Genomic DNA, 54625 nt, shown 5'->3' with positions numbered 1-54625 from the left:
ATCGCGCGATGCGAGCGTCGGGGTCGACGTGGACGCCGCGCATGCGGCTCAGGTCGATCATCAGTCCGTCGTCGGTCAGGCAGGCGCCCGCGTAGCTGTGCCCGCCGCCGCGCACGGTGATCTCGAGCCCCTCCTCCTGGCCGTGGCCGAGCGCGGCCACGACGTCGGCGGCGGAGGCGCACTGCGCGACCACCGCCGGGCACCGGTCGATGTCGCCGTTCCAGATCGCCCGGGCGTCCTCGTAGCCCGCGTCGCCGCAGACGAGCACCGGGCCGGCCATCGCCGCCCGCAGTCTGTCGACCCCGCCGCTCATCGTTCGTGTCATGGCGCTCCTCCTGCCTGAAATGGAATCCCCGCGCGCTCATCGCGAGCAACGTCCAGCGCCGCCAGGAGGTCCAGCGGCGGACCTGGTGCTCGTCGAGCCCGGCCAAGCCCTCCCGGCCTGGAAGGACTCCTCGACCGTCCAGCGACGCCCGGCGACTCGGACCAGCTCGCGCAGCGGCACCACCTCGGGTGCGTAGCAGCGTTCCGGAAGCGTGATGTGCTGGTCGATGGCTTACGGCACCAGCTCGATCCAGCCCCGAATCACGTCCGGGGTTACCTGGTCCACGAGCTCGGGATGACTGTCACTGACATGGCGCTGGACCGTGCGGACCAGCGTCTGCTCGTCCTTCTCGCGGGCCTGGTACCCGCACTCACACGTGACCTGACACGTCATGGCGCACTCCTCGGGCGGAGCGACGAGGGATGAACTCGTCCGTCGAATTGTGAATTACCGGAGTGTGCCGGGTCCAGTTGCGGCCGAGCTGTCGCGACGTTGCCGGAACGTTGTCACTATGACGTGGTGCGGATCCAGCTGCACGGACACTTCAGCGTCGAGGTCGACGGGCGCGCGGTCGAGGGACAGCTGCCGGGGCGCCGGGCCCGCTTGCTCGTGGCCTACTTGGCCGCGCACCGAAACTCGGCGACCGCGCGGTCCTCGCTGATCGAGGAATTGTGGCGGCCCGAGACGCCTGGGACAGGCGCCGCGCGCGTGTTCGATGCGGTGCTCTCCAAGACCCGTACCGTGCTTGCACCCGCCGAGATCCGCGGGCGCACCGGGCTGCGGCTGGTGTTGCCGCCCGGGGGACTGGTGGATTCCGAGCGCGCGTCCGCGTCTCTGCACGACGCCGAGGCCGCAGTGGGAATCGCCGACTGGCGCCGTGCATGGACCCAGGCGCTGAGCGCCATGTTCGTCACCCAACGGGAGTTCCTTCCTGAGCTCAGCGCGGACTGGGTCCTGCGGCACCGCGACGAGGTTCGGCTCGCCCACGCCAGAGCCACCGCCTGTTACGCCGAGGCCTGCCTGGAACTGGGCGGCGGCGAGCTGGCGAGCGCCGAGCGCTCTGCGCGCCGGCTGGTCGCGGCCGATCCACTGGCCGAGCGCGGATACCTGCTATTGATGCGGGCCTTGGACGCCCGGGGCGACCGGGCCGCGGCGATGGCCGTGTTCGCCCAGCTGCGGCGGGTCCTACGCGAAGAGCTCGGCGTGTCGCCCGGCCGGGATGCGTCCGACCTGCATTACTTCCTACTCCGCGGCACTGCCTTGCGGCAGGGGAAGTAGTAGGTGGGGCTGCCCGAAGAGGGTCATGGCCGGCCACGCCAACCCACTCATGGGCTACGTGTTTGCCGGTCACTGCCAGTGCAACGGGGCCAGGCGCAGGGTTCGGGGCCGGCCCGGCTGCCGCCAGGTAGTTGATACTCCGGCGATGCGCCGCCGCCCAGCCGGCCGGAAACCGCTCGATGATGAGCGGACGGGTATAGATACGCCAGCCGCAGTTCGTTAGATATGTCGTTCGCGGCGTCGGTAGTGGGATCCGCGGGCTCGGTGTTGGTGGCGTCGTCGCCAGATCGACCATGTCCGCCGGAGGGTGTGGGTGGGGATTTGGGTCAGAGGTGCCAGGAGACGTCGGATCTCGGCGAGGGTGAGCGGGATGAGGCCGCTGCCAAGTCTTTTGGGGCGATGGCCGCGGTGACCGAGAGGTAGGCGTGGGCGAGCAGGGCCAGGGTGATGTGCCGGTACCAGGCGTCGTAGCGACGGACCTGGTACTGGTCGAGTCCGACCTCGTTCTTCGCGGTCTGGAAGCACTCCTCGATCGCCCAGCGGGTCCCGGCGACCCGGATGAGGTCGTCATCGGTGGTGCCGGGCGGCCCGGCGCACAGGTAGTAGGCCAACTCGGGCTCGGCTCCGGTCTCGATCTGGTCGGGGGTGAGGATCTGGCGGCGCACCAGCAGCCAGCGTCCCCACCCGGCCGGAGCGTTCTCGGGCGGATACAGCGAGGCGACGGCCCAGTCATAGAACCGCTCACCCTTCACTCCGGAGCCGGCGGAGCGCCGCTTCCACGCCTGCTCCGGGGCGCGGGCGACGAGGTCGTCAGCCCGGCGTGAACCGGCCATCTGTGTGAGGTCGCCGTCGACCGACAGCGGGATCGTCTGGCTGCGGGGGACCGCGACGACGTAGCCGATCCGGCGCTGCTCGCACCAGGAGCGGAACTTGTAGTCCTGCCCGTAGGCCTCATCGGCGGTCACGAACGATGCGGGGACGCCGGCATCGAGGGCACGCTCGAGCATCTGTTTGGCCAGGGTGGTCTTCGTGGCGAACTCGACCTCGTCCGGGACCGCCGCGGCCCGGCAGCGTTCCCGGTCCGAGGTCCAGGACTTGGGCAGGTAGAGCTCGCGGTCGATCAGGGTGCGGCCCTTGCCGGTGGCGTAGGCCAGGAACACCCCGAGCTGGCAGTTCTCCACCCGGCCCGCGGTGCCGGAGTACTGACGCTGCACCCCCGCGGACTTGCTGCCCTTCTTCAGGAACCCGGTCTCGTCGACGATCAGCACCCCGCCGGGCTCGCCGAGGTGTTCGACGACGTAGTCCCGCACATCGTCACGCACTCCGTCGGCGTCCCAGGTGGCGGCGTTGAGCAGCCGCTGCATCCCGTCCGGAGTCTGGTCGCCGGCGACCTCGGCCAGCGTCCACCCGTTCTTACCCGCCAACGGGGCCAACAACCCACGCACATACGCCCGCGCCCGCCGCCGCGGCTCGGCCCGGAAGAACCGGCCCGCCACCAGCCCGAACAACCCGTCCAGGCCACCCGCCCACGCCTCGAGATCCTCCGCCGACTCCACAAGATCGGACCCTATCGGAAGATCCCATAACGAAGTGCGGCTGGAGTATAGACCGTCATTCGGGCATCGCCGTGCAACGCGAGGACCCCCGTGCGTGATGTGAGTGCATCAGACACCCACTCCGCGGCATCCGGAGCCGGGGTCACCGGCGCAGCCCGGAGGCCCTCCCTTCGATCAAGCCGCCACGCCGTGTCAACAACGTCCCGGGTCGCGACAACCAGCACCTCGTCGATCTGGAGATTGACTACGTCGCGGGGCAGCCGGGGAGACGGATCGCGGCGACACCCTGGTCGACGTCGAGCTTCAGAACTCGGGCATGACCTGGCGTGATCGACGCCGCGCACGGACCGGCTCGGGAGGAGGGTTGACGGCGATCGCCGCACCGGAGGGCCTACTCGCGGGCGGGCCAGGGTCAGTGGCGGAGACCATACTTCTTGAGTAGCGGCATGACCTCGGTGCCGAAGTCGCGCAGCTCGGGAACGTAGTCGTGGAAGCCGAACACGGCGCCGCCCATGCCGGCGTCACTGAGCTCGCCGAACTGCTCCGCGACCTGTTCGGGGGTCCCGACCAGACAGGGCCCGCCCCAGCTGGTCAAGAAGCTCTCCTTGAACTTGGTGATCTGGCTGGAGAACGACTCGCTTTGGATGCCGAGGGTGTCCATCACGATCTGGGCGCCCGGCCAGTCGCCCTCGTCGACGATGGCCTGGTAGGCGGCCTTGGCCTCGCGCTCGGTCTCGCGGCAGATCACCAGGCAGTAGGTCCAGACGTCGAGGTCGCGCTCGAACTCGGTGTTCGCGAGCGTCTTGATGTCCTTCACGTAGCCGGCGATCTGCTCGACGGGCAGCGCGATGAGGTTGACGTCAACGTTGCGCGCGGAGAAACGCTGACCGGCGCTGGAGGCACCGGCGTTGAGCAGCACGGGCCGCGGGTCCTGCAGCGGCTTGGGGTAGGCGTGGGCGCCCTTGGAGTTGAAGTACTTCCCGGTGAAGTCGAAGTCGCCGGGCTCGTTCCACAGGCGCATCGCGAAGTCGAGCCACTCCTGCCCGTAAGCGTAGCGCTCGTCGTGCTCGAGCTGTTTGGTGCCAAAGAGCTCCATCTCCGGGGTGAACCAGCCCATGACCAGGTTCATCCCGAAGCGTCCGCCGGAGATGTGATCAATCGTGGTGGCCATCTTCGCCGCGGCGACCGGGTGGATGACCGGGAGATGCGTGGTGCAGAAGACCTCGATGTCGGTGGTCGCCTGGGCGAGGCCGGCGGCCCAGGTGTAGGTCTCGTAGCAGACCGCGTGGACGTGAGTGTTACCGCCGAATCCCGTCCAACGGCCGACCGGAACCAGCGCCTCAAGGCCCATGGTGTCGGCCTGCTGCGCGATCTCGAGCTGCTGGTCCCACGTCACCCGGAAGCCGCTGGGCGCATCGCTCATGACGATGCCCCCGCTGCAGTTGGACGAGAAGATGCCCAGCTTCATCTTCTGGTCGTTGAACATCCTGCTCTCTCGGGTGGAACGGGTCTTGCCCAGAAGACCGTCCTGCTGGTGTGCGGCGAGCGTCATTGGGTCCTCCACGGCTGTGTCAAGGCGATTGCCAGGGGACGCTAGGAGCGTGCGAGGGCGGCCACTATCCCGCGTACGCCAGGCGGTAGCCAAAGTCCGTCACGCATCGAGGATTGCTGCTTTGTACCGGTCTGCAAGTCATCTAGCTGGAGGTACTCAGGAGCGGTCTATTACCGCTCAGACGGCCGTTCGGCAACCGATCGTGCGTTGGACGCCGTCTCCCGCGTAACGACCGCAGACGCTCGCGCCGGCGGGGCGGCAGGTGCTCGCCCGCTGACTGCGGGCCCGCTCGCGGCACCCGGCTGTGTCATGGCGCCGGGACCCAGGACACTGTGGCGGCGCCGAACGCTCGGGAGCCCGGTCGGCAACGAGCCCGGCGGCGTGGCTGGCTGCCCCACCTCGGTCTCGGGTCTGTGATCCTCCGCTCCGCCTCCCTGCTCACCTGAAGAGCGGGGAGCCATCTCAGGGCAAGAGTCGCCAAGGATGCGCTGGCGCAGGGACTGCGAGAGCTTCGACTCGAAGTTCTGGACCGAACCATCCAAAAACTGAGCACTGATTCGGCTAGTCCCGCTCAAGGTGCCCAATATGCTGCAGGTACAGTCGGCAGCTGGCGCGGATCACGGCTCCTCGAGATTAGATCGATCGGTACAACGTGCCCTTGTGGGCGCGCGCCAGGCGGTGCTAGATGTTGAGGCCCCGCACCCTCGACGACGAAGCAGGTGAGCAATGCTGCCCACCCCCACGACTCAGCATCTAGACGCGGCGGAGGCAAGGCAGTCGCGCACGCGGCCGTCCAACGTTCGGGAGTTCTTTGAACGTGCCGTGGACGACGTGCCCGACGCGTCCTTCATGATCTGCGGCGATCAGACCTGGTCGTACGCCGAGTTCGATGCCTCATGCAACCGGGTGTCGCACGGCCTGCTGGCCGCTGGGGTGGCGCCGACCGCGCGGTTGGCCTATCAGCTGCCGAACGGGCTGGCGTTGCTGCGGTTGGAGCTGGCAGCACAGAAGATCGGCGCCGTCACCGTGCCGCTGATCCCGGGCTCGACGGCCTCGGAGACCGAGTACGTACTCACCCATTCGGGTCCGACCCACATCGTTACCGACGCCACCAACGAGGCCGCGGTCCGGAAGGCGGTGAAGTCTGCGGCGACCCAGGGGGTCCACGTCGAGATCCTGGTCGTACCAGAGCGCCGCGGTTCGCTCGGGGCGCTCGAGTCCGATGTCGAAATCCGGCCGCCCGAGCCGCCCCATCGCGAGCCCTGCATGTCGATCCGCTACACCTCGGGAAGTACGGGGCGGCCCAAGGGGGTTGTACAGCCGGCCGCGGGGTTCGCTACGGCAGGCCACGCCATCGCCGATCGTCTGGGGCTGAGCTCCGACGATGCGGTGTTCTGTGCCATGCCGCTGTTCCACACCGCGGCGACTCACATGATGTTTGCCCCGGCGGTCGCGGCACGCTGCCGGTTCGTGCTAGTGCCGCGGTTCTCCCGAGCCACCTTCTGGGACGAGGTGCGCGGGACGGGAGGCACGGTCGCCCTGCTGATGCCCACTCAGTTGTCCATCCTGATGACCGCACCGCCAGCTGACGACGATGCCGACAACCCGATGCGGATCATGTTCTCGCACGTGCGGTCCGAGGACTTCTGCCGACGATTCGGCGTCGACGTCTGCACGACCTGGGCGATGACCGAGACCTCGGGAATGGGCACCCTGCAGGCGCCCGAATCCGGTGACCATCGCCCGAAGGTGATCGGCAAGCCGATGCCCGACGACGCAGAGATCCGCATCGTCGGTCCGGACGGGAACCCGGTCGGCGTAGGTGAGCTGGGCGAGCTGTGTTTCCGCCACCCGGACGTGATGCTCGAGTACCACCGCGATCCCGCCAACACCGGCTCGACCCTCCGCGACGGCTGGGTGCACAGCGGAGACCTCTGCTCGATGGACGCCGACGGCAATGCCTTCTTCCACGGGCGCCTCAAAAACGTGATCAAACGCGGCGGCGAGAACGTCGCGGGCGAAGAAGTCGAGTTCACGATCATGGCGCATCCGGCGGTCGAGGAGTGCCTGGTCACCGGCGTCGAGGATGAGATCTACACCGAAGAGGTGTGCGCGGTCGTCGTCACTCGGGACGCACAGCGCCTGACCGAGGCGGAGATCGTCGACTGGTGCGCCCAGCGGCTCTCGTCGTGGAAGGTGCCTCGCTATGTGCACCTGCGCGGCGAGGCGCTGCCGAAGCTCGCCAACGGCAAGACCAACCGTGGCGCCGTGACCGGGGACGTCGCCGCGTTCTGCGGCGGAAGGCTGTGGGACCGGCAGGGAGGCGCGTGAGATGCCGCGGCTGGCCGCGTCCCTGATCTTTTCCCACACGTCCCTGGCGGCGCAGGTCGACCTCGTCCGGACGCTGGAAGCCGCAGGCTTCGACCGGGTGTTCTTCGGAGAGGCCTGGCGCGAGCCGGTCGTGCCGATGGCGGCCGCGCTCGGTAACACGTCCTCGGTCGGCATCGGATCGGCGATCTCGCAGATCTTTCCCGTCAACCCGGTCGTCACGGCTCAGCAGGTCGCCCAGCTCGACGAGCTGGGGCCAGGCAGGGTCAGCGTCGGGCTGGGCGTCGGCGCATCCTTCGTCGTCGAGCGATGGTTCGGCATTCCGTTCGAGCGGCCCCTGCAACGCGCCCGCGAGTTCACCGAGGTCCTGCGCGGAGTCCTGGCCTCCCCGGAGGAAGGCCCGTTCAGCTACGACGGGCAGCTGTTCTCGGTGCGGAAGTACCGGCTGCCGTTCACCGACAAGGCCCCCCACGTCCCCATCCACCTGGCCGCGGTCGGCCCGCGCATGCAGGCTCTCGCAGGCGAGGTCGCCGACGGGGTCGTCATCGGCGCCCTGCACTCGGACCGGACCATGGAGCAGACCCTGAAGTGGCTGCGGGCCGGGGCAGGCAAACGCGGCCGCCGCGTCGACGACCTCCACATCTGGTACTACCTAGCCTGCTGTGTGTCCGCCGATCCCGACCGGGCTCGCGCGCTGGCCCGCCGCAGCCTCGTCTACCTCGCTCAGTACCCCCACTACCACGCTGTGTACGCGGCAGAGGGGTTCGGCGAGATCAGCGCCCGCATCGCGGAGCTGGTCCGCGCCAAGGACATGGAGAAGGCCGAGCAGACCGTCACCGACGAGATGGTGGAGCGGTTCGCCGTCGCCGGCACCGTGGACGAGTGCCGCGCCCAGCTGCGCCGCTACAGCGACTATCCCGGCACCCCCGTCCTGCACCTGATCCCCTTTCGGATCAGCGAGGACGAGGTGCGGGAGTCCTTCCACCTGGCCGCTGAACTCGCTCGCTGACCCCGTGGCGAGCCGGCACCCGGGCCCCACAGCCCAGCCGCGCCGAGGCGAATTTCCGAGACTGCTCGTATTCGATCAAGCGGATAGACACGTAGAGACGGGAGAACTATGAACGCTGGACCGCTCAGCGGGATCCGCGTCGTCGAACTGGGCGGGATCGGACCCGCACCGTTCACCGCGATGCTGCTGTCTGACCTCGGCGCCGAGGTCATCAGGATCGATCGGCCTGCCGGCGGGCCCCTGGGGGAGCACCAGCAGCATGAGCGGGACCTGCTGCTTCGAGGCCGCCGGTCCGTCGCAGTCAACCTAAAGTCGGCCGAGGGTGTCGAGACCGCGCTGCGGCTGACCGACCGCGCCGACGTGTTGCTCGATCCCTTCCGGCCCGGCGTCACCGAGCGGCTGGGCCTGGGGCCGGGCCCGGTCATGCAGCGCAACCGGAGGCTTATCTACGCGCGGATGACGGGTTGGGGCCAGACCGGGCCGCTTGCGACCGTGGCCGGGCACGACCTCAACTACGTCGCGTTGGCCGGACCGCTGGCAGCGATGGGCAGAAGAGACAGACCGCCCGCGCCCGCGCTCAACCTCATCGGTGACTTCGGCGGCGGAGGGATGCTGATGGCCTTCGGTATCACCGCCGCCCTGCTCGAGCGCAACCGCAGTGGCGAAGGCCAGGTGATCGACACCGCGATGACAGACGGAGTGGCGGCCCTGTCGGCCAGCATTGTCGGCTTCACGAACATGGGTGTCTGGCAGCCGGAGCGGGAGAGCAATTTCCTCGACGGTGGAGCGCCCTACTACGACACCTACGAGACCGCCGATGGGCGATACGTGTCTATCGGAGCGATCGAGCCCCAATTCTATGCGCTGCTACTCGACAAGCTCGGCCTGGATCCCGCGGACTGGCCGCAGCACGACCGTCGGCGCTGGCCCGAGATGCACGCGAAACTTGTCGCGATCTTCCGTAGCAAGGCCAGCGACGAATGGTGCGCACTGCTCGAAGGCACCGACGTCTGCTTCGCGCCCGTCCTGACCTTCGAGGAAGCCCGGAAGCACCCGCACCTGGCCGAGCGGGGCACCTATGTTGAAGAGCACGGCATGGTCCAACCCGCACCGGTGCCCCGCTTCAGCCGAACCCCAGGCGCGATTCAGTCGCCACCGTGCGCCCCGGGCCAGCACACCTGCGATGTGCTCACCGCCTGGGGGTTCAGCGAGAGCGAGCAGAACACGCTGCTCCGGACCGGTGCGGTCAGCGCGTGGGAAGCCTGAGACCGGATTCGACGTGCGGCTATCAAGGGCCCGGCCCGTCCCAGCCTCGGGCATCACGGGGCCCTCGGGCGCGGCTAAGGGACCGCAACGGCGCAACCCTCTCCACCGGGGCGGACGGCCGATTCGAGCGCGGAGCCGGTGCGAGCGGCGCCTATCGTCTGATTCGCGGCTCCGGGGGCGACTGCGCAGGTCGCTTCCGCCGCCACACCGGCACCCGTGCTGGTCCTCGTCGGCGACCTGTACATCCGGCACATACGCGTGGATGACGAGCACATGAGTTCGATTCGTGCAGCGCAGCAGTCTGTGATTTCGCGGGATGCAGAAAATTGTCCTGACAGAGGCAGGCCAACCAGTTCAAACATCCATCCCCACTCGGTTACCACCTGCAATGATGAATTGTCATCAGCTTGTACTGAATGATGCAAGGCTCGTTGCTGGCGGCACGGTGGACTGCTAAGAAGAGACCGGCCGCCTCCCGCGCTTCGCGAACTTCGGTTGAGGCGGCTGCTGACCAGAAGGCCGGACCACATGGTCTCCGGCGAAAGGAGGTCGGGCAACGATGCTGACCGAGACGGTGCACTCCGACATCCCATCCGCGCCGGGTATCGGTGCGGATGGGCTTGACCATCGGGCCCGCACCATCCACGTCACCATGGCGGAGCTCTACAACCGCGCGTACCGCGCCTACGGGTCGAGGGTGGCCGTGCGCACCGACCTGGACGAGTGGACCTACGCCGAGCTGGGGGAGCGAGTACATCGCATCATCGGCGGGCTCACAGCCCGGGGACTGCAGCCCGGCGATCGCGGCGTCATCCTCCTGGACAACTGTCCGGAGTTCCTCGAGATCGACCAGGCGTTGTTCGTCGGCGGGTTCGTCCGATGCGCAATCAGTGTGCGCCTGCACCTTCGCGAAGTAGTGCACATCCTCACCGACTGCTCGGCAGCGGCGGTGTTCGTCTCGCCAGCGTGGGCGAAGAAGCTCGCGACGGTGCGGGACCAGCTACCCGCGCTAAGCCTGGTCGTGACGGTCGGGGACGGGGACGGGGAGGTGTCCCTAGATACGTTGCGGGACGCGGAGCCCACCGACATCGCCGCGCCCGCGGCAACTGATCCGGCTGCCATCCTCTACACCAGCGGCACGACCGGCCTTCCGAAAGGCGCAACGCTCAGTCACGCCAACTGGGCGACGATGGTGCGCAACGAGCTGCTCGAGCTACCCCCGGTAGTCAACGGCGATGTGGTCCTACACGTCGCCCCGCTTAGCCACCTCAGCGGCTACGTCGCCCCGTCCTACTTCGTCCGCGGCGCGACTCACGTCACCAGCGGCAGGTTCGACGCCGCGCAGACGCCGACGCTCATCGAGCGACACCGCGTAACCATCCTGCCAATGGTGCCGACGATGATGAACCTACTCGTCTTGGCGGCCGAGCAGCATGACGGTGACTACTCGTCGCTGCACACCCTGGTCTACGCCGGGTCCCCGATCGCCCCGGACAGGCTGGCCAGGGCGCGCGAGGTCTTCGGCGATGTGTTCGTGCAGTTCTATGGTCTGAGCGAGCTGCCTATCCCCATCGCCTGCTTGTCCCGGGAGGACCACACGTTCGACCCGGACGAGGGCGTTCCGGCGCGCCTGGCGTCGGCCGGAAGGCTCAGCCCGTTCGTTGAGGTCGAGCTCCTCGACGAAGAGGGACACGAGGTGCCGCCGGGGCAGATCGGCGAGATCACCGTCCGTGGGGACCAGCTCATGATGGGCTATTGGGGCCGCCCGGACGCCACCATGGAGATGATCGACGAGGACGGCTGGGCCCGCACCGGCGACCTGGGGCGCTTCGACGCCGACGGCTACCTCTATATCGTCGACCGCAAGAAGGACATGGTCGTCACCGGCGGGTTCAACGTCTACCCGACCGAGGTGGAGAACGTCGTGTCGACGCTGCCTGCCGTCGCCGAGGTTGCCGTGGTCGGGGTGCCGGACGAGACCTGGGGCGAGGCGTTGAAGGCTGTCGTCGTGGTGCGTGAGGGCTACTTCCTGACTGCGGACGAGGTAGTCGCCGCCTGCGGCCAGAGCCTGGCCGGCTACAAGAAGCCCCGTTCGGTCGAGTTCGTCGACGAATTGCCCAAGACCGGCTCGGGAAAGATCATGCGCCGCAGCCTTCGGGACCGCTACTGGAAGGGCAGTGACCGACGGGTCGGCGGCTGACCGCGGGCGGGCCCCGCTGGGGTCTCGTCGACAGGGAAAGCGCTGCCCGCCGAGCGCGCCGAGATCGGCTCCTTCCACCCAGCACACCGCCGCAGCCCACCCTGAACGCACAACGAACGGGCGCCGTCCACTCCTGACACCCGAGCGGAGGTCTTCGACCCCACGAATCGTCGCCGAGCCCGCACCGGCGGCTTCCCGAACCAGAGCAGCAACGTTCTCGCCTTGGCCAGGGTGTTCCGCGGCGAGCTCAACCCAGGTGCCCGCCGCGACACCGAGGGCGTGGAGCCGTGCGCGGTGAACGCGATCTTCTGGGGTGGCGGCGGACGACCTCGCGGGCGACCAGGTCGTGCCAAGCCCGTTCGATCCGCCGGTCTCGCTGGAGGCGGTGGCCGTTGCCGAGAGAGCGCGATGCGACCCGGCAGCCGGGTCGACGAGCTGGCCTGACGCGAGCGTTGCTTATGAACTCCTGTGCTCGGTCGGGAGGTTCGACAGCGCCTCGCGGATGGCCTCGCGGATGGCCTCGAGGGGGTGCCGAGGCTCGGGTCCGCAGCGGCGCGTGGGCGCCTGTCCGGGGCGGAGCCGTGGTCACCAGGCTTGGCGGAGCAGAGTGAGGATGTCTGCTTCATCGGTGACCGGTCGCGGGTTGGCGGAGCCGACGAGATCGGATGCCGCCTCGCGAGCGAAGACCGGGAAGTCGTCGCGCCGCACCCCGACCTCGCGCAGTCGCGTGGGCAGCCCAAGCGAGCCGATGAATCGGCGGAGGAGCTCGGGAGCACCCAGGTCCGCCGGCTGACCGATGGCTTCGGCGAGGCAGGCCGCTATCAGCCGCTGCTGAGGGGCTGTGTAGTCCCGGTTGAACTCGAGGACAGCCGGGAGCAGCACGCACGAAGTGACGCCGTGCGGCACACCGGCGCGACCACCGAGTTGATGCCCCAGCCCATGGCTCAGGCCCATCCGCACATTGCCGAGCCCGAAGATCGACAACCACGCCGCTACCTGGCATTGTCCGCTCGCGTGCAGATCGTCGGCGTCCGCCACGGCGGCGGGCAGATGGCGGAGCATTCTGCGGAGACTGTCGCCGGCGAGCGCGTCGGTGATCGGCTGAGCCGTGACAGAACACAGCGTTTCGACCGCATGGTCGACCGCCTTGATCCCTGTCGACGCCCACAGCGGGCGCGGCGTGTGCCGGGTCAGTTCCGGGTCCAGTAGCACGCCGCGCGGAGAGATGCCGTCGGCCTCGTAGATGTCCTTGACGCCGCGGACGGTGTCGGTGACGCCGATGATCCGGGTGAACTCTCCAGCCGAGAGCGTTGTGCTGATTGCGATGTGGGGCACGACGGCCGCGTCCGCGCCGCGCGACGAGGCCGCCACGCTCGCCCGGTGAGCGAGGAGATCCTCGCGGGTCCGGATTTCGCGAGACAGGCAGAACGCGACCGCCTTGGCGAGATCGATCGCGCTGCCGCCGCCGATGCTGATCACCGCATCCGCACCGGAGCCGGCGGCTGCGCGGGCGCCTTCGAGCACCGTGTCGTGCGGAACGTGCGGCCGGGTACCGGTGAAGAGCGTGACGACCCGATCGCCGCTTGCGCGCTTTAGCAGGTCGGCGAGCGGGACGACCCGGAGCAGGCTCGGTGAGGCGACGACGAAGGCGCGAGCGACACCGAGGCGCTCACACATGTCGGCGAGGCGGTGCAGGACTCCCGGTCCGAACTCCACGAGCTCAACCCCAGGGGAGAGGAAACGACCCCAGGGGGGATCGTCCGGGGCCCCCGGCGCCCTGCGGTCGGGGCCGACAGGCCCGCCCGGGCCGACCGAATCGGTGGTCGGCTCGGGGCTCGGCCGGTTCACGGCCGCCCTCCCTGCTGAACAACGCGAGGAGCACTGGTGGCGCGTCGGGAAGACGCAGTGGGGCTGGTAGGCACGGCGGACTCCGAGGTTTCAGGGTCGAGGTTGAGGGTGTGGCCCATCCGTTCCTGCTTAGTGCGCAGATAGCGGAGGTTGTGCGGGGAGGGGCTGGCCGCGAGCTGCTCGGTGGTGGGGATGGGGCAGTCCTTGGTGGAGCGCGTCATCGTCAACTCCTCGAAGCGATCCTCATCGCGGGGCCCTCGCCGGCCGTGGCGCCCAAGACCCGACGCACGTGTCGCGACGCGGTCGTGTCGCCGCATGACCCCCCGGGGCCCGCTCGCGGACGTGCACGTCGACCCACGGCATGCCGCCATGCTCGAGCGACGCTACGAGATGTGCGTGGACGCCAGCTATCCCCAGGGCGTCACGTGATGTCCTCCTGGCGACGGCCCGGAACGAGTCCGGCTCCGGTTCGCCGCTGTCTGGAATCGCCGGGGATGGGTGACCATCCGGGCCGTCGCAAGCTGTCGCGTCTCGATCGTGCGGATCCGGGCCGGGGTGCGGCCGACACCGAGGTCCTCCAGCGTGCGCCATCGATCCTCTGTCAGCCGGGAGCCGGTCGTCCGGGATACCCCCCGTAGCGGGTGCTGTACTCCGCACGGAAGCGAGCGATGTCGACAAAGCCCCATCGGCGCGCCACCGACTCGACCGAGTCCCCGGGACGCCCTTCCCGAAGCTGCGCGTGCGCCCGGTTGAGTCGCACGTCACGCACATAGGCCTCCGGTCGCACCCCGAGCTCTTTCTCGAAGGTGGCCTGAAGGGCAGCAGCAGTCGTTCCGACCGCGGCTGCGAGTTCAGCGATGCCCAGAGCACGCTCGGGATGGCATTCGATGTAGTCGAGCGCCTCGTCGAGCTGAACGCGGCCGACGGGGCCTGTCGTGGAGTTGCGAAGCCGCGCCGAATAGCTGTGCTCGGCTGCAAGCAGGAGCTGAGTGAGCAGATAGCTCTCCAGCTGCTCGCGAACCAGATCACTCGTACCCCCGGTGTCCAACTGATGGGCAAGGAAGGTGGCCGCGCTCAGCAGCCCCGTACCGGCAGCCGCGGTCAGGTCGAGGTGCAACTCGCACGACGGAGCTTCGGCTGGCTCATGCAGCAGGCACGACAATTGCGCGCGAAGCGAGGCCACCGGGATCTTCACGGCGAACTGGGTGGCATCAGGCGACCAGGTCAGTACTGACTCATTCTGCGGGGAGAGCAGTACGCCGCTCCTCGCCCCGGTCGTTGTCGTGTTGGCTCGCCCATGCCGAACCGATGTCTTCCCTCTCACCGTCAGGTTCAAGTGGTAGCAGCTGATCATGGGAGGCACTCGAAGCTCGACTTCGCCGCCGTAGGTCAGGTAGCCGAAGGCGAGCCGGCTCGACGTGGCAAGATTCAGCCGCGCGTCCACAGGCCCCCAGGTCCGCAGGTGGTGCGGAACGTACGCGCGTGAGACGACCTGCTCGGCTTCGTCCGCGTCGCGCGTGCGCATCGCTTGATAACGAGCAAGGGGCTCGGCCTCTCGCACATCCATCGCTACCTCCGCGGGCTCCTCCTCGCCGGGTAGAGCTTGACGCTAAAGGCGCCGACTGCGCCGTGCTATCCGCTCAGCGCCAGGACATGTCGTCCGCAACACCACTCAGGTGCAGGAGGTGCCCGGCTGTCGCACAGCTCAGAGCACCTCGACCTGCGTACCCGAAGGCGCGGTCCCCACAGCGGCTGTTGCGCCGCGCGGCGCAGAGCGGACACCCTGCAGCGCGCGGGGGATATCGCCGCCGCGGGGCCAGGCCTAGCCTGCGGGCCGGGTATCAGGAAGGGTGGGCCCGCGACGTGCACGTGCCAGCTCACATCGACCCGATCCGCATGCGGGCGGTTCTCGGTCAATTCGCATCCGGTGTCGTTGTCGTCACTGCCATGAGCGCGGACGGACCGGTGGGCTTCACCTGCCAATCCTTCAGCTCGCTGTCGCTTGACCCGCCCTTGATCTCGTTCAGCCCCTCGAGGACCTCCACGACCTGGCCGCGGATCCACACGGTGGGGCGGTTCTGCGTCAATGTCCTCGCCGCCGACCACGAACGGATCAGCGTCGCTTTCGCCCGGTCCGGGACCGACAAGTTCACCGGCGTCGTGTGGTCGGCTGCCGAGTCCGGCGCCCCGACTCTCGATGGGGTCGCGGCATGGATCGACTGCTCGCTGGAGCACGAGTACCCCGGAGGCGACCACACCATCGTGCTCGGCCGCGTCACGGCCCTGGGCTCCGATGAGACACGAGACCCGCTGCTGTTCCACCGCGGGAGTTACGGCGTTGGCACAGCGCCATCCACCTGACCCAGGCGCCGAGACCGGGGACTGCCGCGACGTCCGACGGCCGCCCTCGGCTCGCGCCGCTGCGCGGCGAGCGAGGGCCGGGTCGATGACGCCGATGAGGTCCGGATGTCCGTCGGCGGACAGGGTGAAGAGGGTCTACGTCGGTCAAGTCGCTGCTGGTCGACGGTTGTCCGGTGGCCGTCAGGGGTGTCGTTTTCCGGATAGCGCGAGCCGCATCGAGGATGGTGTCGCAGGTCACGTGGTTTTAGCCTCTGGCCTGGCTGGGGAGGTGTGTGATGAAGCAGGTCGCCGACAAGACCGACTCCGACATGGCGGACGACTCCAATCCCGGCGGCCGGCAGGTATTGGCAACGCAGGACCTCGAGCAGGCCCGCGACATCATCACGCGGGTCTACATCCCGCATGCTCTGCGCACCCGCGACGGCAGTCCGCTGGACTTCCGGTTGCGGCACCTGCGATCAGATCGGCTGACGGTCGGCCATTGCATCTACGGCGCGGACGCGGAACTGACGGTGCCTCCGATGCGGGACTGCTACCACGTCAACATGACGCTGCACGGCCACACCGCTGTCAGCCAGCGTCGCGAGGCTGCGACAACGGTCGGTGGCGAAAGCGGCGTGATCCTGGGCCCCTCGGAGCCCTTCACTGTCCGCTGGAGCCCGGAAGCGGTGCAGTACGCACTCAAGCTCCCGCGCCTGTCACTCGAGGCCCATCTGGCTCGCCTGATCAACCGCGCCGTCGACCGACCGGTGCGGTTCGACCTGGGGTTCGACCTCAGCGGCGCCCCGGGCCAGGCATTGCTGTCAGCGGTGCGGTTCCTGCGCGAAGAGCTGACCCGCCCCGGCGGGATCTCCACGATGCCCATGGCTCGCGACCAGCTGGAATCGCTGGTCATGACCCAGCTCTTGCTGACCATCCCCAACGAGTACAGCGGGCTGCTGCACGCACCTGATCGGCCGGCAGGCCGTCACGTCGTGCGGGCAGCACTGGAGCTCATCGACGCCCACCCGGAGGAGACCCTGACCGTCGCCGAGCTCGCTGAGGCAGTCGGAACCAGCGCGCGTGGGTTGCAGCGCGGGTTTGCCAACTCGATCGGCATGTCACCGACCGCGTACGTGCGCTCGGTCCGCCTCGACCGCGTCCGGGCCGAGCTGCTTGCCGGCGCCCCGGGGGCGACGATCTCCGACGTCGCGATGCGCTGGGGCTTCTTTCACCTCGGCCGGTTTGCACACCAGTACAAGGAACGGTTCGGGATCCGGCCGTCCGAGGCGCTGGCCCAGGCCAGGAGGGCCCAAAGAGGACAGACGGAGGGCTGATCCAGCCGCAGACACCGCCGTGGACCGCCGCCGTATCCGCCGCGGCAGCAGCGGCTCGACTCGCTCCCACAGCCCATCCGGGACGGGCCACGGCGGTTGCTGGCGCTTCCTCATGGCCGATAGGGGCTACCCCGCTCCGCCCTCCCAGCCTCATTCCGTTGGGAATTCTAAGTACTTCGGCGTGAGGGCGTGACAGCTCGCTGCCCGAGCTTCGCCCTTGGGAGATCCTCCTGCACGCCGCTGCGCTGGTAGAACCCGCCACGTTTCACACCTGCCGCGGCTCTCGGGTCCGCGACACCGGCGCCGTAGTATCCGCGCGCTCCGCGAAAGCTGCGCCGCCACCCGAAGACGTGCTCTCACGGCCGTTCGACTGCGCCGTTTTCCGTTGAGGACATTCTGGTTGCAGAGGCCTTTCCAGGATCGTCGAGTGCTGATCTCTGACCCGTTGAGACGGCGCTGAATGCGGGGTGGGACAGGGGTCGGACAGTCGCCGGGAGGCGGTAATCGAGGTGCGGCCCCGCGGAAAGCTCCGGGCCCGTCGGGTCGGGACCGCCCCGGCGACGCGGCGAGGCGGCACATCCTTCCCGCCTGGGCCGTCACCTCTCTGGGCATCGTGAGATCTCAGTCTTGTACCGATCGGTCCGTACCAAGTATGGTCCGACTGTGCTCAACGCCACCGCGACGCATCCTGGTGCCCGTGAACTGCTGTTTTCCAGGGCGACGGCACGGCAGTCGGCTACCTGGCTACCGTGATCGTGGGATTATGGACCGATATGTCCAATCGTTGGATGCAGATTCGGTTCGACTCACATCCGGGTGTGGAGCGCGTTCAGAGGAGGCAACACAGCTCATCCGGCCGCACGACCGATGCCTCAAGGTGGGAGCCTGCGCGACTGTGCGTGAGTGTCCCGAGCTGAGTGATGTCGTGTGTCGGGCAATGTCGCTCGTCAAAGCCCAAGGAAAGGAGCTTCCGTGGCGAATTCTGACGCCACCCGGTCGTGGTGGGTCGGGGTCGACGTCGGCGGAACGTTCACCGACGTCATCGCGATGCACCGTGAGACCGGCGAAACGCGCGATCATAAGGTCCTCACGACCAGGGGACAGCTCGAGAAGGGTGTGCTTGCCGCACTCAAGGGCCTCGAGATCCCGCTCGGGGAGATCGCTGAGATCGTGCACGGGCACACGTCGGGAATCAACGCGGTGCTCAGTCGCCAGGGCGCCCCGGTTGCGCTCCTGGCGACCGAGGGACACCGCGATCTGCTCGATATCGGGCGTATGGACCGCGAGTTCGGGCCCCACTTCTACGACCCGACCTGGCTGCGTCCGCACCAGGAGCGTCCGGTTGCCCAGCGACGTCACCGCTACGGCATCCGTGAGCGCATCGGTTGGGATGGCCAGGAGGTCGTGCCGCTCGACGAGGCCCAGGTGCGGGCGGTCGCAGGCAAGATCCGCGAGGCCGGGATCGAGTCGGTAGCCGTCTGCTTCCTGAACTCCTATCTCAACCAGGCCCACGAGCAGCAGGCCGCGGCGATCCTGCGCGAGGAGCTGCCCGGGGTCTACATTCAGACCTCCCAGATCTACCCGGTCACCAAGGAGCACGAGCGCACCGTCACCGTCGCGCTCGACGCCTACGTCGGGCCGATCGTCACCACCTACCTGAACCGGTTGGAAGGCGCGCTGGAAGCCGCCGGCTTCGGTGGGACGCTATGGATGATGACCATGAACGGCGGCGTCGGGTCGGTCGCGGAGACCTCGAAGGCCCCGGTCTTCCAGCTGGTCTCCGGCCCGGTCGGTGGTGTCGCCGGAGCGGTGGACCTCGCCCGCGCCTCGGGTGATCGCAACCTGCTGACCATGGACATGGGCGGCACGAGCACCGATGTGGCGGCCATCCGCGACGCCACCACCCCGATGACCGACACGTGGGCGGTCGAGTTCGGCCTGACCATGACGATGCCGGTGGTCGATGTCGGGTCGGTGGGCTCTGGCGCGGGCAGCATCGTGCACATCGACTCGGTCGGCACACTGCGCGTCGGGCCCGAGTCCGCGGGTTCGGTGCCCGGGCCGGCCTGCTACGGCCGCGGCGGTGAGCGCCCCACCCTGACCGACGCCTGTGTCGTGCTCGGGATTCTCCAGCCCGATCTGTTCGCCGGTGGCGCGCTGACACTGGACGTCGAACGCGCACGCGCCGCGCTAAAGACGGTCGCCGAGCCACTGGGGATGACGGTCGAGGAGCTCGCCGACGGCGCCTACCGGCTGGCGTGCTCCGACGTTGCCGGGTCGATCCGCTCCATCTCGACCTACCGCGGCCTGGACCTGCGCGACTTCGGGCTGCTCGCCTTCGGCTCGGCCGGTCCGATGATCGCCCACCAGGTCGCCCGCGAGATGGGCGTGGACAAGGTCGTGGTTCCTCAGGCCCCAGGCGAGTTCTCCGCCTTCGGTCTGCTGACCAGCGACCTGCGGGTCTCCACTGCCCGCTCCCCGATGACGGTGCTGTCTGTGGACGGCGGAACCGACTGGGAAGGCATGTTCACCGAACTCGAGGAGCAGGTGGCGGCCAGCCTGGACACTCAGGGCGCGGCGAAGGAGGACATCGTCTTCGAGCGCGCGATCTTCGCCATGTACTCGGGCCAGACCTGGGACAACCGGCTTGACATCGAGCCGGGTGAGATCGACGACGTGCGCGTCAAGCAGCTGGTCGGGCAAGTGCACGACTTCTACCAGCAGCGCTACGGTTTCAGCGCCGAGGAGCTGCCGATCATCATCACCACGGTGGAAGTCACCGGTCGTGCCCCGCGCGCCACCCTGCCCAAGCACACCTCGCATGCCGGTGAGGGCGACCCCGTCCTGCGCCGCGCCGCGGTCCGCCTCGACGGCGTCACCCACGCGGACACCCCGGTCTACAGCCGGGAGCTGCTGCCGGTCGACCAGCCGGTGGCCGGCCCGGCCCTGATCGTGGAGGACTACGCCACCACGGTCGTGCACGCCGACTCCTCGGCCACCCAGGACGCCGCCGGCATCCTCCGGATCGTCTCGGACCGAAAGGACGACCACTCCGCATGACCACCACGATCGAGCCCACCAGCGCGCGCTCTCTGGCCGAGGGCGACGCGCAGCACCTGATCAACCTGGAGACCGTCCGCTACGGCCTCATCGAGGTCGCCCGGGACATGCACCAGGCCCTCATGCGGTCGGCCTTCTCACCGATCGTCCGCGACATCAACGACTGCACTGCCGCCATCCACATGCGCACCGAAAACGGCTGGGAGATGGTCGCGAGCTGGGAGGGCTGCATGCAACACGCCTTCACCTCCCAGCACATCTGCAACTTCACGATGAACGAGTGGGACGAGGAGCACCTCCAGGACGGCGACGTCATCCTCGTCAACGACCCCTGGCGGGGCTCCATCCACTGCTCGGACATCAACATCCTGCGGCCGGTCCGGATCAACGGCCGGGCAGAGTTCGTTCTGCACTCCACCTCACACGTGGTCGATCTCGGCGGGCCGATCCCCGGCGGTTTCGCCAACGGGGTGCAGACCGCCTTCGAAGAGCAGCTGCGGTTCCCGCCCACGCTGCTGTACGCGAATGACCGGCCCGTGAAGGCGGCGTTCAACTACCTGCTCGAAAACGTCCGCGTCCCCGGCTCCGTGCTCGGTGATGTCCGTGCGCTCAACGGCTGTCTGGTCATCGGGGAGCGCCGCCTGCGCGAGCTGATCGACAAGTACGACCACGAACTGGTCCGCAAGGGCGCCATCTACGGCGTGGAGATGACCGAGGCTGCAATGCGCGCCGGCATTCGGGAGATCCCCGACGGGGACTACCGGGCCGAGGACGTCATCGACGAGGACGGCGTCACCGACGAGTCGGTCCCGCTGGTGATGACGCTGAAAAAGCGCGGTGACTCCATCGAGGTCGACTACTCCGGCACCGGGCGCCAGCCCCTGGGCAACGTCGGCACCGCCTGGTGCGAGGCAACCCGCTGCATCGAGGGAATCAAGTTCATCGTCGACCCCACCTCAGCGGTCAACAGCGGCACGCTCCGGCCAATCGAGTCGCTCCTGCCCCCGGGCAGCGCGGTCTGCTCCCTGCCGCCGACCTCGGTGTCCAACCACGTCGACATCGGCGGCCGAATCGTCAACCTGGTCGCGCAGGCCATGGGCAAGGCACTCGGGGATAAGGCCATCGGCTGCGACTCCGGGACCCTGGGCATGCTCACCCTCGGCGGCATCGACGGCCGGCCCGGCCACGTTGGCAACCCGTGGGCGTCCTTCGCCCTCGCCGGTGGCGGCTGGGGCGCGACCTGGAAGGGCGATGGCCTGACTTTCTGCACCCTGGCCATCGGCAACTGCCGGACCTCCGTGCAGGAGCACGTCGAGCGCGAGTCCCCGCTGGTCGTGGTACAGCACGAGATCATGCCCGACTCCGGTGGCGCTGGCCACCACCGCGGCGGCAACGGCGCGATCTACACGATCACCGCGCTGTCGGAGACGGCGATCACCGTCACCGGCGACCGCACCCGCATCGGCACCCCCGGCACCAAGGGCGGTGGACGCGGCATGCCGTTCTACGGCTGGCTCATTCCGGACTTCGACCCGAAGGACCCGGCGAGCCTGGACGTGTTCGACCTGCGCAACGCCCAGCCCCTGTTCGGCATGTTCAACGACAAGGGCGTGCCGACACCTGACGGCGGCACCTTCGGTCTGGGTACGAAGTACGCCAGCGCCAAGGTCTCCGGCATCGTCCTCAAGCCCGGCCAGGCCATCCGGGTCATCATCGGCGGCGGCGGCGGGTGGGGTGACCCGCTCGCCCGACCCGCCGCCGACGTCCTCGACGACGTGCTCGATGCGATGCACACCCGCGCCTACGCCGAGAAGGCCTACGGCGTGGTGTTCGCCGACGACACCACGATCGACGAGGAGGCCACCAAGGCGCGGCGCGCCGAGCTCACCGCCGCCCGCGAGGCCGGCAACTGGACGGTCCCCACGGCGTGCCCGCTGGAGTGGAAGACCACCTGAGCACGCACCGCGCACCCTGACCCGCCGGTGCCGCAGCGCGCCGGTGGCCCACCTTGAGGAAGGAGCTCCCGATGGGAGTCGAGCGCATGCTCTTCCCGCGGCCGGAGGAGGAGCGCATCGTCGTTCCCCGGACGCCGGTGAAGGCGACGTGCCCGGGGTGCGGGTCCACCAATGTGGCCCGCTACCCGGTCGCGAACTTCATTGGCCCGCGAATGGTTACCAAATGCCAGGACTGCTTCCACCACCTGGCCGTGGACGTACCGACCGACGATGACCACTGGCCGCCGTGGCGGCCGGCCACTTGGGGCTGGTCCGGCACGCGCGCCGGCTAGCGGCCCGGCTCCGGTGGGGCCGCCCCGCCCTACCGGAGCCGCCCGGCCTGTCGGCGGGGTCCGGCCCGGTCTCGTCGAGGCCCGACAGGCCGTCTCGTCCCCGCAATCCCGACACCTGCGGTGATCACCCGCCCCGATCTGGACCAGGATCACATGCCACGAACCGGTTCCTGCAGAAGGCACCCCCCGAGCGCGCGCCCCCGCACCACCCGCTTCACGGGCGTCGAACAATGAGCCTGCGCTCGGCCGCGCTGGTCACCGGCGGCGCCGGCGACATCGGCCGCGAGGTCGTCCACCAGCTGGCCAGCCAGGGCCTGCACGTCGTGGTCGCCGACATCGACCGTGACGGGGCGATCACCGTCGCCGAGCAGGTCGGTGGTAGCGCGGTCCAGCTCGACGTCGGCGACCCCTACGCCTGGCCAGCGGTCGCCGATCACGTCAAGGACCTCGACCTGCCGCTCGCCGCGGCGATGCTCAACGCCGGCGTCGCGCTCGGCCAGGCCGAGATCCTCGACCTGGACCTGCCGACCTACCGGCGGGCCTGGTCGGTGAACGTCGACGGGGTGGTGTTCGGCCTGCGCGCGCTGGTGCCGCTGCTGCAGGCTGCGCGCGGGCGTGCCGTCATCACCGCGTCGCTGGCCGGACTGACCTCCGTGCCCTTCGACCCGGTCTATGCCATGACCAAGCACGCCGTGGTCGGGCTGGTTCGCAGCTACGCCCCCGCCCTCGCAGCCAGGGGCGTCGGCCTGCACGCGGTCTGCCCCGGCCTGGTGGACACCGCCATGCTCGGTGCCGCCCGCGAGAAACTTGACCAGCTCGAGTTTCCCCTGGTCACAGTCCCCGATGTGGCCGCCGCGCTGGTCGCCTGCGCACTGGGGGTCGACCCGAGCGTAGTCGTCATCGTCCAGCCCGGACGCCCGCCGCTGCCCTACCACTTCGCTGGTGTCCCCGGTGGACGCGCCGATAAGCCCATGCCGCCACTGCCGGCCCTGCTGCCGATCGGAACCCGCCGCAGCTGACCGCCGACCAGACCGACGCGGACCCGGACCCACACCAGGACCGACGAGCACAGCAGGTCTGGTTTCGCCTGCCCCACACCTGGGGCGCCAGAACCTCAGGAAGGGGCCAATCCATGACCAACCCCCGTGACGTCGTGATTGTCGACGTTCTGCGCAGTCCGGTCGGTAAGGGCAAGAAGGGGGGCGCGCTCCACCACGTCCACCCGGTCACCCTGCTGGCCGACGTGCTCTCCGCACTAGTCGACCGCAACGGCCTCGACCCGGCCGTCATCGACGACGTCATCGGTGGGTGCGTGACCAAAGCCGGTGAGCAGGCCGTCAACCCGACCCGGACGGCGGTACTGGCGGCCGGGTTTCCGTTCTCCGTGCCGGCCACGACCATCGACCGTCAGTGCGGATCGAGCCAGCAGGCGGTCTCCTTCGCCGCCCACGCGATCAAAGCATGCGCTGCGGACGTCGTCATCGCCTGCGGCGTGGAGTCGATGTCGCGCGTGCCCATGCACTCCGACATCCAGGGTGCCGACCACGTCGGTCCCCGCATCGAGGGCCGCTTCCCGGGCGGCCTGATCGGACAGGGCCTGTCCGCTGAGCTGATCTGCTCCCGATGGGAGCTGGAGCGGGAGGCGCTCGACGCCTACTCCGCCACCTCCCACCAGCGGGCCGCCGCCTCGGGAGGGGCGTTCGCCGCCGATCTGGTTCGGGTGACAGAGGCCCCTGAGCTGACCATCGACGAGACCATCCGGCCCTCGACTACCGCCGAGGCCCTCGCCGCGCTTAAACCGTCGTTCGAGAACAGCGCAGCAGCCGAACGGTTCCCCGAGATCGACTGGAAGATCACCCCCGGCAACTCGTCCCCCCTCACCGACGGCGCCGCCGGCGTCCTGCTGATGAGCGCCGCCAAGGCGGAGGAGCTCGGGCTTTGCCCGCGGGCGCGGATCCACGAGACCGCTGTCGTCGGCGACGACCCCATCCTCATGCTGATGGGCGTCGTCCCCGCGACCCGGAAGGTGCTCGAGCGGGCCGGGATGACCGTCGACGACATCGACCTGTTCGAGGTCAACGAGGCCTTCGCGCCCGTACCGCTGGCGTGGATGCAGGACATGAAGGTCGAGCATGACCGGCTCAACGTCCACGGTGGCGCAATCGCGCTGGGGCACCCGCTCGGCGCCAGCGGCGCCCGCATCCTCACCACCCTGGTCGGTGCCCTCGAGCACCGCCGCGCCCGTTTCGGCCTGCAGACGATGTGCGAGTGGGGCGGCATGGCCAACGCCACCATCGTCGAACGGATCTGACCCAGCCATCCCGAACTCAACGTCGAGTGGACGAGGAGCGCAACCATGGTCGAGTACACCCTGCGCGACATCCTGCGTAAGACCGTGACCGACGCCGGAGCCAGGCCGGACAGCATCGCCCTGACCTTCGACGGCCAACACATGACCTTCGGCGAACTCGACGATCGGTCCACGCGGCTGGCGCACGGCTTGCTTGCCGCCGGGTTCACCAAGGGCGACAAGGTCTCGGTGGTGATGTACAACCGGCTCGAGTGGGTCGAGTTGTTCTTCGCCCTGGCCAAGCTCGGCGGCGTGATCGTCCCGATCAACTACCTGCTCGCCGGCTCGGAGATGCAGTACATCTTCGACGACAGCGAATCGCGCTGGATCGTCGTCGAGGACACTTTGACCCCTGCGCTCACACCGGTACTCGACGACAACGCCGAGCGGAAGATCGTCGAGGTTGGGGAGCCCACCGGGCTCGGAATCGCTTACGAGAGCCTGGTCGCCAACCCGCTCGACGACGCGCCTGCACTGCCGGACGTACACGCCGACGACCTGTTCCTACTGCAGTACACCTCCGGCACGACCGGCTTCCCCAAAGGGGCCATGCACACCCACTCGACGGTGCTGTGGAACAGCTACCACCAGATCGTCGACTTCGAGGTGACCAACGACGACGTCTACTACGTCGTGCCAGCACTGTGTTGGGCAGCAGGCTTCCACGACCTCGCCCTCGCGGCCCTGTGGCGCGGCGGACGCGTCGTGCTGGGCCGCAGCACCGGATTCGACCCCGGTGAGTTCCTGCAGCAGGTCGAACAGCACGGCGCCACCAAGGTCCTCCTGGTGCCCACCGTCCTCAAGCGCGTCCTCAATCACCCCGAGTTCGACCGGTACGACACCTCGTCGCTCCGGATGGTGCTCTCCGGCGGCGAGCCGGTCCCGCCCTCGTCCCTGGAAGGACTCAAAGCCAAGATCCCGCACTGCGACGTCCTGCAGGTCTACGGGATGAGCGAGTTCCCCACGCTGATGCTGTTGATCACTGGTCGGGACGCCCATGGCCGTGCCGGCTCCACCGGCAAGGCCTGCTCAGTAGCGACTATCCGCATCATCGACGACGCCGGGCAGGACGTGCCCGCCGGCACCATCGGGCAGATTATCTGCCGATCGCCCGCGAACATGATCGGTTACTACAACAAGCCGGAAGCCACCGCCTCCGCGCTCGCCGACGGCTGGCTGCACACCGGCGACCTGGCCAGCTACGACGACGAAGGCTTCGTCTACATGGCCGGCCGTGCCAAGGACATGATCATCACGGGCGGGCTGAACGTGTATCCCGCGGAGATCGAGAGGGTTCTGGCCACCCACCCCGACGTGATCGAGGCAGCGGTCGTCGGCGAGCCCGACGAGAGATGGGGCGAGATCGGGATCGCCCACGTCGTCGTGCGCGACGACGCCCACCCCGCCCAGGAAGACGTAGAAGCCTACCTGCGCGAGCGGATGGCCGGGTTCAAGGTGCCCCGTGTCTACCGCTTCACCACCCAGCCTCTGCCGCGCACGACCTCGGGGAAGGTGCAGAAACACCGCCTGGACAAGGTGACTCACGATGCCTGAACGATCCGGGCTGGGATCGACCGATGTGCTGCTCCGCGCGATTGAGCAGCTCGGCATCGATCACCTCATCGACCCAGGGCTCGCCGAGACCGACCCGAAGCGGCTGCTGCAGATCACCTCGGCCGCGGCCGGAGTCGCCGACGGGCAGTCGATCGCCTACGCCGCGCAGGTGATGAAGACATCCGACGTGGCAGCGCTGGAAGCCGCCGACGACATCGGCTACCGAGCCACGCGGATGCTCGCCAGGGACGAGCGCACCGGCGAGCTGCTGTGGTGCCTGTGGACGCTGCGCCGACTCACCCACCGGCTAAACCGCGTGCGGCAACGCGGCCCCCACGACGACGTCGACGGGGCCGCGGCCGCACTACACGTGGTACACGCGCTCCTGTCCGCCGCCGTCTACGACGGGCCCGAGGCCGAGACCGTCCGAGCCGCAATGCGCAAAGAAGCTACGAGCTCGATCAATGAGATCGAAAAACACCTTCCCTAGGCGATGCTGTCGTAGGTAATGAAGGGTGACCGGCAAGTGGGTTCAGTGGTTAGAGCCAGGTTGGAATGGGGAAAGATCGCAATAGCGAGCCATGCGCTCTTCGTCACAACGGTGAGCCTGGTCAACTATTTGGACCGATCGGTACAGTGATCGCATGCTTGCCAACGAGACGGCCGAGCGAACCGCGCTGGTCACCGGCGCCTCGCGCGGGATCGGCGCCGGGATCGTGCGCCATCTGCTCGATCGAGGCCTCCGGGTGGCCGGCACTTACCGGTCGGGCCTGGAGAACGTGAAGAAGCTGGCGGCCGCCTACCCGAAGCACGTGCTGCCGGTCCGCCTCGATCTCGCCCGACGCGAGACCGCGCTCAGCGCGATTGAGGAAGTTCGCCAGCAATGGGGCCGGCTGGACTCGCTCGTCCTCAACGCCGCAGTGTGGAACGGGGGGAAGCTCGCCAAGATCGACCCCGATGCCTGGTGGAGCGTGATTGAGACCAACCTCCGCAGCGCCGCCGCGATCGTCCGCGCCGCCATCCCGATGCTCGTCGAGGGTGAGAGTCCGAGCATCGTCCTCGTCGGGTCGGTGGTCGGTGACGTCGGCTTCGCTGGTGATACCGCCTACGCCAGCACCAAAGCAGCGGCCGTTGGCTTCGCCCGCTCCCTCGCCAAGGAGCTCGCGCCGAAGGGAGTGCGCGTCAACGTACTCGCTCCCGGCTTCGTCGACACCGACATGACCGCTGCGGTTCCGGACGCCTCCCGGCACAAGATCGCGGCTGCGACGCTGCTGGGCCGGTTCGGGACGGTGGACGAGATCGCTCGTGCCGCGGTCTTCCTCTCCGAGGACGCCACTTTCTGTACAGGCACGGTGCTCGTCGCCGACGGCGGCTGGACCCTGTGAACTCAAGGAGGAATTCCGTGACTGTTGGCCTGCCCCCCAATGAATACGCCAAGCTGCGCGACAGCGTCTTCACCACGATCTGGAACGAGCTCGACCCTCTCGAGCACCAAATCGAGGACACCGAGAAGATCCCCTACGACGTCGTCATGCCAGCGCTGAAGGCTTGCGGGGCTTTCGGGCTGATCGTCCCGCGCGAGTACGGGGGAGCAGGGCTGTCCATCGCCCAGTACCTACCTATCCTCGCCGAGTTCGCGAAGATCCAGGGCGGTATCCGAACGATCGTGCACGTGCACAACTCGTTCGCCCACGCCCTGTCCGAGATCGGCAACGACGAGCAGAAGCAGGAGATCCTGCCCGGCGCCGCCGTTGGGGAGAAATCGCTGGCGTTCGCCCTGACCGAGCCGGGCAACGGCACCGGGATGGACCTGTCGACGACGGCACGTCGGGACGGCGACGACTACATCATCAACGGTCGCAAGTGGCTGATCACCAACTCCGACTTCGCCTCGCACTTCCTCGTGCTTGCCAAGACCGCGGACAAGGAAGTCTCGGCGATCATCGTCCCGCGGGACACCCCGGGGTTCACCATCACCCGCCTGCCCGAGACGATGGGTTGCAAGGGTGCTGAGCACGGCGAGCTGGTCTTCACCGACGCGCGCGTCCCGGCTGGCGGCCTGGTCGGTGCCGAGGGCGACGGCATCGCTCACCTCGAGCGTGCCCTCGAGATCAGCCGTGTGTTCATCGCGGCTTCGTCACTCGGCACCGCCACCCGAGCCCTCGACCTGTCGCTGAGATACGCAAAGGAGCGGGTCACCTTCGGCAAGCCGATCGCCGAGCGGCAGGCCATCCAGCGCTACCTCGCCGAGATGGCAGCCGACGTCTACGCGCTGCGCGGCATGCTCGCCGACGTCGCCGTCAAGTGGGACCGGGAGCGCAGGATTCCGGCCGAGTCCTCCCTGATCAAGCAGTTCGGACTCGAAGCCGTCGGCCGCGTCACCGACCGCGCCCTGCTCATCCACGGGGGAATCGGCTATACCCGCATGTACCCGATCGAGCGCCTCTACCGCGATGCACGGCTGAACTGGCTGGAGGAAGGCCCCCCGACCATCCAGTACATGGTCGCCGCCCGGGAGCTGCTCGGCGGCTACGTATTCGACGACGCGTTCGACTCGCTGCCGCAGGGGTAACCGCACAGCATCACGCCGACAACTGCTGCCGCGCGTGACCCGGCACTGCTGGAAGCAACAGCGCACGCTTCTTGGGTCGGGGTCCTGGGAAAGGGTGACGCTCGGCGCCTGGAGGTGACAAGGAACCGCGGGGCAGAGCCCTCCCCAGGCCCTTGTAGCGGGCAGGGACTTCTCTCCTGCCGGCGGATGCTGGCCGCAGGTTTGCATCCCGACGCCCGAGGTGCGACGGCCCCTGATACCCCTACACCTCCGCGAGGACGCTCGTGGGTACCGAACGGTCGAACTGTGGAGCTACGCAGGATAGCCTCGGGACAAGAATCGGGCAGGGCGTGAGACAGGCGGTATCAGCGATGACGACAACGACCTACGAGATCAATCGCGGGCGAGTCATCGCCGTGGCTGCCGAGCTGTTCGCCCGGAACGGCTACCACGGAACCGGAATAGCAGAGCTCGGTCGTGCTGTGGGTCTCGGCCGTGGCGCCCTCTACCACTACATCGGCAGCAAGGAAGCGGTCCTCTACGCGATCAGCAAGGACCAGGTCGACAAGATGAACAGCTACGCGGAGGAGGTGCTCGACCGCGGCCTCGACGCCGACGAATTGCTCCGAGAGCTGGCTCGCGGCCTACTGCGCAATATTGCCGACCATCGCGCGGAGTGGGCAGTCTTCTTTCGCGAGTACAACGCCTTGACGGGTGACCGCCGCGACGAGGTCATCGCAGCCCGCGAACGTTACGAAGGCTACTGGCGGCAGGCGTTGGACCGGGGTGTCCGCAGCGGCGTGCTCCGCCAGACCCCTCGCCTCCTGGTCAAAGGCATCCTCGGAATGCTCAACTACACCTATCTCTGGTTCACCCCCGATGGAGAGCTGGCGCCCGAGGCGTTGGCTGATCTATTCCTCGACGCGTTGATCAACGGGATCCACAGCTGAACCCTCTCCAGAGTGCGACAAGAAAGGGTAGCCCACTCGGTCTACCGAGCGCGCAATCTTAGGGCACGCAAGGCGACCCCACTTCATTTGTGCTAATGAGGCAGGAGTCGCTCCGAAAGGTGACGCTTTCGGGATCGCGAAAATCGGCCAGATCGCGTATACCGCCTCGAAGCGGGATCGGAAGCTCGGCCATCCTGATCGCTGCCGACTCCGACGCCGCCTGGAAGGTCGTCGGTGATGTCGGATCGATCGCGAGTGAGTCTCCGCGATAGAGCGGACTCACCTGCAAGACGGCATTCGCCGTGCCACGCTCGCCGACGGCGGCGGTGCTGCGACGCAGTGGGCCGTCGATCGCCCTTCCCGTTCGGTCACCGCGTGCACGCGGCTGCGGCAAGCGTGCGCGCGGCCATGCCCCTGACACGGGACGGCGGGTGCTCGGGCGGCACCGGCGGGGGCCACGGCGCCGCGAGGGCCGTGACGGTGTCCGGCCCCGGGGTCGGATCCGGGCGTGCGGTGTCCCACCAGATCGGCGGGCCCTGCGGCACCGGGCGCCGTTGTCGGCTCTCAGCGCGCCGCCGCATCGGCCCTCCGACCGGCCGCCGCGGCCGCGCGAGCGGGTGACACCCCGCCGCGGCCGGGCCGGAACACGCGTACAGCAACAGCACGCCGCGGATACACGGCTATACCGGATGTGAGGGTGCGAGGCGGCGGTAGGGATACCGCCTGCGCTGCGTCGACCACCATGAATCCCCTGCTCAGTACGTCCGATGACGGTCTGATCTGTTGCCGTAGCCACTACGCTTACGGCGTACGACTGTACCGATCATAGCTAGAATCAGCTATACATGAGTCGGGGAGAGGCGGGGGAGGAGGAGTTGTTGCGCTCAGTAGTGTGTGCAGGGCAGACGTGGGGTAGCCGCCACGTATCGACAGAGGGGGTGGCCCGCATGGCCGGCAAGCGCGTACAACCGGGTCCGACGAGCGCCGCCGTCACAGACACCCACGGGGGCCGCACCCGGCCGGCACCGAACCGTCGCGGATCGATCCCGGAGCGGCTCAACTACCTGTTCGAGACCGTCCACCCGCCGGGCCGCAAGCCGTACAGCGCGGCCGAGGTCGCCCGCTGGATCAACGACAACGGCGGCCAGATCTCCTCGGTCTACATCCTCAAGATCCTCAACGGTGAGCGGGAGACCCCGAGCCACCGCTACCTCAAGCAGATCGCTCAGTTCTTCGGGGTCTCCCTCGGGGTCTTCTACGACGACGACCCGCCCGAGCTCGACGCCGAGGCGCTGCACACCCAGATCGCGCTGCGCGACGACAAGGTGCAGTCGATGATGCTGCGGGTCTCACTCCTCTCGCCCCGCTCCCAGGACGCGATCAGCGACATCATCGACAACCTGCTCAGAGCAGAAGGCAAGACACCCCAGTGACCTGACTACTGGCACCGGCGCCCAGGCCATGCAAACGGCCGGTCGTCGGCGCCGGGGCCGGCTCCCGGTTCAGGCATCCGTACTGGAGGGGCGAACACCTCTGCGTCGGCTTGGAGCATGCAGCAGGCCCGACATGATCATCAGCGGGGTGCAGGCGCTGTAGCGGACCGCCCCGGGGCTGCCTGGCGTCATGCCGACCCGGCGCCGGCCCGATCGGCGCGACCGCAGGGCGGACTCATAGGGGCCACCGCCCGCACCGCTCTAATGGTCGCCTCGGAATGGAGGTGTCCATGACTGCATCGACCACCGCTACGGGCCCCGGCGCGAAGATCGATACTGAGTTCGTCCGCCACTGGAGCGAGCGGTACCCGATCACCAGCGACCGCCGTGTCCTCGACGAGATCGGGCCCGCCGTCGCCGCCCGCGGGCACTACACGATGGACGAACTGCTCGTCGTCGGCCGATGGAAGGCGACCCGCGCGACCGGGTACATGCGGCGCAACACCGCCGAGGACGTCGAGGCCATCACCAGGCTGGGGCTCACGGCACCGGACCACCTGGCCCACCGCGTCCTGCGGCTGCTTGCCGGGGTCCTGGACCCTATGGCCAGTGCGCTGCTCACCGTTGTGCACCCGGACCGCTTCACGGTGATCGACGTCCTCGCGATCAAGACCCTGCGAGCGCACGGGGAGCTGGACACCTGGCCCAGCTATCCGGCCTACCTGCAGCTCTGTCGCGAGCTGGCCAACCGGACTGGAGCGGACCTGCGCACCCTCGACCGGGCACTGTGGAAGTGGGGCAAGGACCACTAGCGCGACAGCCCCACCACCGCGAAGCGGTGACGCCGTCCCGCCGCTCGGGACAGCGCCGCCGCCTCATGACTGCGTACCGCACACCCACCTCGGACCTCGACCGTGTGGCGGAAGAGCAGCCGGGAGCCACCCGGGCCGAGGGCAGTGACGCCGTGCCCGGCCCGGGCACGACGATCGTCTGGCCGAGACCGTCGAGGCCGGGGCGGCGCGCCGTCAGAGCAGGTGCCGCCGGACCTCGTCGGCGAACCGCGGCACTCCGGCGCGCTCCAGTGGCCGCAGCAGGTCGACGACCTGCATCGGACCGTTGATGTGCACGTAGCGGTTCACCTGCTCGTGCAGGCAGTTCATGACCAGCGCCGGATAGAGGTCGAGCTGGTCGAGCAGGAAGTCGTCCGGGGTCACGGCGTTGATGTCGAAGGGCTTGAGCGCGGACTTCGGGAAGTCTTTGATGTTGAACGTGACCAGCACCTCGACGTTGCCGCGCACCGCCGCGGCCAGCACGTGCCGGTCCTTCTCGTCGTTGGTCATGCCATCGATCAGGTGCTCGTAGCCCTCGACCTCGGCGTCCGGGAAGGCGGCCTGCATGCGGCCGAGGCGGTGCTCTACCTGCGCCGGGGTCATCTGCGTCTCGCGGGCGAGCGCCCGGCCCAACTCGTCCAGCACGCCCCGTGACCACAGCGGCCTGAACGTTCGTGCGTCAGCCTGCGTGAGCAGGGTGTCGCTCAGGTACTGCGGGAAGAGCACGCAGGTGTCGAGGAAGGCCGGGAACGCCAACGGAACGTCGTCCTATCGAGTCGGTCGCGGAGTCGCGGTAGCGGCGTACAGGTCGTGCTCTCCGGCCTCGTCGACCATCGCGGTGAGCTGCTTCTTGCGCTCCACCCGCACCCGCTCCTGGTAGTCGAGTACGTCGGCCAGCAACAACCGGCGGTGACGGCCTCGCGGCTCGAACGGGATCTCCCCGCTCTCCAGCAACTTCACCAGTGTCGGGCGGGAGATGCCGAGCATGTCGGCAGCCTCCTGCGTGGTCAGCATCGTGTGCTGCGGCACGACAGTGATCGCCAAGCCCTTAGCCATCGCCTGTAGCACCTCCTTGAGCACCCGATATGCCTCCGCGGGCAGGTCCCAGCGCACGTCATCCGGCCCGACGAGGGCGGCCTTTCCCTCGTCGCGGAAGGCCGCAACCATCTTGGTCAGCGACTCGGTCTCTTCCGGTGGCATCACTGTTCGATCGTGGAACGTTCGTGTCATGGCGTATCCCCTTTCGCCGATGCCCATCGTACCGCTAATCGAAAAAAACGAAAGTGACTTGGACCTCCCGGGCGACACCGTGGACTCGATCGACTCGACCGTGAGCGGCCGCTCGTCGCGCCGGCCACGTGGGTCTTGCCCGTGGCCAGCCGGTGCAGGCCATGGAAGATCACCTCGCCCTGGCACGGACTGGGTGCTCCGCCGCCGCTACCGCGCGCCACCCGTGGCCGGCCACGATCCCGTCGAGCAGGTTCGGGCAGCGCCCCAGCGAACCCCTCGACTACGTCCAGGTCGCCCCGACCACGGTCGTCGAGCTCGGCGTCGACACCTCCTTCGAGCAGGACCGGTGGCGCCACGCCACCGCTACGTCCGGGTACGGGCCGACCTGCGTCCCGGTGATGTGCCCGTCCTCGACCCACCGGCCTGAAAGGGAACAGGACCGATGGCGACACGACCACGCCTCGCCCGGGCGTCGGGCAAAGTCGACGTCGATCCGGACGTCGGCCTTCCCCGTGCGCCTGGCTCGGCGAGGGTCGCCTGATGGTGGGCAGGCCGGTCGGTGACGCCGCGCTGCGCGAGGAGTTGCTCCGCAGGCTGGACCTGGACCGGCAGGCAGGGCGGGCTGGCAAAGCGCTATTCGACAAGGCCGCCGGCGGGATCCTGCGGCCGGCCGACCTTCTTCCCGAGGAGCAGGAGATCCTGGCCCGCCTCGAGGACGTCGACCGGGACAACACCCGCTGGCTCGGCGAGTTGGTCAACCGGCGGGGTTGGCCGGGCCGGTCGCTGGTCGGAGAGGACGGCGCTCTCGCCGCGTGGCTGCTGGCCCAGCATGCCGATCAGGACCCGACGCTGCAGCGCCGCTGCCTCGACCTGATGCGAGCCGCACCGGAGACCGAGGTATCCCCGAGCCACATCGCGTATCTGACCGACCGGGTTCTGCTCGCCGAGGGCGAGAGCCAGGTCTACGGGTCACAGATGACGATGGTCGGCGGCGAGTACCGGCCGGAGCACCTCCGCGATCCCGACAGCGTCGATCAACGCCGCGCAGCCGTTGGCCTCGACCCGATGTCCAAGCACCTGGAGCTGATGCGCCAGCCACCTCCCGAAGACGCGTAGGCCGGACCGCGCCGCCCGCGGAAGGGCCGGGTAGCCGGAGGTGGCGTGCCGGTGACGGCGCCGATCAGGAGACAGGCTCGCAACCCTGATCAGCCGCGTTGCTGGCGCTGCGTGACCGAGTTCGCATCGGTAGAACGGCATAGTCGCCGAAGATTTGGGCTAGACGGGGCAGGCTCCGATTCAGGCCCATCGTTGTGGTGGGGGTACGTCGCGGCCTTTGCGCTGGAGCACCCCCGACCAGCCTAGCGGCGCCGGTGTGGTCGGGCGCCTGGCCGCAGCTCCGCGGCCGTCCATCGTGGCCGGGAGGCGACCGCGGCACAGCCTGCAGGTCTCTCACGACCCCTTCTGGAAGACGGCGACGCCGTGCAGCGTCGTGGCGGTGACGCGCAGCCCCAACCTGGTCAGGGTCAGCGAGTCGTAGAGCACGACGACGACCTCCGGCCCCGCGCTTGCCTCCAGTTTGCGGACCGTGAAGTCGTTGTACCCGAATCCCAGCGCCGTCGCGAAGAGCTCGAGCAGGCGTTGGATCTGGAGGAGCTCGTACTGTTCGACGACCGTGCCGTCGACGCCCCTCGTGCGGAGGGTCCCGACCTGCTCGGCCACGTTCATGGCCCGGAGGACGAAGTAGATGAGTGCCCCGACGGAGATGGCGTAGTCCAGCAACGCCATCAGCACGGGCCCCGTCCGGTCGACGTCCCGCGGAAGCGGGTAGAACGCCGGGCGCCGTGACTTGTAGTACCCCCACGCCGCTTTCGCCAGGTCGCGGGCCAACCCGAAGCCGGTGATCTCCAGCCAGCGGGTGTCGATGTCGATCGTGACGGGGTTCTCCTCCGCATGACCGGCCTGCGCGTCGAGCAACCGCTGCCGCATCGTGTGCGCGGTCGTCACTCCGGCGTCGATCGCGCCGGCGACGGCGGCGAAGACGAACGCCATCGCCTTGACTTCCTGAGACTTGTCGACGCCCCCGATGACCCCGAAGTCGGCGACCTCCTGGGCGTACCTGCCTTCGGCCAGTGGGCTCCGTCCCCGCTGGAGTGCGGTCACCACGGCGCCCACGTCGACCCCGACGCCGAGCAGCGAGTACAGCGATTGGAACGTGAGGTAGAGAACCTCGGCGGCGTACACCGTCCGCTGTAGGTCGTTCGAGGTCGCAGGTCCTGCACCGAGAGCGGGCCGGTCGTCGCCGGCCGCGGCGGACGGGCGGATGAGGTCGGCGAGGCCGGCGGCGTCGGACGCGAACGAACGCCGGTCTCCGCTCGCGAACGTGGCGACCCCGTACGCGATGTTGATCGGCACGGCTACGCCCAGACAACAGGCGTCGAGGAGGCTGAGGTCCTCGCCGGTCAGCCAGTGGTAGAGGTCCGACACGAACGGTATCTCGATCGTCTCGTCGAGCACCCTCACGAGGCTTCCGAGTAGCCCGACGAACAGGTCCTGGGCCTCGTCCGCGCCGTCGGCGAGGCCGTCCAGCGCGCCGCTCAGCACGGTCGCGAGCACCGTGCGTACCTGGTCGCCGATCTTCTGCAGGTCGTCAAGGTGCAAATTCGCGGGGTCGGGCACCAGCGCCGCGAGCTGCAGGAGCGGCGTGATGTCGGGCAGCGCGGGCGGCTCGGCATCCGACGTCGCGGCCCCATCCTCTTCCTGACCGACCGGCGGCGGGTCACCCGGTCCGGACGTATCCAGACCTGCCATGACCCGCTGCTGCACGAGCTTGGCCTGAACACCGCCCGTGGCGGCGACGATGGCCGACGCCGTCGGGGAGGGCGCGACTGGAGCCGGCTCGGTGGCGGGGCCGTGGTGTCCCGCCGGGCGGGGCATCGGCATCGACGGCGGGGCACCAGAGGGCGAGGGCTCGGCGGGAGCGCCCACACTGACGGCGACCGTGTCGCTCGCCGCCGAGGCGCCCGCGCCCATGGTCGGGACCGACGGCGCCACGGCATCGTGCACCATGTCCGCGACCGAGTGCAGCGTGCCGCCGATTACGTGGGGGGAGAGCACCTGCTCGGCCTTCTCGACCGCCGCGTGGAACAGGTCCTTCAGCACCCGGTGCGTGGCGAGGATCTCGGCCCAGTCGAACAGGCTGAACAGGAACTTCAGCACGTTCAGGACCGCGACCCCGATCTTCTCCAGGAAAGCGGTGACGACCGCGGCCGCCTCCTCCACGGTTGTGATGACGGCGTCGATCGTCTGGCCCGCCGCCGAGATCGTGACCTGGACGCCGTAGACGGTGGCGTCAGCGCCCTGATGGGCAACGCTCACGACGACGGTGGCACCCTGGACAGCGGTGTTCCCGATCGTGTGCGTGGTGTCCGTGACGACGCCGATCGCGGTCTGTCCGGTGTTCGTGACGGCGTCGACGCCGGTCTTCGCCGTCTCCTCCGTCGCGTGGACCGCGGTCTTGGCGGCGTCCCCGACGTGGTCGACCGTGGACGTGAAGACGTCCCAAATGCCGCCCAGCGGGATCGAACCGGTCTCGGCGGCTGACGGGAGTGCGGCACGCTGGGCCTGCACCTCGGCCGCCGTGAGCAACGGCTGCGCATGCACCGCCGACCCGTCCGGCCCGACCTGCACAATGACCCCCGCGGCATCGCCGAGCGCGGCCCGCAGCGAGGCCGGGTCCAGCGGGCGCGTCACCGGCCACCCCCGCCGTGCCGGGCGGACCGAGACGGCGTCGGCCGGGAGCTCGGCACCGCCCCCCGCGCCGTCGCCCAGCGCTGGTGGGGTGCTCGGCACGAGTACGGCCGGGTTCATCAGGGTGTTGAGCACCGTCGCGACGTCCGCGGCGTCGCGGCTGCGATCGGTGTCGAGCAGCGGCGCCGTCGTGACCGGGTCACCGGGGCGGGCGGAGGCGGTCGGCCGCGGCGTCGTCAGGTCGGCGGCCGAGAGGCCGGCCAGCTGCCGGTGCACTTCCTCGTCGGCGTGTACGACCACCGACTCGGTCCGCGACATCCAGCTGCCCTGCACGTGCAACGGCGGAGCGGTGAGCGTGGTCGCCTCGATGGTGATGCCGAGCTCGCCGGCCTCGTCGGTGGGCACCGTGACGGGGATCGCCTCGCTGACGGTGTGCACTCGGTCCGGGAGCTTGAGCGCGGTCTCCGCCTCGGTCCACAAGGTGAGTGGCTCGCGGGGCCGGACGCGGCCGTCGGCCCCGGTGACCCGCAGCAGGACACGCCAGGTCGGATACGAGCTGCCGGCGTCGAGCGTGTGCCCGGGAACGAAGTTGTAGTCCTCGATCAGCTTGGCCTGCGCCGTCACCACGAGCGGTGGGGCGGGGGTGACGGTGTGCTGACCGGTGAGCGGGTTGAGCAGCACGCCTTCCCCGGGGCGCATGAACGCGGCGTGCAGTGACACGGTGGGCGCGGACCCCACCGGGAAGGACACGCTCGACACGACGAACGTAGCGGTTCCGTCGTCGCCGGTCCATGCGGTCAGGCCACCGGTCCCGATCGTCGGGCTCACGAGCGCGCCGTTCACCACGATGCTCGCCGGTTCGCCGTCGTGACGCAGGTACCGCAGCTGCACCTCGGTGCCCGGGAGCGGGCTTCCGTCCGGCCGGAGGGCGGTCGCGGTCAACGTGGAAGAGGTCCCGACATCACCGGTCCCAGAAGCGGTCACCGCGGCGGCGACGGTGAGCGTCGGACGCGCTGGCGTCTCTGTGGGGAGATCGGTGAGGAGCCAGCCCCGCGTCTCGACCGCCCCGACGGGTGTTCCCCCGGTCATGTCCGCCGGTAGTCCGCCGGTGACGTCCCAGCACACGCTCGGTCCGGTCTCGTCCGCGGGCGACATCGCCTGCGGCGCACCGTCGGTGACCTCGCGGGGCGAGCGCGCCACGGACCACAGCCGGACCTGCCCCACCAGGCCGTGGAACGGCGTTTCCGGCGACAGGTCCTCCCCGAGCAGCGCACCGAGACGCACCGGCCGTGCGTCGGATATCCGGGTGGGGGCAGGGGTAATCGTCGTCTCGGCCACGGCCGGGGTGAGGGCCCCGTCGACCAGCACGGTCACCGGTCCGTCGACCGGCTGGACGACCACGACGTGGTGCCACCGATCGTCGCAGAGGCCCGCGGCCGCCCTGACAGCAGTGGACGGCCACCCGGGCGCGTCCCCGGTGCCGGGTCGGACGCGGGTGACGTAGCGGAGCTCGCCCGCCGGGGTCACCGCGAGGCCGAGCTCACCGGGGACGGACGTCGAGGGACCGACGGCAAGGACGCCACCTCCCCCGCCGCCGGCCGGCGCGTTGACCCACGCCTCGATCATGTGTGGGCCGGTGGGCGCCGGCGTCCCAGGCAGCGGCTCTTGCACCTCGAAGCTCGCGTCCGCATTCGAGACCGGCCGCCCGGCCGCGTCGACGCCGAGGCGAAGCGCCATGGTGCGTCCGAGCACCGCGCTGTGGAGACCAGCCTGCGTGCGCCCGTCGGCGGCAGGACCGGAACAGCCGACGTACGCGGCCTTCTGGGCGATCGTCGCCGGGCCGGAGGCGGCCCCGGGCAGGTGGTGCACGGCCAGCACCGCGCCGGTGAGCGGGTCGAGCACGACCAGGGCGCCGCCCTCGTCGACGCAGACGACCCGGGCGAGGTCATCGAACGCGGCGGCGTGCACGCGACCCGCTGACGGCGTGCCGTCGTCCGCCGGCATCGCCGTCTCCCAGCGGGTAGCGAGGCTGGTGGCGGCGACCGCGGCGATCCGACCGGTGCGGGTGGTCACCACGCACATGTCCCGGCTCGGACACGCGGACAGCCCGCTGACCAGCGCCGGGTCATACGGGGCCGTGGCGACGGCGGCGAGTGTCGGAGCCGACGCATCGATCCGAGCCAGCCGGCCTCCGGTGAGGCAGACGACCGAGCTGCCGATCACACAGACCGGGTCGGTGTCCACGGGGAGCGAGCGGACCTCCCCGGTGTCGTGCGACACGACGGTGAGCTTGCGGTCGTGCCCGTCACCGCAGACCAGCACCAGCCCGGCGGGGCAGAACGCGAGACCGGTCGGGTTCGGCCCCACGGAGACCGTCACGACGCCGGTCCCGGGGTTGGCGCCGGTGTCGACGATGCACACCTGGCCCGAGGGCGACGCCGCCGCGATCCGGTTGCCGTCGACGGCGGGGCACGGGTACCGGGTGCCGGCCGGTGCGGGGGAGCTGGTGAGATGGTCGAAACCGGGCACCACGACCGCCGACCCGGTGGCCCCGGACACGGCCTGGACGCCGACGTCACTGACGACCACGACGGTCGTGCCAGCGGGCGCCGGCGCGCTGCACGCCCGGCCGAGGTCGAACCGCCACAGCTGCCGGCCACGGTTGTCGACACCGTATGTCGTCCCGGCCGTGCTGTCAGTCACCGCGACCACGAGATCACCGGTCGTCGTGACCGGGGCACCGAGTACGGCGACGCCGGTCCAGGCCGTCCACGCGTCGGACGCCGGCCACCGGTCGGTGAAGGGCTCGAGGCGCAGATCGGCCAGCTTCGAGGACGGCACGGGCTCCGGTGCCGGTCCGCCGTCCGACATGCCGTTGGCCCCCGGGACGACGGAGGGATCGGCGAGGGACTCGATCGCGGCGGCGGCGCGGACCGCTGCGGCGGCGCTGAAGGCCGCTTCCGCGGCCACGAGCGCACCGGAAGCGGCCTCCTGGGCCGCCCGTGCCGCCTCGGTCGCCGTCCCGGCGGCCTGCAACGCCGACGTACGGGCCGCGGCGGTGACGGCGGCCGCGCTCGTCACGGACCCCTCGGCCGGTCCGGCGACCGGTGACGGCACCGTCGCCCCCGGCTCGTCGGCTACCCGCGGCGGTGCCTCGGTCGTCTCCGGATCGTCACTCACGGCGCTCACCACCCAGTGGTCGAAGGAGAGGTACGGATCGGTGAGGTAGCGGTAGGGCAGGTACGCGAAACCGCCGTCGCCCCACGTCGCGCCCCACGAGTTGCGGACGATGAAGACCTGGCGCCGGTCGTCGTAGCCCACGGCCAGCAACGCGTGCCCGCCGAGCGGGCGCTCGGTCGGCGCCGGGACCGGTACCTCGGCGACGCCGGACGACCCGTAGGCCGGGAAACCGGAGAACATCCGGATGCCGAAGACGAACGGAAATCCCGACCACAGGCAGGCCTTGAGGTGGTCGAGGTCCTGCACCACCCGCTCATAGGTGGTCACTCGCCGACGCGCGGCGACGACGTAGAGCGGCGCGGGAGGCGGCCGGTCGAGGGCCTCGATCTGGTACGGCCAGAGTTCCTCAGGACAGCATCCGACTTTCGCCACGGACTGGAGGCAGTCACGCATCTGAACCGGACGACCATAGAGCCCCTGGCCGAGCGTCCCCTCGTCCTTGCGTTCGTTGTAGTAGATGAACAGGCGGGACAGGGGCGCAACGTCCCGGGCTTGCTGCCGCTTGAGCACCACGTGGAGGGCCGCGGCCATGGCGTGGGCGGTGCAGTCGTTCATCCGGCCCTGGTCGTAGACCGGCGGGAACAGCTCCGGGCGGGTGCGCAGGTCGACGTACGCCGATGTCGCGGCCAGTTGGTCGACCGAGGGCGTGAAAACGTAGTCGCGGTAGTCCGGCCTGCTCGGACGGACGGTCAGCGAGGGTGTACCCGGATCGATCACGGCGTCCCTCCGGCGAGACCCTGTCCCGGTCCGCTCCCGGACCGCTGCGTCCGGGGTGGGACGAAATTTGTCGTCCCGGCCTGCTCCGCCGTTGCGGACGTCTCATTCGAACCGCGGGTCGCGCGTCCCGCCTCGGTGGCACCCCGTGCCACCGACGGTGCCGAGTCACCGAGCAGCAGCGCGAGCCGGTCGGTCGCCTTGCGGGCGAACAACCCGGCCACTGCGCCTAGGGCGAGGACGCCGAACAGGTTCGCGCCCGTGTCACCGTTCGCGCCGCCGGAGACCAAGCCCACGCGGATGGCGGCGATCAGGAGCATCGCCAGAGCCGCTCCGGTCACCGGCGTCGCCAGGTACCAGGCGGCGAACCGGCTGCCCAGGGTCCCGTACCCCCGTCGGGCCGTGAACACGGTCAGCACGTGCACGAGCGCTCCAACGAAACCCGCTGCCGTGGCGAGCACGAGCACGCTCACGTTCGGGGTCATCCGCAGCCCGATCACCGGTATGCGAGGCGCTTCCCACTGTCCCAGCGTCGCCGTGTCGGCGGTAGCCGGGACCGGTTGCGCGGTCACCGACGACGCGGCAGCAACCGCGGCGCGGGCCGCCTGCTGGGCGTCGTCGGCGGCCTTGAACGCCAGGCCGGTGCACACGAGACCGAGCACGAGCGCCCCCAGCAGAACCGCGCCGAGCACGTTGGCCACCGCGGAGGACATCAGCTCCTGCGGCGGCTCGGATCGGTCGGGCCGGACCGACGGATGCTCACCGGCGTCCGTCGCCGGCTCGGCCGGGTCCCCGCGAACGCCGGGCGGACCGGCGTCCGCCGCGGCCGTCCCGATGGGGGCCGTGGACGGACCGATGGCGAGGCCGTCCCTGTCCGTCTTGAGAGTCATCCGGCTTCTCCCGTCCACACCAGGCGCCGCGCGCCGGCGACGAACGCGCAGTTCGGACGCCTCTTGTCGGATTGTGACGCGATCACCACCGCCGTTGCGGAGGGACTCGCAGCGAGGTGGCTCAGCGTTTCACCGTGAATACCCGCTGCCACCCGCATGCAGGAACGCCAACGCCAATGGGAAGGCTCACGGGGCCGAGGTCAGGCGCTGGCGCTCGCCGCCTGCCCGAGACGAAGACCTGGAAGACGCGCCCGCCGGAGCCGGATCTGGCCGGCATGTGCGACCGCGCCCTGCTGCTGGTCGGATTCTGGGCCGACGCGATGACGAGTACGCGGCGTTCCTGCTCCGCGACGGCGACGGCTCCGCCCTGGGCGCGCTGCCGGCCGCCGGCGACGCGCTGGTCGCCCGGTCCGAGGACGTCCGGGCGCTCGCGGCGCGCTACCAGTTCGCCTCCCGGCTCGTGGTCACCGGCCGCGGCTACGCCTATCCGACAGCCCGCGAAGGCGCGTTGAAGCTGATGGAGACCTGTTACCTCAGCGCGCAGGCCTTCTCCGGCGCCGATCTGCTGCACGGCCCACTGGCCATGGTCACGTCCCAGGTCCCCGTCCTGGCCGTCGCCCCGGACGGCGTCGGGGGCCAGAGCATGGGTGAGGTACTGCAGCGCTTGCACGCCGTCGGCGCCCACGTCCTCACCATCGGCGGCGCCCAGGCGATCGCCGCCTCCAGCGCCGGCCTGCAGCTGCCCGCCGGGATCGACGAAGCGGTATCCCCGCTGCTCGAGATCCTCCCGCTGCAGCAGCTCGCGCTCCACCTGGCTATCACGCGCGGCGAGAACCCCGACATCCCGCGGGGACTGTCGAAGATCACCAAGACCTTGTGACCGCCCGGCGATATCACGGGCGAAATCGCCGATACCGAACATCTACAGGAGGCACGGCTGCCGGCTGCGCTAGGTGACGGGCGCGGCGAGGTGCTGGAACTCATGGGAGTGGCTCGGTTCGGCAAGGCGATGGCCGGCGATCGAGCCCTTTCGGGCCCACCCCTCGTGGAGGCGTCGGCAAACGATCACCGGCCATCTATGCCCCCAGCCCGCAACCGGGCACCTGAAGGACCACAACGGCTGGAAGCAGTGCCGCCGACGAAAGCGCCTCGCCCCGGATTCCGGCTGTCGTCCCGCCCGCCCACTACGCGGAGGGCCTGCGGATCGTTGGCGCAATCGCGACGAGTGGTGTCACCGGCAACCACCTGGTAGCCACCGATTGCGCCGAGCGGCCGGCAACCGACCGCCTCTGCCGTCCGTCTCCCGAGCATTAGTCCACTGCTCAGGAGCTCCCTATGTCCAAGGCGCCCCGCCGCGTCGTTCTGGCGATCGTCGGCTTGGTCGCCGCGCTGGCGCTCACGGCCTGCCAGACCGCCAATGCCGCGACCCCGGTCAAGCTGCCGACACCACCCACCGTGCCGACCCATCTGCCGGGCTTGCCGACATCGGCCCCGTCGGGCCAATCCAAAAACGGGATGTACCTGTACTGCGAGCCGTACGCGGGCGCCGGCTACTACTGCGTGCCCGTTCCGTCGCTGCCGGGGCCGGCGCCCGTGCCGCCGTCCGCGACTAGACCAGCCCCGACGCCTGCACCAGTCCCGACGCCGAGTCCTGCACCGGCCCCGGCGCCCGCACCGGCCCCGACCACGCCGCCGGCGACCGCTGCCCCGCCGACGAAGCCTCTGGCGTAGCACCGCCCCCGGTCACGGACGGGCGGTGTTGGGCATTGCCCGGACGGCCCCGATGAACTCTCGGGTCCAGTAGGGCGACTGCCAGATGTTGTCGACGACCTGCACGGTGGAGCCGGACTCCGGGGCGTGGACGACGCGCCCGCCGCCGAGGTAGAGGCCGACGTGGTGGATGCCCCCGGGGCGGCCGTTGCTGCTGAGCATGATCATGTCGCCGGGCTGGACCTGGTGGGGGTCGGTGATCGGTGGTTGGAAGGCCGCCCAGATGGACTGGGTCTGGTGCGGCACGGTCACCCCGATGCCGGCGAAGGCGTAGACCATCAGCCCCGAGCAGTCGAAGCCGACCTTGCGCGAGTCGCCGGCCCGGTCCGCGGGGCCGCCGCCGTCCGAGATGCCCCGCGTGGGTCCTTGGGCGTCTCCGCCGCCCCACGCGTAGGGGATCCCCACCTGCGACAGGGCTCGTTGGATGGCGACCTGTGCTTGCGGATTCGCCGCCAGCGGGCCCGAGCCGCCGCCGACGGCCGAGCAGACGATGCCCGACACCGAGCCGACGATCTGGTTGGCCGGTTGTTCCCACCGGGCGTAGGCGTCGGGGAACGCGCTGATCTGTACGCTCTGCGCGGCTTGGGTCAGGGGCATCGATTCCCAGCCGGGCAGGGCGAGCAGCTTCTCGTAGAACAACTTCGCCGACGCTTTCGCGTCCATCCGGATCTCGAGTGGGCCCCAGCTGGCGCGCTGCTGGAACAGCCCTACCGAGTCGTGATCGGCGCCGACTCGTTCATGGGGCAGCGTCAGCGACTCCGGCACCGTGGAGTTCGCGTACATGTACAGCTGCGACTCCTGCATGGCGGTCGCCACCGCGATGACCTGCGCCCGCTGTGGGGCCCGCATCTCGGCGCCCGCGGCCACGATCGCCGTCGCGTTCGCCAGCTGGCTGCCGGAGAAGCCGGCCACCGGATCCCCGGGGGCGCCCCCCGGTGGCGCGCACACCACACCGGACAGACCGGCGGCGTTCGCCTGGTCGTCGCTGCCGACGATGACCAGCAGCATCATCAGCGCGGACATCGCCGTCGCGGCCGCCACACCCGCAGCAACCCCGGCTTTCCGCACGCCCAGAAGTATAGATCGACAGTCATTCGATCAGTACAGTCGGACTGATCACGCGTGGGACGGTGCGACGAGGTGGAGCGGCATGGAAGAGCAGAAGAGCGGCGGTCGGCGGCTGCTCCACCGCGCGCTCGCGGCTGCGATCGAGCAACAATTCTACGTGCTCCCGGTCGTGCCTCGAGGCAAGACCCCTGCGATCAAGAGCTGGGAAGACGCAGCCACCCGAGATCCGCAGCAGATACGGGCCTGGTTCGACCAGCGGCCTTACAACATCGGGATCGCGGTCGGGCGGTCCGGCCTGATCGTGGTCGACCTGGATGAGGCGCACGGCGAACCGGCCCCACCGGCCTGGGCCGGGGCGCGCAACGGCCGAGACGTCCTGGCCCGCCTCGCCCATGCTGCGGGTAAATCCGTACCGGACCACACCTATACCATCCAGACTCCCACCGGTGGGATACACCTGTACTTTCGTCAGCCTCCCGGAACCGTCTTCCGTAACACCGGTGGCACGCTGGGCTGGCGCATCGACACTCGTGCCAGCGGCGGCTACGTCGTCGCGGCAGGATCCGTGCGCCGGGAGGGCTACTACCGCGTCATCAACCGAGCGCCGATCGCTCCGCTCCCGGCGTGGCTGGCCGACGCGCTGGCTCCGCCGCCCCCGCCGCCACCAGTGGCCCCGATCGAACTGCCCCGCGGCCGGGCAGGGGCCTACGTCCGCGCCGTGGTCGAGGGCGAATGTCGAGCGGTCACCGAGGCAGCCACCGGAACCCGCCACCGAACGCTGCTACGAGCAGCCCGGATCCTCGGGGAACTCGTCGGCGGCGGAGTCCTCGACGAGAGCGCGGCACGCGCCGCCCTCAACCAAGCTGCGGCCCGCCACATCGGCGTCGACCACTGCACCGCCCACGACATCGCCCGCACCGTCGCCGACGGACTCGCCTACGGCCGGCGGCGGCCACGGCAGATTGGGCCGAGTTGCACCTGATGCAACACCGCCCGATTGCTGAACGCGGTTCCGGCTGGTGGACCGGTGTCGCGTATCTCCCGGCTGCGTATCGCGCTCAGACCCACCGCGATGAAGGTCCCGGTCAGCGCTACTTCCGGCGCGGTCCCAGACCCTGGCACGATCTCTCGCGCCGTGCGGGAGGACCTGCGACATATCGAGTCAACCCAGGGGTCGCTCAGGGCCGGCTGCCGTTGACATGTGGGCACTGCTCACGAGGAGAGAGTGCGCTTCACCGCCGCCGGCGCTGTTCCGGTAGCGCGCGCTCCGGAAGGCGGGGGACAGGGCTAGCTCCGGACTGCGCCGTACTGCGCGGGGCCGCGGCGATAGCCACGGAGCGCCCCCCGGTCACCGCGGCCCGAGCGCGTGCCCAAGCCGACTGGACCGGGGCCGGCCCGCGGTACAGGCGATCGATGGCGTGGTCAGCGGCGCGTTGTGCTCGCGCAGCGAGGTGCTCGGCGAGCCAGGCCCGGAACGGCGCGGCGATGACTTCCGCGTTCGGCGTCCATTCTTTGAGGGTGTTGCCGACCATGCCCATCGCGCTCATGGTCAACCCGATCACCGTCGTGTACTGGAACTTCAGCCCGCCGAAGAGCCCCACGGCGGTGAGCCCGAGCCCGGTGACCCCCGCGGTCGCGAACAGCGCGGTGCTGCCCGAGGCGATGCGGCGGCTGCGCAGCTCGACGGCCCGCTCCCGAACCCGTTCGGCGGTCGCCCGTGCCCGGCGGGCCCGCACGATCGCCGCGCCGGCGGCCAGGGCGCGGTCGACGTCGGCGCCGGCGGGCTTCTGCCCGTTCCGCCCGGACGCGGCGCTGCGGACCAGCTCCAGGCCGGCGGTGGCGCTGAGCCGGCTGGCCAGCACCTCGCGGTAGTTCTCGGTCATCGCCCGCATGGTCGCCTCGTCGATCATCCGGGTCGGCGCTGCGGGACCGGGTCGGATCCCGACGGTGAACCCGCCGGGCTTGACCAGCTGGCGGGCGGCATCGATTCGCAGCACGGTGCTCGCGAGTTCCGCGGGGTCACCGGGCCGGTAGTCGGGGCCAAAGCGGTTCCGAATCTCGCGCAGGTAGGTGTGTAGCGACCAGGAGGCCCCCAGCCCGCCGTGGAGGTCCATCGCTTCCTCGATGCCCTGTACCGACAGGCCCGCGGATGTGCGGCGCCCGGGCAGCGCGGATCGGCGGGCCAGCGCGTGGAGGCCGTGGAAGATCTCCCACTCGGGGACCGGGTCGTCCTTGTCCCGGCCGACCTGGCGGAGCCGTTCCCATTCCGGGGCTCCGCCGGTGGTGATGCGGCGGGCGGCGTCCAGCCAGCGGTTCGACCGGGGCACGGGGCCGTCCGGGCTGGTGCTGCGCACGAGCGCGCGGAGTCCATCGCCGGTGCGGCTGGCCAGGCTGGGGCGGTCCGCGTTCAACGCGGCCTCGGCCCGGCGGAACTCCTCGAGCACCACCCGGCCGGTGCGCTGCCCGGCCGCGAAGTCCTCCAGCAGTCCGAGCATGAGCTCGGCGCGGGTCTTCTTGGCCAGGACGGCGAGCGCGGTCTCAACGACCTCCGCCTCCGGGCCCTCCGGTGTGGCCGGAGCGGTCACCGTTTCCGCCAGCGACGCCGCTGCGCTGGCGGGTGGTACGGCCACGGGTCGTCGCCCTGAGCGCGCCTGGCCTCCTCGCGACGTTCCTGTTGGATCTCGGCGACGACGTCGGCCGAGCGCGCCAGGACCAGGAACATCTCGGTCAGCTCGAGCTGCGCCTCGTCCGGGGCGAGGGTGTAGCCGCGCTCGATCTCCCCGGGGCCCTGCGGTATCACCCACCACGCGTCGCCGTACCAGGTCGGCCCGACGTCGAACTCCGGAAGCAGCTGGATCGCCTCGCCGGCTTCGATCAGCGTGTCCATGTCCGCGACGGAGATTCGGTCCGGATCGGCAGCGCGCGGCGGGTTGCGATCTGCAGAGCGCTGCGACAGAAACTTGATCAACGATCCTCCCCCGATCGGACCGAGGCGTCAGCACCGCCCTGGGATGGTCGTCCCCCGGACAGCGGTCTGTCACCTGCATGGTCATTGTGGATCAACGACTCCAGATGAGGAATGAACGCAATGTGAATCTCCGCGAGGGACAGGCCCGCGGACGCGACGACGGCGTGGTGATCATCGGCTCGTCGGGTAGACGCCGGGCGTCTGGTTTCCGGGGTCGATGCTGCCGACGACGCCGAAGTAGGGACCGACGAGGTAGGGCGCGGCGCCGGGGTTGTCATTGCGGTCGGCCCCAGAGCGTCCGTCGAGGACGACCGGACCGTTCGCGGTGTAGCCGTAGACCGCGCCGTGCCAGGCCGCGGTGACCTTGGGAGCGACTCGGGTCTTGGCGTCGTCGGGGAGCTTCCACAACGACGCGGCGGTGGTCGAGTCGATCGCGAACGCCCAGTCCCGGATCCCCGTGTGCTCATCGCACACCGTCATGCTGGCCTGGTCGAAATGACAGGTGATCCCGGCCTCGGTGTCGCCGGGCGAGCGGTTGTTGTCCAGGGCCTGGACCTGGTGGCCGTCGGTGGCGGTGAGGAACGCGAAGAAGGGGCGGCGGGTGTCCGGGGCGGATCCGTCTACCGCGACGAGGTTCGCCCCGGCGAGCCGGGCTCCCTCGCCGCCCGGTTTCCGCCAGCGGGTGGTGCCGTCGGTGGCCGAAACCGCGAGCACGTCGGCTCGAACCGGGGCCACGGGGCCCGGGGCGGTGTGCGTGATACCGACCGCGACCCCGCTGGCCACGGTCTCCGCGGCGAAATTGTCGACCGCCCATGCGATGCGGTGGCCGGCGAGGTCGACGCCGAAGGTCATGGCGTCGTCGCTGTTCATGACCTGCGCGGCGACGACGACGATTCCCCCGGATGCCCCCGCCCCGTCGGTGGTGCCCGCGATCCTGGTGATGATGGTCCCGAGGTAAGCCCAGTCAGGCAGCGGAAGCGGGACCGTGAACCGCCGGGCCCCGGTAGCAGGGTCGGCCGCGACCAACTCGGCTCCTGTCCGATGAGGGATGGTCCCGGCGCCGGGAAGTTGCACCGGCAGGGCCGCCAGGGGAAGCCGGTTTGCGCCGGCGCCGGTGACGATCGGAGCACCGACCGTGTCCGCTACCCCACTTCGGATGAAGGTCTGCTGCTTGCCGGTGGCCGGCGCCGGTGGGCTGCTCTGCTGTGCGGTGAGGTCGATCCGAACGAGCCCATTCGCTGTTGTCGCCCAGCCGATCGTCCCGTCGAGTGCTCCCGGCTCGGGTAGCGCGGCGCCGGTCTGCGCAAGCCGTGTCGCGTCGAAGGCGACCGGTGGATCGAACGCCTGCGGCGCGGGCGGTGCCGCCGCACTCGAGGTGCCGGCGCCCCCGACTGGTCCAGTCCCTGGACCGCTGCATGCGGCCAACAGCACAGCCGCGGCTGCCACCACGCTGAGCGCGGGCCGACCAGATCGCGCTGCACCGAACAGCATGTGACCCCCGGTTCCGTACCAATGTATAGATTAACTCTATATCAATCAGTACTGTAATGGAAGTAGTCTGCTGCTTTCGAGGAGCCACCGTCGTCCTTTCGTGTGCTCAGGAGCGCGGGGCGCGAGGTCGGTGTCCGGCTGGAGGTCCTGCCGTGCTTCAGACCGGCCTTCCGGCCTAGACGCAGATGTCGCTGACGGTGAAGGGTGGCGGGCCTGGGGAGGTGCGCCGAGTCGCCGTGGCCACCGATCCGGTCGCGGCCGGGTTGGTCCAGCCTCATCGCGGGCGGAATCTCTTCAGAACAACCCGGCTGTGCCGAGCCGGCGATTCCGATCGGCTCCGGAGAAGAGAGCGCCTGGGGCGGATCGGTGTAGCCGCGATGCCGGTCGGGCCTCGCGTAGTCCGCGCGCCGTGATCAGTGCATGCGAGTCAGGGAGCACCAGGCCACCAGGGCCCCACGGTTTCCGGGGTCGGTGAGGGCCGTGAGCTGGAGCGTGTTGTCGGTGACGGCGAAGCCGCCGGTCGCAGTGTCCTCCTTGCCCTCGGAGTTGATCGTGGTGAATGTGATGTTGTCGCCGTCAACTCGGTAGCGGCCACCATCGCCCTCGCTGCTACCGCCCTGATGTCCAATCGTGATGCGACCGTCCTCCATGAACTCGAACGTGAACGACACCTGCAGTACGGGATTCTCACCGCAGGTTCCCGCCCATCGGCCGATCAGGGCTGACTCTGGGTCGCCGAGGGAGCAGCCACTCAACAGGATCAAGAGGAACGGCGCGATGGCGAGTACGCAGCTTCGACTCTGAGCGAGGCTCGATGTGATCCCGCGCTTCTCCCGCCTGGCCATGCCACGTCCCCCCTTGGTCGGCGGCTCCGCCATCGGCGAGGCCAACCTGCCAAGTATAGATCATCGAGCGATGAATCCGTACACATTGACGTGGTCCGTGGTCGGAGATCGAGTAACCAGGTACGCGAAGCGGGCCCACCGGCCGCTGCCTCACAGGCGGAGGACACGGCCTCGTCGGCGCCCGTACCTCGGCGGCCCATCGCTGGCCAACGCCCGCTTCACCGCATTCCGCGAGACCCCCGGCACTCGAGCGATCTCCGAGATGGGTAGCCCCTCGGCGCAACCGGCGGATCTGGGCCCAGTTCTGAAGGCTCGACCCCCGCTTCCACCCTGTTCGGCTCCAGCCGGGGTCTGGGGGGCTGGTCAACTCTCAGCTGCCGCGCAGTCACTATCGGGCCGCCGTCGACAATTGCAGTCCGTGCAGGACAGCACTGCGGTGGTCCTGGTCGCGCGCCGTGCGTTCAAGACCATGACGGCACCCGTCGCCGGGTAGTGCGGCTGACCAAGACTGAGCAGTCGCGCAGCCACCCCGACACCGCGCGCCGAGCCGAGCGGAAACGCCGCTCGGACCCGGCAAGGGCTGGGGCTGGGGCCAGCGTGGCCGTGCAGGCCTCGCACAGCCGGCCGGGCACGGCGGTCAACGACACCGGCACAACCCACGCCTCGCACACCGCCCGGTAGCGCCCTGTCGCCACGCCGGCCACGAGGTCCTCGTCGGTGATCTCGTGGGCGAGCCCGTCAACTTGCGAGGTCATCGAGGTGGTCGTCGCCCCTTGGCGGCCGCGGCCGCTCACCGGTGACCTGCCGGGACGGCGACCGGCGCAGCGGCGTCCACAGTGCTCTTCCCTGCTGACGCCGCGGACCGAGTCTCGGCGAGTTGGTCCCATCGGGGACCCCGGTAGGTTCGCCTGCTACGCGGGCCAGGAGGCATCGCCCGGTGTCGTGCGGGGGCGCGCTGGTCCTGCGCGGTGAGGCGCGCACGGACGCGATCAACTAGCCGCGCCACAATTGACATGGGTCGTTCCTCCTGGTGTCAGAGTCAGGCGAGTGGCGATCCGTCGGCCCCGGTAGGCGTTGCCGCGCCTGCCGGGGCCCCTTGCTGTTCGGTCCGACCGCGTGGGGGACGCCGCAAGTCCGGCCGACAGGGTGACTATGCAATGGCTCATCGAATAAGGCAAGCTGATCTCGGCCTGTCTGCGGAGCATCATGCAACGGCCCATTAGTTGACCTGGCTACGCTGCGGGACGGACACTCTCGAGCGCTATGCCGGCCGCTCGGGAGGAACCTGATGACCTGTCACGACCGGAAGATCGAGGTAAGAGTGCTACGAGGCTCCTGCGCCGATGACGAGACGTGCCCGGCGATCACCGACATCGGTGACCCCGCGGTGTTGTACTTCGTCGGTGAGCCGACCGGCCCCGGGACGTTCCGGCTACCAGCATCGTTCGCACCCGAGCTACCGGCGGTCGACGGATGGGTCCATCTACGCGGCGCGCTGTGCAGCGACCAGGCCCTGACGGCTGCGCACGCCGGTCGCGTGGCCGACCACGAGCGTCTCTACCAAGTTCCCCTGCACCAGATCCCCGATGCCTTGCGAGTGGCGGTGAGCACCGATGATGACCGCAGCTGAGCTCCGAGACTTCATCAAGGAGCACTTCACCGAGACCGCCTTCCGGTTGGAGGTCCTCCAGCAGTACGAGGTCGCCTCCGACGGCAACGACTTCGGTCGGTATCTGCGCGGCGAACCGGCGCCGACGCTCGAGCGCAAGGGCCCCTGGCTACAGCGGCTGCGGAACGAGCGTGCACGCGGGCTCTACCGGCACCGCGTCCGGATCGTCACCGCCCCGGTCACGGACTACACCAGGTTCGAGTGCGAATGGGGTTATGCCCCGAACGCCGAGGCCGGTGAGGACATCCGCATCCTCGATCTGGCCGAGCGCGACTGGCCCGAGCTCGCACCGGGCGTCCACCAGGACTTCTGGCTACTCGACAACGAGCACGCCCTGTCGATGCACTATGGACCGACAGGTGAGTTCCTCGGCGCGACCGCCGAACACAACCTGCTGCCGGCCTTCCGCGATGCCAGGGACCTGCTCTGGGACACAGCCGAACCGTTCACCGAGTGGTGGCCCCGCCACATCGAACTGCATCGTGACGGGCGGCAGGCTGCGTAGCCAGATGGCGGGTACAAGTACGAGCGCGTCCGCCGGCCTCGAAGGGCTGGCTGCGCGCCTGCGCGCCCTCCGGGAGGACACAGAGCCGCGGATCTCCCAGGCCGCCGCAGCCCGGCATCTCGGTGTGAGCCAGGGAAAGATCTCTCGCGCCGAGACCGGACGTTTCCTGCTCGACCCCGAGCAGGTCGACGCCCTCGCCCGTCTCTACGGCGCCGGTGAGGATGAGCGCGGCCAGCTCGTGTCCTGGGCCGAAGCCCTCAAACCTGGTCGGGTCGACTCCCGGCTGATCTTTCAGCGGGGCACCAACCACTTCCAGGAGCGCATCCGCCGCATGGAGGAGGCCGCAGCCCGGGTGCGCTCCTACCAGCCAGGCATGGTCATCGGCTCGCTGCAGACCGAGGCCTACGCGCGCGCGGTGTTCGGCCACCACTCTCCCGACGAGGCCGCCGCCTCCGTCGCCAGCCGGCTCGCCCGCTACCGGATGATGCTCGATGACCCGAACCGGTCGTGGACGCTGATACAGACCGAGGGTGCACTCAGCTGGAACCTCGGCGGTCCGGCCGTGATGGCCGGACAACTCGACCACCTGGTCACCGCCAGCCAACTGCCCAACGTGCGGCTCGGCCTGATCACCCTCGCCACCCCGATGGCTTTTGCCGCGCCGCACGGCTTCCACATCTACGATCAGCAGGCCGTGCAGATCGGCACCAAGACCGCCACCGCTCTGACGTCCGACCCCCGCGACCTCGGGGTCTACGACCTCCTGTTCCAACGCCTCGAGGGCGCCGCTGTGTTCGGTGATGAGGCGCGCACGGTGATTGCTCGGTTGGCGACCCGCTACCGCCAGTTGGCAAAGGCGTAGTCCCCGGCTCTCCTCGGGCTGCAACGTTGACACCCATGTCCTTGGCCCGGATCGTCAGGGTCGGAGCCAGCTCGCTACCGGTCATGCTCGGCACGCCGGCCGTTGCGCTGGCCGGCGTCTACCTCCTGGGCCGCCTCCTCGGTGTCCGCGGCGACACCCAGACCCTGGTCGACGTAGGGACCGGCATGGGCGGGGCGTCGGCGATCGCGGCGGCCGGCGCCGTGCTCGAACCCAAGGACACCCACGTCGCTTACGCCATCGGACGATCTTCACGTTCAACAGCGTCGCCGTCATCACGTTCCCTGTGATCGGGCACCTGCTGGGCTCGGGGCCGCAGGCGTTCGGGTCGTGGACGGGTGCCGCGATCAACGAGACGTCGTCGGTGGTCGCGGCAGGCTACGTGTTCAGCACCGCTGCCGGGTCCTGTGCCGTGGCGGTTGAGCTGACCCGCACCCTGATGCTGATCCCATCGCCAGGGCCGCCAGGATTCTGGGGAAAGTACCGAGACCCAGAGAGCTATCGCACCCTATCGCCATCATCTGGCATCGTCGGAACCGGTGCCATGGTCATGGGGTAAACGATGTTGCCTCGTCCGCCAGATCCTCTACGTCGTCTTTCCAGGATCCCGCTGGCCTGAACTGCGGACGTGGGCTCGACACCGGGAACAATTGGAGCCGCTCTGGCGGACGCTGATGACGGAGTTTCCGCATCTGCGGCTGCGACAGAGCGGGGCGAGCACGACGAGGGGGAAATCCGTCCCCCTCTCCAGGTTTCGAGCGGATGACAATCGAAATCTCCGATGGCCTCTCTCATCTTGCGGAGTTTTAGCAGAGTGCCGCTCCGGTGGAGTGGTCGAGAGACGTGCGAGCGGTGGCCGAAGCAGTTATGTCCGCGTTGAAACTGCGAGAGCGGCAACGCGGCCTACGCTGGGCGGAGCAATCGGAATCGCTGGCTGAGGCGCCATATCTGCGATGGGAACCAGGTTTCGTCCCTCGGTGGCGGGAACGAGCGCAGTGGAGGATTAGACTTCAGCAGGAGTTGGAGGGGCTGAACAAGGCAAGGATGGAGCGCACAGTGGCGATGAATCATACCCGGTTACAGAGTGATATGGCTCTCTCTGTCCTTGATACGGCGCCCGTAGTGGAAGGTTCGACCGCCCGCGAGGCGCTCCGCAATGCAGTGGACCTTGCGTCCCTGGCGGACAGCCTCGGCTACCGTCGTTACTGGGTAGCCGAGCATCACGGCATGAAGGGCGTCGCTAGCTGTGCCACGTCCGTGATCATCAGCGAGGTGGCTGGTGCTACAACCCGCATCCGTGTCGGATCGGGCGGCATCCTGCTGCCGAACCACCCTCCCATACTCATCGCGGAGCAATTCGGCACGCTCGAAATTTTTCATCCCGGCCGTATCGACTTGGGCGTGGGGCGTGCCCCCGGAGGCTCTAAGAAAGTTGTCGAGCGCGTCCGGCCGGAGGTGGACCGAAACGCAAAGAGCCTCACCGAGCAGATAGAAGAGCTCCTTCAGTATTTCTCGCCGCCGCAGCCGGGCGGTATCAACGTGGTGCCAGCGGTC

General features: G+C 69.2%; 41 protein-coding genes and 3 pseudogenes (1 of these 44 cut by a window edge). 27 read left to right on the top strand and 17 right to left on the bottom strand.

The window, feature by feature from the left end; all coding sequences use genetic code 11:
- The 3 genes and pseudogenes from HF526_RS04830 to HF526_RS04820 form a co-directional block, all read right to left on the bottom strand.
- Positions 1-325 (bottom strand): FAD-binding oxidoreductase (locus HF526_RS04830; RefSeq protein WP_239028283.1); only part of this gene is annotated, 325 nt, incomplete at its 3' end.
- A 22-nt stretch (positions 326-347) separates the two neighbouring features.
- Positions 348-526: pseudogene (locus HF526_RS04825) on the bottom strand (IS701 family transposase); the annotation flags it as partial.
- A 30-nt stretch (positions 527-556) separates the two neighbouring features.
- Entirely contained in the window at positions 557-718 is a 162-nt protein-coding gene (locus HF526_RS04820; protein WP_169380015.1) for a DUF1059 domain-containing protein, read from the bottom strand.
- Positions 719-844: 126 nt separating this feature from the next.
- Between HF526_RS04820 and HF526_RS04815 the strand changes: the two genes are divergently transcribed.
- Positions 845-1603: a BTAD domain-containing putative transcriptional regulator gene (locus tag HF526_RS04815; RefSeq protein ID WP_169380014.1), complete on the top strand. Its 759-nt coding sequence runs from the start codon at positions 845-847 to the stop codon at positions 1601-1603.
- A 326-nt stretch (positions 1604-1929) separates the two neighbouring features.
- Here HF526_RS04815 and HF526_RS04810 read toward each other — a convergent pair whose 3' ends face one another.
- The gene (locus tag HF526_RS04810; protein WP_420821586.1) at positions 1930-3174 is read right to left on the bottom strand and encodes an IS701 family transposase; all 1245 of its coding nucleotides are present in this window, start codon (positions 3172-3174) and stop codon (positions 1930-1932) included.
- Between the two features lie 397 nt (positions 3175-3571).
- Positions 3572-4711 (bottom strand): LLM class flavin-dependent oxidoreductase, encoded by a 1140-nt coding sequence (locus HF526_RS04805; RefSeq protein WP_169380013.1) that lies wholly within the window; start codon positions 4709-4711, stop codon positions 3572-3574.
- Between the two features lie 726 nt (positions 4712-5437).
- Between HF526_RS04805 and HF526_RS04800 the strand changes: the two genes are divergently transcribed.
- The 4 genes from HF526_RS04800 (at position 5438) to HF526_RS04785 (ending at position 11514) form a co-directional block, all read left to right on the top strand.
- Positions 5438-7042 carry a class I adenylate-forming enzyme family protein gene (locus HF526_RS04800; RefSeq protein ID WP_169380012.1) on the top strand — a complete coding sequence of 535 codons (1605 nt, stop codon included), beginning with the start codon at positions 5438-5440 and terminating at the stop codon, positions 7040-7042.
- Position 7043: 1 nt separating this feature from the next.
- A complete protein-coding gene (locus HF526_RS04795; protein ID WP_169380011.1) occupies positions 7044-8048 on the top strand; it encodes an LLM class flavin-dependent oxidoreductase in 1005 nt (334 codons plus the stop codon).
- A 108-nt stretch (positions 8049-8156) separates the two neighbouring features.
- Positions 8157-9314 carry a CaiB/BaiF CoA transferase family protein gene (locus HF526_RS04790; RefSeq protein ID WP_169380010.1) on the top strand — a complete coding sequence of 386 codons (1158 nt, stop codon included), beginning with the start codon at positions 8157-8159 and terminating at the stop codon, positions 9312-9314.
- A 559-nt stretch (positions 9315-9873) separates the two neighbouring features.
- Complete coding sequence (locus tag HF526_RS04785) at positions 9874-11514, top strand: class I adenylate-forming enzyme family protein (RefSeq protein ID WP_169380009.1); 1641 nt, start codon at positions 9874-9876, stop codon at positions 11512-11514.
- 585 nt (positions 11515-12099) lie between these two features.
- Here the strand turns inward: HF526_RS04785 and HF526_RS04780 are convergent.
- Positions 12100-13230, bottom strand: coding sequence for an iron-containing alcohol dehydrogenase (locus HF526_RS04780; RefSeq protein WP_169380008.1), 1131 nt, complete (start codon positions 13228-13230; stop codon positions 12100-12102).
- Positions 13231-13963: 733 nt separating this feature from the next.
- A complete protein-coding gene (locus HF526_RS04775) occupies positions 13964-14929 on the bottom strand; it encodes an AraC family transcriptional regulator (protein ID WP_169380007.1) in 966 nt (321 codons plus the stop codon).
- 329 nt (positions 14930-15258) lie between these two features.
- Here HF526_RS04775 and HF526_RS04770 point away from each other — a divergent pair, with 329 nt between their 5' ends.
- From HF526_RS04770 to HF526_RS04705, 14 genes are all read left to right on the top strand, one after another.
- The gene (locus HF526_RS04770; RefSeq protein ID WP_169380031.1) at positions 15259-15723 is read left to right on the top strand and encodes a flavin reductase family protein; all 465 of its coding nucleotides are present in this window, start codon (positions 15259-15261) and stop codon (positions 15721-15723) included.
- A gap of 275 nt (positions 15724-15998) precedes the next feature.
- Positions 15999-17039, top strand: coding sequence for an AraC family transcriptional regulator (locus tag HF526_RS04765; RefSeq protein ID WP_239028282.1), 1041 nt, complete (start codon positions 15999-16001; stop codon positions 17037-17039).
- 972 nt (positions 17040-18011) lie between these two features.
- Positions 18012-20099, top strand: a complete 2088-nt coding sequence (locus HF526_RS04760; RefSeq protein WP_169380006.1) for a hydantoinase/oxoprolinase family protein — start codon at positions 18012-18014, stop codon at positions 20097-20099.
- Complete coding sequence (locus HF526_RS04755) at positions 20096-22054, top strand: hydantoinase B/oxoprolinase family protein (protein WP_169380005.1); 1959 nt, start codon at positions 20096-20098, stop codon at positions 22052-22054. The genes HF526_RS04760 and HF526_RS04755 overlap by 4 nt, the downstream gene beginning before the upstream one ends.
- A 71-nt stretch (positions 22055-22125) precedes the next feature.
- Entirely contained in the window at positions 22126-22386 is a 261-nt protein-coding gene (locus HF526_RS04750; protein ID WP_169380004.1) for a hypothetical protein, read from the top strand.
- 230 nt (positions 22387-22616) lie between these two features.
- Positions 22617-23405 (top strand): SDR family oxidoreductase, encoded by a 789-nt coding sequence (locus HF526_RS04745; protein WP_169380003.1) that lies wholly within the window; start codon positions 22617-22619, stop codon positions 23403-23405.
- Positions 23406-23518: 113 nt separating this feature from the next.
- The gene (locus HF526_RS04740; protein ID WP_169380002.1) at positions 23519-24697 is read left to right on the top strand and encodes a thiolase family protein; all 1179 of its coding nucleotides are present in this window, start codon (positions 23519-23521) and stop codon (positions 24695-24697) included.
- A gap of 45 nt (positions 24698-24742) precedes the next feature.
- Positions 24743-26290, top strand: coding sequence for a class I adenylate-forming enzyme family protein (locus HF526_RS04735; protein ID WP_169380001.1), 1548 nt, complete (start codon positions 24743-24745; stop codon positions 26288-26290).
- Positions 26291-26315: 25 nt separating this feature from the next.
- Positions 26316-26780 (top strand): hypothetical protein, encoded by a 465-nt coding sequence (locus tag HF526_RS04730; protein WP_169380000.1) that lies wholly within the window; start codon positions 26316-26318, stop codon positions 26778-26780.
- Between the two features lie 154 nt (positions 26781-26934).
- Entirely contained in the window at positions 26935-27675 is a 741-nt protein-coding gene (locus tag HF526_RS04725) for an SDR family NAD(P)-dependent oxidoreductase (RefSeq protein ID WP_169379999.1), read from the top strand.
- A gap of 17 nt (positions 27676-27692) precedes the next feature.
- A complete protein-coding gene (locus HF526_RS04720; RefSeq protein WP_338051290.1) occupies positions 27693-28862 on the top strand; it encodes an acyl-CoA dehydrogenase family protein in 1170 nt (389 codons plus the stop codon).
- Positions 28863-29212: 350 nt separating this feature from the next.
- Positions 29213-29791 carry a TetR/AcrR family transcriptional regulator gene (locus HF526_RS04715; RefSeq protein WP_169379997.1) on the top strand — a complete coding sequence of 193 codons (579 nt, stop codon included), beginning with the start codon at positions 29213-29215 and terminating at the stop codon, positions 29789-29791.
- Between the two features lie 947 nt (positions 29792-30738).
- Positions 30739-31224 (top strand): helix-turn-helix domain-containing protein, encoded by a 486-nt coding sequence (locus HF526_RS04710; protein ID WP_169379996.1) that lies wholly within the window; start codon positions 30739-30741, stop codon positions 31222-31224.
- Between the two features lie 290 nt (positions 31225-31514).
- Positions 31515-32036 carry a hypothetical protein gene (locus HF526_RS04705; protein ID WP_169379995.1) on the top strand — a complete coding sequence of 174 codons (522 nt, stop codon included), beginning with the start codon at positions 31515-31517 and terminating at the stop codon, positions 32034-32036.
- 213 nt (positions 32037-32249) lie between these two features.
- On the opposite strand, the gene HF526_RS04700 is transcribed toward HF526_RS04705, so the two are convergent.
- Complete coding sequence (locus HF526_RS04700; RefSeq protein WP_169379994.1) at positions 32250-32810, bottom strand: PIN domain-containing protein; 561 nt, start codon at positions 32808-32810, stop codon at positions 32250-32252.
- Between the two features lie 12 nt (positions 32811-32822).
- Positions 32823-33254 carry a helix-turn-helix domain-containing protein gene (locus tag HF526_RS04695; RefSeq protein WP_239028310.1) on the bottom strand — a complete coding sequence of 144 codons (432 nt, stop codon included), beginning with the start codon at positions 33252-33254 and terminating at the stop codon, positions 32823-32825.
- A 570-nt stretch (positions 33255-33824) separates the two neighbouring features.
- On the opposite strand from HF526_RS04695, the gene HF526_RS04690 reads away from it, so the two are divergent.
- The gene (locus HF526_RS04690; RefSeq protein WP_169379992.1) at positions 33825-34400 is read left to right on the top strand and encodes a DUF6624 domain-containing protein; all 576 of its coding nucleotides are present in this window, start codon (positions 33825-33827) and stop codon (positions 34398-34400) included.
- Positions 34401-34733: 333 nt separating this feature from the next.
- Here HF526_RS04690 and HF526_RS04685 read toward each other — a convergent pair whose 3' ends face one another.
- Positions 34734-40988: a LamG-like jellyroll fold domain-containing protein gene (locus tag HF526_RS04685; protein ID WP_169379991.1), complete on the bottom strand. Its 6255-nt coding sequence runs from the start codon at positions 40986-40988 to the stop codon at positions 34734-34736.
- The gene (locus HF526_RS04680) at positions 40985-41875 is read right to left on the bottom strand and encodes a hypothetical protein (protein WP_169379883.1); all 891 of its coding nucleotides are present in this window, start codon (positions 41873-41875) and stop codon (positions 40985-40987) included. Before HF526_RS04680 ends, HF526_RS04685 begins: the two co-directional genes overlap by 4 nt.
- A gap of 277 nt (positions 41876-42152) precedes the next feature.
- Between HF526_RS04680 and HF526_RS04675 the strand changes: the two genes are divergently transcribed.
- Positions 42153-42755 (top strand): SIS domain-containing protein, encoded by a 603-nt coding sequence (locus HF526_RS04675; RefSeq protein ID WP_338051289.1) that lies wholly within the window; start codon positions 42153-42155, stop codon positions 42753-42755.
- Between the two features lie 863 nt (positions 42756-43618).
- Here the strand turns inward: HF526_RS04675 and HF526_RS36775 are convergent.
- Positions 43619-44686 (bottom strand): NlpC/P60 family protein, encoded by a 1068-nt coding sequence (locus tag HF526_RS36775; protein WP_169379989.1) that lies wholly within the window; start codon positions 44684-44686, stop codon positions 43619-43621.
- On the opposite strand from HF526_RS36775, the gene HF526_RS04660 reads away from it, so the two are divergent.
- Positions 44640-45695 (top strand): bifunctional DNA primase/polymerase, encoded by a 1056-nt coding sequence (locus tag HF526_RS04660; RefSeq protein ID WP_239028280.1) that lies wholly within the window; start codon positions 44640-44642, stop codon positions 45693-45695. The two genes, HF526_RS36775 and HF526_RS04660, sit on opposite strands and share 47 nt — an antisense overlap.
- A 250-nt stretch (positions 45696-45945) precedes the next feature.
- Here HF526_RS04660 and HF526_RS04655 read toward each other — a convergent pair whose 3' ends face one another.
- The 5 genes and pseudogenes from HF526_RS04655 to HF526_RS35105 form a co-directional block, all read right to left on the bottom strand.
- Entirely contained in the window at positions 45946-47298 is a 1353-nt protein-coding gene (locus HF526_RS04655) for a hypothetical protein (protein ID WP_169379988.1), read from the bottom strand.
- Positions 47295-47600 carry a hypothetical protein gene (locus tag HF526_RS04650; protein WP_169379987.1) on the bottom strand — a complete coding sequence of 102 codons (306 nt, stop codon included), beginning with the start codon at positions 47598-47600 and terminating at the stop codon, positions 47295-47297. The genes HF526_RS04655 and HF526_RS04650 overlap by 4 nt, the downstream gene beginning before the upstream one ends.
- A 252-nt stretch (positions 47601-47852) precedes the next feature.
- On the bottom strand, positions 47853-48707 hold the full coding sequence (locus tag HF526_RS04645; RefSeq protein ID WP_169379986.1) for a hypothetical protein: 855 nt from the start codon (positions 48705-48707) through the stop codon (positions 47853-47855).
- A gap of 878 nt (positions 48708-49585) precedes the next feature.
- The gene (locus HF526_RS04640) at positions 49586-50062 is read right to left on the bottom strand and encodes a hypothetical protein (protein WP_169379985.1); all 477 of its coding nucleotides are present in this window, start codon (positions 50060-50062) and stop codon (positions 49586-49588) included.
- A 132-nt stretch (positions 50063-50194) separates the two neighbouring features.
- Positions 50195-50384 (bottom strand): annotated as a pseudogene (locus HF526_RS35105) (helix-turn-helix domain-containing protein); the annotation flags it as partial.
- A 921-nt stretch (positions 50385-51305) separates the two neighbouring features.
- Here HF526_RS35105 and HF526_RS04635 point away from each other — a divergent pair.
- From HF526_RS04635 to HF526_RS04615, 5 genes and pseudogenes are all read left to right on the top strand, one after another.
- A complete protein-coding gene (locus tag HF526_RS04635; protein ID WP_169379984.1) occupies positions 51306-51647 on the top strand; it encodes a hypothetical protein in 342 nt (113 codons plus the stop codon).
- On the top strand, positions 51634-52191 hold the full coding sequence (locus HF526_RS04630) for a DUF6879 family protein (protein WP_239028279.1): 558 nt from the start codon (positions 51634-51636) through the stop codon (positions 52189-52191). The genes HF526_RS04635 and HF526_RS04630 overlap by 14 nt, the downstream gene beginning before the upstream one ends.
- Complete coding sequence (locus tag HF526_RS04625) at positions 52097-53053, top strand: helix-turn-helix domain-containing protein (RefSeq protein ID WP_338051288.1); 957 nt, start codon at positions 52097-52099, stop codon at positions 53051-53053. Before HF526_RS04630 ends, HF526_RS04625 begins: the two co-directional genes overlap by 95 nt.
- A 35-nt stretch (positions 53054-53088) precedes the next feature.
- Positions 53089-53630: pseudogene (locus HF526_RS04620) on the top strand (putative sulfate exporter family transporter).
- Positions 53631-54115: 485 nt separating this feature from the next.
- On the top strand, positions 54116-54625 hold the 5' end (the start) of the coding sequence (locus tag HF526_RS04615) for an LLM class flavin-dependent oxidoreductase (protein WP_338051287.1). 570 nt of this gene lie beyond the right edge of the window; only the first 510 of its 1080 coding nucleotides appear in the window; the start codon lies at positions 54116-54118; its stop codon lies off the right edge, out of view.

Origin of the sequence: Pseudonocardia acidicola (genome assembly GCF_012911935.1) — a bacterium.
Classification (GTDB): domain Bacteria; phylum Actinomycetota; class Actinomycetes; order Mycobacteriales; family Pseudonocardiaceae; genus Pseudonocardia; species Pseudonocardia acidicola.
This window is presented reverse-complemented; position numbering and strand designations above follow the sequence as displayed.

What these genes read in the sequence shown, in the direction of transcription:
- HF526_RS04820 (WP_169380015.1), bottom strand. Translation starts at nt 718, where the DNA reads ATGACGTGTCAGGTCACGTGTGAGTGCGGGTACCAGGCCCGCGAGAAG.
- HF526_RS04805 (WP_169380013.1), bottom strand. Translation starts at nt 4,711, where the DNA reads ATGACGCTCGCCGCACACCAGCAGGACGGTCTTCTGGGCAAGACCCGT.
- HF526_RS04800 (WP_169380012.1), top strand. Translation starts at nt 5,438, where the DNA reads ATGCTGCCCACCCCCACGACTCAGCATCTAGACGCGGCGGAGGCAAGG.
- HF526_RS04795 (WP_169380011.1), top strand. Translation starts at nt 7,044, where the DNA reads ATGCCGCGGCTGGCCGCGTCCCTGATCTTTTCCCACACGTCCCTGGCG.
- HF526_RS04790 (WP_169380010.1), top strand. Translation starts at nt 8,157, where the DNA reads ATGAACGCTGGACCGCTCAGCGGGATCCGCGTCGTCGAACTGGGCGGG.
- HF526_RS04785 (WP_169380009.1), top strand. Translation starts at nt 9,874, where the DNA reads ATGCTGACCGAGACGGTGCACTCCGACATCCCATCCGCGCCGGGTATC.
- HF526_RS04775 (WP_169380007.1), bottom strand. Translation starts at nt 14,929, where the DNA reads ATGGATGTGCGAGAGGCCGAGCCCCTTGCTCGTTATCAAGCGATGCGC.
- HF526_RS04770 (WP_169380031.1), top strand. Translation starts at nt 15,259, where the DNA reads ATGCGGGCGGTTCTCGGTCAATTCGCATCCGGTGTCGTTGTCGTCACT.
- HF526_RS04765 (WP_239028282.1), top strand. Translation starts at nt 15,999, where the DNA reads ATGAAGCAGGTCGCCGACAAGACCGACTCCGACATGGCGGACGACTCC.
- HF526_RS04755 (WP_169380005.1), top strand. Translation starts at nt 20,096, where the DNA reads ATGACCACCACGATCGAGCCCACCAGCGCGCGCTCTCTGGCCGAGGGC.
- HF526_RS04750 (WP_169380004.1), top strand. Translation starts at nt 22,126, where the DNA reads ATGGGAGTCGAGCGCATGCTCTTCCCGCGGCCGGAGGAGGAGCGCATC.
- HF526_RS04745 (WP_169380003.1), top strand. Translation starts at nt 22,617, where the DNA reads ATGAGCCTGCGCTCGGCCGCGCTGGTCACCGGCGGCGCCGGCGACATC.
- HF526_RS04740 (WP_169380002.1), top strand. Translation starts at nt 23,519, where the DNA reads ATGACCAACCCCCGTGACGTCGTGATTGTCGACGTTCTGCGCAGTCCG.
- HF526_RS04735 (WP_169380001.1), top strand. Translation starts at nt 24,743, where the DNA reads ATGGTCGAGTACACCCTGCGCGACATCCTGCGTAAGACCGTGACCGAC.
- HF526_RS04725 (WP_169379999.1), top strand. Translation starts at nt 26,935, where the DNA reads ATGCTTGCCAACGAGACGGCCGAGCGAACCGCGCTGGTCACCGGCGCC.
- HF526_RS04715 (WP_169379997.1), top strand. Translation starts at nt 29,213, where the DNA reads ATGACGACAACGACCTACGAGATCAATCGCGGGCGAGTCATCGCCGTG.
- HF526_RS04710 (WP_169379996.1), top strand. Translation starts at nt 30,739, where the DNA reads ATGGCCGGCAAGCGCGTACAACCGGGTCCGACGAGCGCCGCCGTCACA.
- HF526_RS04705 (WP_169379995.1), top strand. Translation starts at nt 31,515, where the DNA reads ATGACTGCATCGACCACCGCTACGGGCCCCGGCGCGAAGATCGATACT.
- HF526_RS04695 (WP_239028310.1), bottom strand. Translation starts at nt 33,254, where the DNA reads ATGCCACCGGAAGAGACCGAGTCGCTGACCAAGATGGTTGCGGCCTTC.
- HF526_RS04690 (WP_169379992.1), top strand. Translation starts at nt 33,825, where the DNA reads ATGGTGGGCAGGCCGGTCGGTGACGCCGCGCTGCGCGAGGAGTTGCTC.
- HF526_RS04680 (WP_169379883.1), bottom strand. Translation starts at nt 41,875, where the DNA reads ATGACTCTCAAGACGGACAGGGACGGCCTCGCCATCGGTCCGTCCACG.
- HF526_RS04660 (WP_239028280.1), top strand. Translation starts at nt 44,640, where the DNA reads ATGACCAGCAGCATCATCAGCGCGGACATCGCCGTCGCGGCCGCCACA.
- HF526_RS04650 (WP_169379987.1), bottom strand. Translation starts at nt 47,600, where the DNA reads ATGGACACGCTGATCGAAGCCGGCGAGGCGATCCAGCTGCTTCCGGAG.
- HF526_RS04635 (WP_169379984.1), top strand. Translation starts at nt 51,306, where the DNA reads ATGACCTGTCACGACCGGAAGATCGAGGTAAGAGTGCTACGAGGCTCC.
- HF526_RS04630 (WP_239028279.1), top strand. Translation starts at nt 51,634, where the DNA reads ATGACCGCAGCTGAGCTCCGAGACTTCATCAAGGAGCACTTCACCGAG.
- HF526_RS04625 (WP_338051288.1), top strand. Translation starts at nt 52,097, where the DNA reads ATGCCAGGGACCTGCTCTGGGACACAGCCGAACCGTTCACCGAGTGGT.